Annotated in this window: 51 protein-coding genes and 2 pseudogenes (2 of these 53 cut by a window edge); 38 read left to right on the top strand and 15 right to left on the bottom strand. The window is 64.8% G+C overall.

Going from position 1 to position 57,211, the window contains the following annotated elements; all coding sequences use genetic code 11:
- On the bottom strand, window positions 1-149 hold the start of the coding sequence (gene pip / locus ACX36O_RS10695; protein WP_213361476.1) for a prolyl aminopeptidase. The gene continues 847 nt to the left of window position 1, outside the view; 149 of the gene's 996 nt are visible here — the first part of the coding sequence; its start codon is at window positions 147-149; its stop codon lies beyond the left edge, outside the window.
- 57 nt (window positions 150-206) lie between these two features.
- A complete protein-coding gene (priA, locus tag ACX36O_RS10690) occupies window positions 207-2,342 on the bottom strand; it encodes a replication restart helicase PriA (RefSeq protein ID WP_488359767.1) in 2,136 nt (711 codons plus the stop codon).
- 272 nt (window positions 2,343-2,614) lie between these two features.
- Between priA and ACX36O_RS10685 the strand changes: the two genes are divergently transcribed.
- Complete coding sequence (locus ACX36O_RS10685; RefSeq protein WP_371687116.1) at window positions 2,615-3,241, top strand: alpha-ketoglutarate-dependent dioxygenase AlkB family protein; 627 nt, start codon at window positions 2,615-2,617, stop codon at window positions 3,239-3,241.
- Window positions 3,242-4,365: 1,124 nt separating this feature from the next.
- On the opposite strand, the gene hemE is transcribed toward ACX36O_RS10685, so the two are convergent.
- The gene (gene hemE, locus ACX36O_RS10680; RefSeq protein WP_213361473.1) at window positions 4,366-5,484 is read right to left on the bottom strand and encodes a uroporphyrinogen decarboxylase; all 1,119 of its coding nucleotides are present in this window, start codon (window positions 5,482-5,484) and stop codon (window positions 4,366-4,368) included.
- A gap of 222 nt (window positions 5,485-5,706) precedes the next feature.
- Between hemE and ACX36O_RS10675 the strand changes: the two genes are divergently transcribed.
- The 8 genes from ACX36O_RS10675 to ACX36O_RS10640 all read left to right on the top strand — a co-directional run bounded on the left by ACX36O_RS10675 (window position 5,707) and on the right by ACX36O_RS10640 (window position 14,971).
- On the top strand, window positions 5,707-6,210 hold the full coding sequence (locus ACX36O_RS10675; protein WP_488359766.1) for a hypothetical protein: 504 nt from the start codon (window positions 5,707-5,709) through the stop codon (window positions 6,208-6,210).
- A gap of 481 nt (window positions 6,211-6,691) precedes the next feature.
- Complete coding sequence (locus ACX36O_RS10670; protein WP_488359765.1) at window positions 6,692-7,387, top strand: GNAT family N-acetyltransferase; 696 nt, start codon at window positions 6,692-6,694, stop codon at window positions 7,385-7,387.
- Window positions 7,388-7,541: 154 nt separating this feature from the next.
- Entirely contained in the window at window positions 7,542-8,420 is an 879-nt protein-coding gene (locus ACX36O_RS10665; RefSeq protein WP_213361467.1) for a CorC family transporter, read from the top strand.
- Window positions 8,410-10,143, top strand: coding sequence for an apolipoprotein N-acyltransferase (lnt, locus tag ACX36O_RS10660; RefSeq protein WP_488359764.1), 1,734 nt, complete (start codon window positions 8,410-8,412; stop codon window positions 10,141-10,143). The genes ACX36O_RS10665 and lnt overlap by 11 nt, the downstream gene beginning before the upstream one ends.
- Before the next feature lie 217 nt (window positions 10,144-10,360).
- Window positions 10,361-11,278, top strand: a complete 918-nt coding sequence (glyQ, locus tag ACX36O_RS10655; protein ID WP_488359763.1) for a glycine--tRNA ligase subunit alpha — start codon at window positions 10,361-10,363, stop codon at window positions 11,276-11,278.
- An 11-nt stretch (window positions 11,279-11,289) separates the two neighbouring features.
- Entirely contained in the window at window positions 11,290-13,467 is a 2,178-nt protein-coding gene (gene glyS / locus ACX36O_RS10650; protein WP_488359762.1) for a glycine--tRNA ligase subunit beta, read from the top strand.
- Between the two features lie 31 nt (window positions 13,468-13,498).
- Entirely contained in the window at window positions 13,499-14,128 is a 630-nt protein-coding gene (gene gmhB / locus ACX36O_RS10645; protein ID WP_488359761.1) for a D-glycero-beta-D-manno-heptose 1,7-bisphosphate 7-phosphatase, read from the top strand.
- Between the two features lie 30 nt (window positions 14,129-14,158).
- Complete coding sequence (locus ACX36O_RS10640; RefSeq protein WP_488359760.1) at window positions 14,159-14,971, top strand: M48 family metallopeptidase; 813 nt, start codon at window positions 14,159-14,161, stop codon at window positions 14,969-14,971.
- Between the two features lie 57 nt (window positions 14,972-15,028).
- On the opposite strand, the gene ACX36O_RS10635 is transcribed toward ACX36O_RS10640, so the two are convergent.
- A complete protein-coding gene (locus ACX36O_RS10635; RefSeq protein WP_488359759.1) occupies window positions 15,029-15,760 on the bottom strand; it encodes a septal ring lytic transglycosylase RlpA family protein in 732 nt (243 codons plus the stop codon).
- Between ACX36O_RS10635 and ACX36O_RS10630 the strand changes: the two genes are divergently transcribed.
- From ACX36O_RS10630 to dtd, 21 genes are all read left to right on the top strand, one after another.
- On the top strand, window positions 15,759-15,968 hold the full coding sequence (locus tag ACX36O_RS10630; protein WP_213361462.1) for a hypothetical protein: 210 nt from the start codon (window positions 15,759-15,761) through the stop codon (window positions 15,966-15,968). The genes ACX36O_RS10635 and ACX36O_RS10630 overlap by 2 nt on opposite strands.
- A gap of 48 nt (window positions 15,969-16,016) precedes the next feature.
- Window positions 16,017-16,439: a MerR family transcriptional regulator gene (locus ACX36O_RS10625; RefSeq protein WP_213361461.1), complete on the top strand. Its 423-nt coding sequence runs from the start codon at window positions 16,017-16,019 to the stop codon at window positions 16,437-16,439.
- A 120-nt stretch (window positions 16,440-16,559) separates the two neighbouring features.
- On the top strand, window positions 16,560-17,741 hold the full coding sequence (locus ACX36O_RS10620) for an isovaleryl-CoA dehydrogenase (protein WP_213361460.1): 1,182 nt from the start codon (window positions 16,560-16,562) through the stop codon (window positions 17,739-17,741).
- Between the two features lie 66 nt (window positions 17,742-17,807).
- Complete coding sequence (can, locus tag ACX36O_RS10615; protein WP_488359758.1) at window positions 17,808-18,491, top strand: carbonate dehydratase; 684 nt, start codon at window positions 17,808-17,810, stop codon at window positions 18,489-18,491.
- Window positions 18,492-18,531: 40 nt separating this feature from the next.
- Window positions 18,532-20,331: a bifunctional isocitrate dehydrogenase kinase/phosphatase gene (aceK, locus tag ACX36O_RS10610; protein WP_213361458.1), complete on the top strand. Its 1,800-nt coding sequence runs from the start codon at window positions 18,532-18,534 to the stop codon at window positions 20,329-20,331.
- A 22-nt stretch (window positions 20,332-20,353) separates the two neighbouring features.
- Window positions 20,354-21,535 (top strand): acetyl-CoA C-acyltransferase, encoded by a 1,182-nt coding sequence (locus tag ACX36O_RS10605; RefSeq protein ID WP_213361457.1) that lies wholly within the window; start codon window positions 20,354-20,356, stop codon window positions 21,533-21,535.
- A 62-nt stretch (window positions 21,536-21,597) separates the two neighbouring features.
- Window positions 21,598-22,281 carry an SDR family oxidoreductase gene (locus tag ACX36O_RS10600; RefSeq protein WP_213361456.1) on the top strand — a complete coding sequence of 228 codons (684 nt, stop codon included), beginning with the start codon at window positions 21,598-21,600 and terminating at the stop codon, window positions 22,279-22,281.
- Window positions 22,282-22,339: 58 nt separating this feature from the next.
- Window positions 22,340-23,467, top strand: a complete 1,128-nt coding sequence (locus ACX36O_RS10595) for an acyl-CoA dehydrogenase family protein (RefSeq protein ID WP_091813238.1) — start codon at window positions 22,340-22,342, stop codon at window positions 23,465-23,467.
- A 137-nt stretch (window positions 23,468-23,604) separates the two neighbouring features.
- Window positions 23,605-24,003, top strand: a complete 399-nt coding sequence (locus ACX36O_RS10590) for a DUF3427 domain-containing protein (RefSeq protein ID WP_213361455.1) — start codon at window positions 23,605-23,607, stop codon at window positions 24,001-24,003.
- Entirely contained in the window at window positions 24,000-24,458 is a 459-nt protein-coding gene (locus ACX36O_RS10585) for a YchJ family protein (protein ID WP_488359757.1), read from the top strand. The genes ACX36O_RS10590 and ACX36O_RS10585 overlap by 4 nt, the downstream gene beginning before the upstream one ends.
- Window positions 24,455-25,132 carry an HAD family hydrolase gene (locus ACX36O_RS10580; protein WP_488359756.1) on the top strand — a complete coding sequence of 226 codons (678 nt, stop codon included), beginning with the start codon at window positions 24,455-24,457 and terminating at the stop codon, window positions 25,130-25,132. Before ACX36O_RS10585 ends, ACX36O_RS10580 begins: the two co-directional genes overlap by 4 nt.
- A 240-nt stretch (window positions 25,133-25,372) precedes the next feature.
- Window positions 25,373-27,124 carry an AMP-binding protein gene (locus ACX36O_RS10575; protein ID WP_213361452.1) on the top strand — a complete coding sequence of 584 codons (1,752 nt, stop codon included), beginning with the start codon at window positions 25,373-25,375 and terminating at the stop codon, window positions 27,122-27,124.
- A 91-nt stretch (window positions 27,125-27,215) separates the two neighbouring features.
- A complete protein-coding gene (locus ACX36O_RS10570; RefSeq protein WP_213361450.1) occupies window positions 27,216-28,838 on the top strand; it encodes a carboxyl transferase domain-containing protein in 1,623 nt (540 codons plus the stop codon).
- Between the two features lie 13 nt (window positions 28,839-28,851).
- Window positions 28,852-29,739 (top strand): alpha/beta hydrolase family protein, encoded by an 888-nt coding sequence (locus tag ACX36O_RS10565; RefSeq protein WP_488359755.1) that lies wholly within the window; start codon window positions 28,852-28,854, stop codon window positions 29,737-29,739.
- 21 nt (window positions 29,740-29,760) lie between these two features.
- Window positions 29,761-30,549, top strand: a complete 789-nt coding sequence (locus tag ACX36O_RS10560; RefSeq protein ID WP_371698816.1) for an enoyl-CoA hydratase/isomerase family protein — start codon at window positions 29,761-29,763, stop codon at window positions 30,547-30,549.
- Between the two features lie 122 nt (window positions 30,550-30,671).
- The gene (locus tag ACX36O_RS10555; protein WP_488359754.1) at window positions 30,672-31,403 is read left to right on the top strand and encodes a DUF4126 domain-containing protein; all 732 of its coding nucleotides are present in this window, start codon (window positions 30,672-30,674) and stop codon (window positions 31,401-31,403) included.
- Window positions 31,404-31,443: 40 nt separating this feature from the next.
- Window positions 31,444-33,486 (top strand): acetyl/propionyl/methylcrotonyl-CoA carboxylase subunit alpha, encoded by a 2,043-nt coding sequence (locus tag ACX36O_RS10550; protein WP_488359753.1) that lies wholly within the window; start codon window positions 31,444-31,446, stop codon window positions 33,484-33,486.
- An 18-nt stretch (window positions 33,487-33,504) separates the two neighbouring features.
- The gene (locus ACX36O_RS10545) at window positions 33,505-34,425 is read left to right on the top strand and encodes a hydroxymethylglutaryl-CoA lyase (protein ID WP_213362722.1); all 921 of its coding nucleotides are present in this window, start codon (window positions 33,505-33,507) and stop codon (window positions 34,423-34,425) included.
- A 63-nt stretch (window positions 34,426-34,488) separates the two neighbouring features.
- On the top strand, window positions 34,489-34,743 hold the full coding sequence (locus ACX36O_RS10540) for a DUF1289 domain-containing protein (RefSeq protein ID WP_213361446.1): 255 nt from the start codon (window positions 34,489-34,491) through the stop codon (window positions 34,741-34,743).
- Window positions 34,744-34,757: 14 nt separating this feature from the next.
- Window positions 34,758-35,393, top strand: a complete 636-nt coding sequence (locus ACX36O_RS10535; RefSeq protein WP_371686973.1) for a DsbA family protein — start codon at window positions 34,758-34,760, stop codon at window positions 35,391-35,393.
- Window positions 35,390-35,845, top strand: coding sequence for a D-aminoacyl-tRNA deacylase (dtd, locus tag ACX36O_RS10530; RefSeq protein WP_488359752.1), 456 nt, complete (start codon window positions 35,390-35,392; stop codon window positions 35,843-35,845). Before ACX36O_RS10535 ends, dtd begins: the two co-directional genes overlap by 4 nt.
- A 22-nt stretch (window positions 35,846-35,867) precedes the next feature.
- On the opposite strand, the gene ACX36O_RS10525 is transcribed toward dtd, so the two are convergent.
- Entirely contained in the window at window positions 35,868-37,067 is a 1,200-nt protein-coding gene (locus tag ACX36O_RS10525) for an alpha/beta hydrolase family protein (RefSeq protein WP_488359751.1), read from the bottom strand.
- A gap of 235 nt (window positions 37,068-37,302) precedes the next feature.
- Between ACX36O_RS10525 and ACX36O_RS10520 the strand changes: the two genes are divergently transcribed.
- A complete protein-coding gene (locus ACX36O_RS10520; protein ID WP_488359750.1) occupies window positions 37,303-38,730 on the top strand; it encodes a solute carrier family 23 protein in 1,428 nt (475 codons plus the stop codon).
- 91 nt (window positions 38,731-38,821) lie between these two features.
- Here the strand turns inward: ACX36O_RS10520 and ACX36O_RS10515 are convergent, their stop codons facing one another.
- Window positions 38,822-39,721, bottom strand: a complete 900-nt coding sequence (locus ACX36O_RS10515; protein ID WP_488359749.1) for a DMT family transporter — start codon at window positions 39,719-39,721, stop codon at window positions 38,822-38,824.
- A 67-nt stretch (window positions 39,722-39,788) separates the two neighbouring features.
- Complete coding sequence (ilvD, locus tag ACX36O_RS10510; RefSeq protein ID WP_213361436.1) at window positions 39,789-41,654, bottom strand: dihydroxy-acid dehydratase; 1,866 nt, start codon at window positions 41,652-41,654, stop codon at window positions 39,789-39,791.
- A gap of 214 nt (window positions 41,655-41,868) precedes the next feature.
- On the opposite strand from ilvD, the gene ACX36O_RS10505 reads away from it, so the two are divergent.
- Together ACX36O_RS10505 and ACX36O_RS10500 are read left to right on the top strand one after the other, a co-directional pair.
- Window positions 41,869-43,209, top strand: a complete 1,341-nt coding sequence (locus tag ACX36O_RS10505) for an acetyl-CoA hydrolase/transferase family protein (protein ID WP_371686977.1) — start codon at window positions 41,869-41,871, stop codon at window positions 43,207-43,209.
- A 172-nt stretch (window positions 43,210-43,381) separates the two neighbouring features.
- The gene (locus tag ACX36O_RS10500; RefSeq protein WP_213361432.1) at window positions 43,382-44,677 is read left to right on the top strand and encodes an acetyl-CoA hydrolase/transferase family protein; all 1,296 of its coding nucleotides are present in this window, start codon (window positions 43,382-43,384) and stop codon (window positions 44,675-44,677) included.
- A 114-nt stretch (window positions 44,678-44,791) separates the two neighbouring features.
- Here ACX36O_RS10500 and ACX36O_RS10495 read toward each other — a convergent pair whose 3' ends face one another.
- A complete protein-coding gene (locus ACX36O_RS10495; RefSeq protein WP_213362831.1) occupies window positions 44,792-45,067 on the bottom strand; it encodes a hypothetical protein in 276 nt (91 codons plus the stop codon).
- Between ACX36O_RS10495 and ACX36O_RS10490 the strand changes: the two genes are divergently transcribed.
- Complete coding sequence (locus ACX36O_RS10490; protein WP_213362721.1) at window positions 44,955-45,809, top strand: EamA family transporter; 855 nt, start codon at window positions 44,955-44,957, stop codon at window positions 45,807-45,809. The genes ACX36O_RS10495 and ACX36O_RS10490 overlap by 113 nt on opposite strands.
- Window positions 45,810-45,830: 21 nt before the next feature.
- On the opposite strand, the pseudogene ACX36O_RS10485 reads toward ACX36O_RS10490, so the two are convergent.
- Together ACX36O_RS10485 and ACX36O_RS10480 are read right to left on the bottom strand one after the other, a co-directional pair.
- Window positions 45,831-46,937 (bottom strand): annotated as a pseudogene (locus tag ACX36O_RS10485) (enoyl-CoA hydratase-related protein); the annotation flags it as partial.
- A gap of 84 nt (window positions 46,938-47,021) precedes the next feature.
- Window positions 47,022-49,058 (bottom strand): annotated as a pseudogene (locus ACX36O_RS10480) (oxidoreductase); the annotation flags it as partial.
- Between the two features lie 105 nt (window positions 49,059-49,163).
- Between ACX36O_RS10480 and ACX36O_RS10475 the strand changes: the two are divergent.
- Entirely contained in the window at window positions 49,164-49,715 is a 552-nt protein-coding gene (locus tag ACX36O_RS10475; protein WP_488359748.1) for a PadR family transcriptional regulator, read from the top strand.
- A gap of 111 nt (window positions 49,716-49,826) precedes the next feature.
- Here ACX36O_RS10475 and groL read toward each other — a convergent pair whose 3' ends face one another.
- The 3 genes from groL to ACX36O_RS10460 form a co-directional block, all read right to left on the bottom strand.
- Complete coding sequence (gene groL, locus ACX36O_RS10470) at window positions 49,827-51,464, bottom strand: chaperonin GroEL (RefSeq protein WP_213361428.1); 1,638 nt, start codon at window positions 51,462-51,464, stop codon at window positions 49,827-49,829.
- Window positions 51,465-51,513: 49 nt separating this feature from the next.
- On the bottom strand, window positions 51,514-51,804 hold the full coding sequence (gene groES, locus ACX36O_RS10465; protein WP_213361427.1) for a co-chaperone GroES: 291 nt from the start codon (window positions 51,802-51,804) through the stop codon (window positions 51,514-51,516).
- A gap of 182 nt (window positions 51,805-51,986) precedes the next feature.
- Entirely contained in the window at window positions 51,987-52,604 is a 618-nt protein-coding gene (locus ACX36O_RS10460; RefSeq protein WP_488359747.1) for a C40 family peptidase, read from the bottom strand.
- 149 nt (window positions 52,605-52,753) lie between these two features.
- On the opposite strand from ACX36O_RS10460, the gene ACX36O_RS10455 reads away from it, so the two are divergent.
- Both ACX36O_RS10455 and ACX36O_RS10450 read left to right on the top strand, forming a co-directional pair.
- Window positions 52,754-54,109 carry a ferredoxin reductase family protein gene (locus tag ACX36O_RS10455; RefSeq protein WP_213361425.1) on the top strand — a complete coding sequence of 452 codons (1,356 nt, stop codon included), beginning with the start codon at window positions 52,754-52,756 and terminating at the stop codon, window positions 54,107-54,109.
- A gap of 92 nt (window positions 54,110-54,201) precedes the next feature.
- On the top strand, window positions 54,202-55,119 hold the full coding sequence (locus tag ACX36O_RS10450) for a 1,4-dihydroxy-2-naphthoate polyprenyltransferase (RefSeq protein ID WP_488359746.1): 918 nt from the start codon (window positions 54,202-54,204) through the stop codon (window positions 55,117-55,119).
- A gap of 60 nt (window positions 55,120-55,179) precedes the next feature.
- On the opposite strand, the gene ACX36O_RS10445 is transcribed toward ACX36O_RS10450, so the two are convergent.
- Together ACX36O_RS10445 and tsaE are read right to left on the bottom strand one after the other, a co-directional pair.
- Entirely contained in the window at window positions 55,180-56,574 is a 1,395-nt protein-coding gene (locus ACX36O_RS10445) for an N-acetylmuramoyl-L-alanine amidase (protein WP_213361421.1), read from the bottom strand.
- Window positions 56,571-57,047 (bottom strand): tRNA (adenosine(37)-N6)-threonylcarbamoyltransferase complex ATPase subunit type 1 TsaE, encoded by a 477-nt coding sequence (gene tsaE / locus ACX36O_RS10440; RefSeq protein WP_213361419.1) that lies wholly within the window; start codon window positions 57,045-57,047, stop codon window positions 56,571-56,573. The genes ACX36O_RS10445 and tsaE overlap by 4 nt, the downstream gene beginning before the upstream one ends.
- Window positions 57,048-57,121: 74 nt before the next feature.
- On the opposite strand from tsaE, the gene queG reads away from it, so the two are divergent.
- Window positions 57,122-57,211 carry the 5' end (the start) of a tRNA epoxyqueuosine(34) reductase QueG gene (queG, locus tag ACX36O_RS10435; RefSeq protein WP_213361418.1) on the top strand. 984 nt of this gene lie beyond the right edge of the window, so 90 of the gene's 1,074 nt are visible here — the first part of the coding sequence; its start codon is at window positions 57,122-57,124; the stop codon falls past the right edge of the window.

The raw sequence follows: 57,211 nt of genomic DNA, 5'->3' as shown, positions 1-57,211 counted from the left end.
CCGGCAGGATTGCCCACCAGTTCCCAGTACACTTGGTGCCCGTCGCCGGTATCCAGCATGCCGGTCCGGAAGGGCTCGATCGGCGGGTAAAGCTCGCGCTTGGGGGACCGGATGTCTTGCAGGGTGGTGTGGTGCTGGTGGATCGTCATGGTCGGCAGAAAGGCATGCGGAGGGGCAACAATGTGGCAGTCATGTTACAGCACCGGTCATATGCCCAGCGGATCCACGTCAATCGCCCAGCGCAGGATGGCGCGCGTACGCCCGGCATGCAGTTGGTGTGCCAGCTGCGGCAGGAAGTGCTGCAGGGCCGTGCGATTGCCGCTTTCCAGCAGCATCTGCGCACGCTCCCGGTTGGCCACGCGCTGGGGCGTCATCGGGATGGCGGGGTAGCAGAACACTTCGGCCGCTTCGGGCAGCTCCGCCGCGGCGGCACCGGCCGCATTGAGAAAGTCCTGCGCCGCCTGCTGTTCGCGGCTTTCGGCGCGTACCAGCGCCTGGTAGCTGAAGGGCGGCATGCCGGCGGCAGCGCGCTCTTCCAGCTGCTGTGCGGCAAAGGCCGGGTAGTCGTGCCGTTGCAGCGCGCCAAACAGTGCATGGGCGGGAAAGCGCGTCTGCACCCACAGCTCGCTGGTGCTGCCGATGGCGGCATCGCGCCCGGCGCGCCCCCCGGCCTGCAGCAGCAGGCTGAACAGCCGCTCCGGCGCCCGGAAGTCGCTGCTGAACAGGGCGGTGTCCGGGTTGAGTGCCGCCACCAGCGTGATGCGGCGGAAATCATGCCCCTTGGCAATCATCTGCGTGCCCACCAGCACGTCCACATCGCCGCTGTGCACGCGCGCCAGCTGCTGCTCCAGGCTGCCCGCATGGCGCGTGGTGTCGGCGTCGATGCGCGCGATCACGAGCGGGCTGCCATCCGGCCGGGCCAGGGAACGGAGCTCGGCCGCCAGGGCTTCCTCCAGCTGTTCCGTGCCCTGGCCCAGCGTCTGCACATCCAGATTGCCGCAGGAAGGGCAGGCGCGCGGCACGCGCTCGGTAAAACCGCAGTGGTGGCAGCGCAGCGTGCGGTCGATCTTGTGGAACACGCGGTAGGCGCTGCAGTGCGGGCACTCGCTCTTCCAGCCGCAATCGGCGCAGTGCAGCACCGGGGCGTAGCCGCGGCGGTTCAGCAGCACCATGCTTTGCTCGCCGCGGGCGGCGCGCCCGGCCATGGCCTCCAGCAATTGCGGGCTGAACACACAGCGGCGCGGCTGGTGGTTCATGTCGATCAGGCGCACGCGCGGCAGCGGCGCAGCACCGATGCGCGCCGGCATGGCCAGGCGCAGGTAGCGCCCCCCGGCATCGCCATCGCCGGGCGGGCGGCTCTGGTGCCAGCTCTCCAGCGAGGGCGTGGCCGATCCCAGCAGGATGCGCGCCTGCGCATGGTGGGCGCGGTAGATCGCCAGATCCCGCGCCGAATAGCGCGCGCCTTCCTGCTGCTTGTAGCTGGGATCGTGTTCCTCGTCCACCACGATCAGGCGCAGGCCCGGCAGCGAGGCCAGTACCGCCATGCGTGTGCCCAGCACGATGCGCGCCTGACCGGTATGCGCCGCCAGCCAGCCCTGCAGGCGTTGCGCCGGCGTCAGGCCGCTGTGCATGGCAGCGATGCGCTCGGCCGGAAAGCGGTCGGCAAAGCGCTGCTCGAGTTGCGGCGTGAGATTGATCTCGGGCACCATCACCAGCACCTGGGCGGCAGGATCCTGCTCCAGTGTGCGGGCAACGGCCTGCAAGTAGACCTCCGTCTTGCCGCTGCCGGTGCTGCCGAACAGCAGGCAGGGGCGGGGGGCCTTGCCGGATGGGAAAGGCTTGAGCAGGGTTTCCAGGGCGGCGTGTTGCTGTTCCGTCAGCGGCAGCGCGCTGCTTGCCGCGCCGGCTTCTGCGGCCTTGCCGGCAGCCAGCTTCCGGAGCCGGCGCGCCAGTTGCGTGCCATCGAGATCGCGCAGTTGCGGCGGCAGCGCCGACAGGGCCACTTCGCCCATGCTGCGCTGGTAATAGTGCGCCGTGAAGCCGACCAGCCGGCGCCAGCCGGTATCCAGCGGGGGCAGGGCGGCGAACGCCTCCAGCAGCGGCCGCAGTTGCAGCCCTTCCTGCTGCGGCAGCGGCACATCGTCCCACACCACGCCCAGCACGGCGCGCGCGCCCAGCGGCACCCGCACCAGCGTTCCCGCAGGCAGCGGCTCGCTATGCGTGTAATGCAGGGGAGTGGCCGACAGCGGGCTGTGCGCGGGCAAGGCGACGAGTACCCGAAGCACATGCAGGCTGCCGCCTGGCAGGGCAGGCGCTGTCTCGGCAGGGTGGGCAGAATCCATAGCCAGCACTGTAACCGTTCGGCGCCGCCGCTCCGCAGCGGCCAATGTGTCGAACTACCCACACATCCTGTGGACAAGTATGTGGGCCTGCGCAGGGACAACTGTCGAAAGCCGCGCCAGCCGTGGCCTTCAAGACGCTGCGTGAAAAAGGGGCAGCTTGCCGTGGCAGGGGATTGCGGAGCATCGGGAACGGAAATATACTGTATGTAAATACAGTATTTAAGGCCTTTGCCAGCTGTCTCCAAAAGCCCGGGCCGTTGACAGGTAGTCCCATGCAGCGCTTCTCCCTTGTTTCCTCGCCATCCTCCTCGTGCGGGCTTGTCCAGGGCAGCCTGTTCGCTGCCGAGCCGCTGACGCTGATTCCCGGTGCGGAAGAGGGCGTGCGCTACTGGCCGCCGCGCCTTTCGGCGGAGCAGCAGCAGGCCTGGTTCCGGCAATTGCTCGAAGCGGTGCCCTGGCAGCAAGAACGGCGCCAGATGTACGAGCGCATGCTGGACGTGCCTCGCCTGCACGCCAGCCTGCCTGTGGCCGAAGCCTATGTCATTCCCGCCGTACTGGGCGCGCTGCAACTGGCGCAGGAGCTGGTTCCGGCGCCATTTACCCACGTCGGTTTCAACCTCTACCGCAATGGACAGGATAGCGTGGCCATGCACAACGATCGCCTGCACAACCTGGCCCCCGGCCAGCCTATCGTGCTGGTCTCGCTCGGGCACGCGCGCGACATGCTGCTGCGTGCCAAGGACGGCAGCCACCGTCCGCTCCGGGTCTGCCTCGAGCCGGGCAGCGTGCTGGCCATGAGCCACGCGTCGCAGATCACGCACGAGCACGGCATTCCCAAGACGCGCGACAGCGTGGGTCCCCGCATCAGCTGCGCCTTCCGCGTGCGCCGGCAAGGCTAGCGGGGATTTCCACATTCCCACAGCGTCTGTGGACAACTTTGTGGGCGACTTTGGGACGGGTGCGCTAAACCCGCGTGGGGCAAGGCTTTGTACAGGCTGCCGGAAAAACGGGCATTTCCGATGTTCTTTTAAAAATCAAGTACTTACGGAATGCGCCAGGCAACCCGTGCGCTTGCGCCCGCCTGCCTGGTTTGCAGTTGCCTGACTGGGGACAACTGCATGTCTGTTGCGTGACATTTGCGGTTTTGGCCGCAAAAAACCCTGTCTTTCCATCCAGTCATCCGCTGCAAGCCTTGTCAGACAAGGCCTACAGCCCGGTCCGCGCTGCAAGCCAGCGTGCATGCGGGTTCCAGCGGGGGCCCTGTTGGAAACCGCATGAAACAAGGCTTTTGGCGGGGATGATCTCCTGCCCACACGAACTGTGGATAACTTTGTGGATGGCTTTGGGACGGATGCGCCAAAGCCTTGATGGGCAAGGCTTCCAACAGCTTGCCCATAAATAAGGCATTTTCGTGAATTCAAACAAAATCAACGGTTTAGCGAAAGATTTCCGCACTCTGCAGGGCGGCCTGAAAATTGCCGATGGAACATGGGCACTGCCACGCAAGGTGTGTACAAGTAAACAGTGAGGGGCCCGAACAGCCCCAGATTTCAGGGGTTTCCGGACCTTCCAATTCCCGGTCTGTCAAGGGCAAGATCCGGGCGATTGCTGAAGCTTCCCACCATCATCCGGCGCTAAGCACTTGTCACCACAGGGAATATCGGGGTTGTGCAGCAATCTGTGGATAACTTTGTGCATAGTCCGTGCGCAACCCGGCTTATCCTTGATAAATCAAGCGCTTGCAGCTTGTTTGGAAAAATCGCCGGGTTATGAATTCATGAATAAAATCAAGGGGATGGAGTGCGCTTGCATAACCCGGACATACAGTCGGGTAGGGAGTGCCGGGGCTGCCTCCCGCCCGCAAAAAAATGTGTACAAGTCCGCGTGGAACGGCCCGAAAACCCGGTATAAGGGAGGCCGCCAAGCCGTAGCGCGGAACACGGGCCGTACATGCACACCAAAGCAGACAGCCCCTGCCGGCAGGAACCGGAAGGGGCTGTAGCGGGTGTGGCAGGTAGCCGGATCAGATAGCGGTCTGCCGCATGGCACGGGAGTGGCCGTGCACCGTCTCTACCAGCGCGGCAACATGCTCCGGCGGCGTGAACTGGCTGATGCCATGGCCCAGGTTGAAGATGTGCGTCGGTCCGCGGCCTTCGCCCTGGTGGGGCTTGCCGAAGCTGTCCAGCACCTTGCGTGCCTCGGCCTGCACCGCTTCGGGCGGCGCAAACAGCACATTGGGATCCAGGTTGCCCTGCAGGCCCTTGCCCTTGCCATCCTTCCAGAGCAGTTCGCGCGCGGCGCCCAGGTTCACGGTCCAGTCCACGCCCAGCACGTCGCAATCCAGCGATTGCATTTGCGACAGCCACAGGCCGCCACCCTTGGTGAACACGATGCGCGGCACGTCCTGCCCGTCCGGGCCGGTGCGCTTGAGCTGACCCAGCACGCGCTGCGTATAGGCCAGGCTGAAGGCCTGGAAGGCGCCATCGGCCAGCACGCCGCCCCAGCTGTCGAACACCATCACGGCCTGCGCCCCGGCGTCGATCTGGGCATTCAGGTAGGCAGCCACGCTGTCGGCGTTCACCGAGAGGATGCGGTGCATCAGATCGGGGCGGCTGTACATCAGCGTCTTCACGGCGCGGTAGTCATCGCTGCCGCCGCCTTCCACCATATAGCAGGCCAGCGTCCAGGGGCTGCCGCTGAAGCCGATCAGCGGCACGCGGCCATTCAGCGCCTTGCGGATGCTGGTCACCGCATCAAAGACATAGCGCAGCTTGTCCATGTCCGGCACAGACAGCGCATTCACGGCAGCCTCGTCGCGCACATTGCGCTCGAACTTCGGGCCTTCGCCCAGCTGGAAGCTCAGGCCCAGGCCCATGGCGTCGGGCACCGTCAGGATGTCGCTGAACAGGATGGCGGCGTCGAGCGGAAAGCGCTCCAGCGGCTGCAGCGTCACTTCCGTGGCGTAATCCACATTGGTAGCCAGGCCCATGAAACTGCCTGCCTTGGCGCGTGTTTCGCGGTATTCGGGCAGATACCGTCCGGCCTGGCGCATCAGCCACAGCGGGGTGTAATCGGTTGCAAGGCCGCGGCAGGCGCGCAGGAAGGTGTCGTTGGACAGCGGTGCAAAGGCGGAAGTAGTCATGGCCGCTATTGTCGCAGGGAAAGGCGGCAAGACCCTTCACCATCCCCGATGGCCTTGCCCGGGGTTGCGCGCCGTCAATCCGCCAGCCCCGCGCGCAGTTGTAACCATTGATAAGCAAGCGGGCGGACTGCCTTGTAATTGCCACGAAACGGCGCAAATAATGCAACAGCACGGGCCGCTTCCGGTCCGCAGGCATCCCCAACAGTCAACAAGGAGCACTCCATGGGCCTTCTCGATACCCTCACCCAGATTGTCAATGCCGCCAGCCAGAACAGCCAGCCGCAGCCCCAGCATGTGGACGAACTGCAGCAGGCCCCGGCCGACGTGCTGTCGCAAGGCCTGCGCGAGGCGTTCGACTCCAAGGACACCCCCTCCATCGGCAACCTGGTCGGCCAGATGTTCGGCCAGTCCAGCAACCAGCAGCAGGCCGGCCTGATCAACCAGATCATCCAGGCCCTGGGCCCGGCTGCCGCCACGGCGCTGGCCGGCGGCGTGCTGCAGAAGGTGCTCAAGCCCGGCTCCAGCCAGGTCGATGCCGCCGATGTGGCCCAGCTGTCTGCCGACGATGTCACATCGGTGGTGAACGAGGCCCAGGCCCGGCGTCCGGAAATCAGCCAGCAGCTGAGCGAGTTCTATTCCCAGCACTCCGGCCTGATCAAGGCCCTGGGTGGCGTGGCCCTGCTTGCCGCCGCCATCAAGATGAAGCAGTACGCCGAGCGCAACTGATGCTGTTTGCGCGGGGGCGCCATCGGCACCCCCGCCCTGCGTGATTCCATGCCCGGATGGCCTTATGGCTTCCAGGCATTGTTGTTGGTGCGTTCTGATCGGGGCGGATGGTCATGCGGGCCGGTTGCAGGGGGAGTCTGCGGCCATTGCCGCGCGGAAATCGAGGGTTTTCCCGAGCATGGGTAGGGGCATGCAAAACACGTCTTTCGCAACTGTCATCTTGTTGTTATAAATGTAAGTTAGCCGTAATCAAGAGGCTGCCTTGTGGTCTGGAAAGCAAGCGCCAAAAGCCGCCAAGTGCTTGACAGATCACGTTTTTTACATCCGTCCCGGCAAATTTGCTGCGGTGCAACAAAGTGCTGGATCGCATCAGGGAAAACCCGTATACTGCGCCCGAAGTTTCATGCTGCACCCATCAGTGCAGGCAATTGTTGGCAGAACCCACATGCCAGCGCAGCCACCATGAAGAAAGGCATAGACCATGCTGATGACCGAAGAATTGACCGCCACCGAGAACTCCGGCGACAAGCCGGCGCACAAGGCGCTGCTGCGCGTCGATGCCCCCATCCGCGAAGTACCCGAGCGCCATCGCGAGCGCATCCTGCGCCATCTGCTGGCGCTGGACGAGCGCGACCGCTACCTGCGCTTCGGCTACATGGCCAACGATGCGCAGATCACGCGCTACGTGAACAGCCTGGATTTCTCGCGCGATGAACTGTACGGCGTCTACGAGAACAACCTGGAACTGGTGGCGCTGGCGCACCTGGCCTATTCCGAAGATCCGCAGCATCGCGAGTGCGCGGAATTCGGCGGTTCGGTGAACAAGACCGAACGCGGCCGCGGCTTGGGCCAGCAGCTGTTCGACCGTGCCATCCTGCACTGCCGCAACCGTGGCGCCCACCTGCTGTTCATCCATGCCCTGTCCGAGAACAAGGCAATGCTCAAGATCGCCCGCAACGCCGGCGCCATCGTCGAACGCAGCGGCTCCGAAGCCGAGGCGCACCTGGTGCTGCCCGAAGCCACCGTGGCCACCCGCATCGAGGAACTGCTCGACGACAGCGTCGCCCGTACCGACTACCGCATCAAGCAGCAGGTGCGCCAGTTCTGGGCCTTCCTGGATTTCCTGCACGATCTGCGCACCGGCGCCAACGCCAGCCGTCCCCAGGACGGGCGCTGATCCGCAGGGCGCAGCACGTTTGCGCCGCGCCTGCACAGCCGTGGCAGACAGTCTGCTGCCCGCTTGCGACAAGGGCCATCCCGACATCAGGGATGGCCTTTTTTTGTGTATGCTTGAATGTATTGCAACTTTCGCACCATAGGTGCACAGCTCAGTGAGTGAATCATCGCCTGCGCCCGGCATAGGGCACGAAGACAAACGCGGCCTGCTGCAAAAAATTGCCGAATTCCTGCACCCGGGTCCCGATTCGCACGAGGAGCTGTACAACACGCTGTCCCAGGCCGAGCACAACCAGGTCATCAGTGCCGAAAGCCGCATCATGCTTGAAGGCGTGATCCGCATCGCCAACCTCACCGCGGGCGACGTGATGGTGCCGGCCAAGCGCATGGACCTGCTCGACATCAACTGGAGCTACCAGGAGCTGCTGCGCACCGTCATCACCACCGCCCATTCGCGCTTCCCGGTGTACGAGGGCGAGCGCGACAACATCATCGGCGTGCTGATGGCCAAGGACCTGCTCAAGCTGCAGCGTGCCCCCGAACTGAACCTGCGCGTGCTGCTGCGCACGCCGCTCTTCATCCCCGAAAGCAAGGGCCTGAACGACCTGCTGCGCGAGTTTCGCGCCAAGCGCAGCCACCTGGCCATGGTGATCGACGAATTCGGCCGTCTGGCCGGCCTGCTCACCATCGAGGACATCCTGGAAGAAATCGTCGGCGAGATCGACGACGAGTTCGACGAGCCGGAGGAAGAGGGCAGCATCTTCAAGCTGGCCGATGGCAGTTACCGCGTCAGCGGCGACACGCCGATCGAGCGCATCAACGAGCACTTCGAGGTCGAGGTGCAGACCAGCGATCCGGAAGATGCCGACAACTTCGACACCATTGGCGGCGTGATCGCGCACGAAATGGGCCATGTGCCCAAGCGCGGCGAATACATCACGCTGGCCGGCCTGAACTTCATCGTGATGCACACCCAGCACGGGGCAGTGCGCTGGTTCAAGGTCACACCGGCCGTGGCAACCGATGCAGCCTGAACACCAGGCAGGCGCCGTGCGCGCTGCCACTGCATCGCCGGCAGCGCCTGCAGAACCTTCAACATCGGCTGCAGCCGGCCTGTGGGCCTGGCTGCTGGCGCCTGCGCTGATGCTGGCCGGTGTGCTGCATGCCGGCAGCGTCGCCTGGCCCTGGAGCGGGCAGGCACAGTGGTGGCTGCAGTTGCTGGCGCTGGCGGGCGCTGTCTGGCTGATCGGCCAGCCCGTGCCGGGCGGTGCTTCGCGCCGGCGCGCCTTCCGTGCGGGCTTTCTGCGTGGCTGGCTGTTTGCCCTGGCCTGGCTGTGCGCCACCTTCTGGTGGCTGTACGTGTCCATGCACACCTATGGCGGCATGCCGCCCTGGCTGGCCGGAGGCGCCGTGCTACTGCTGGCAGCCGGGCTCTCGCTGTATTACGCGCTGGCAGCCGGCCTCTGGCTCGCCTGGCGCAGCGCGCATCCCTTCCGTCCCTGGGGCGGCCTGCTGTTCGCGGCGCTCTGGCTGCTGGCAGAGCTGTGCCGCGGCGTGCTGTTTACCGGATTTCCGTGGGGCGCTGCGGGCTATGCGCACGTCGACGGCCCGCTGGCGGGTTTTGCTCCCTGGCTGGGGGTGTACGGCATCGGCTTCGTCGCGGCCTGGTTCGCTGCCGGGCTGGGGCAGATGCTGTGGAAGCTGCGCACCGGCCGCATGCCGCGTCGCGCCACCCCGGCCACGCCGCGCGGCACGCTGGTGCTGGCCCTCGGCACCGTCGGCCTCGGACTGGTGCTGCAGCAGATGGTCAATCCCGGCCTGACGCGTACCGCCGGCGAACGCCCGCTGCGCGTGGAACTGCTGCAGGGCAACATCCCCCAGAACGAGAAGTTCCAGCCCAACGGCGGCGTACTGGTGGCGCTGCAGTGGTATGGCGAACAGCTGGGTGCTTCACGCTCCGATCTGGTGGTGATCCCCGAAACCGCACTGCCCATGCTGCCCCAGCAACTGCCGCCCGACTACTGGCAGGCGCTGCAGCAGCGCTTCGGCCAGGGCGGGCAGGCTGCGCTGCTGGGCATGCCGGCCGGCAATGCCGACACCGGCTACGCCAACGCCGTGGTCGGCATGGCGCCGGGTGGCGTGCGCACCATCGGCGGCACCCGGCAGGCCGAACTGGCGCTGCCCCCCGCGGCGCTGCCCGAATACAGCTACGCCAAGCACCATCTGGTGCCCTTCGGCGAATTCATTCCCTTCGGCTTCCAGTGGTTCGTCGACCTGATGCAGATGCCGCTGGGCAATTTCCAGCGCGGCGCTCTCAGCCAGCCACGCCTGCTCTGGCAGGAGCAGCGCATCCAGCCCAACATCTGCTACGAAGACCTGTTCGGCGAGGAACTGGCCGCCAGCTTCGGTGAGGCCGGGGTGGCGCCCACCGTGCTGGTCAACGTCAGCAACATCGCCTGGTTCGGCGACACGGTTGCGATCGACCAGCACCGCCACATCAGCCGCATGCGCGCCATCGAACTGGGCCGGCCCATGCTGCGTGCCACCAATACCGGCGCCACCGCCATCATCGACCATGCGGGCCATGTGCAGCAGGAACTGCCGCGCCTGCAGCGTGCCGTGCTGGCCGGCGAGGTACAGGGGCGCGAAGGCGTCACGCCGTTTGCCTGGTGGGCGGCGCGCCTGGGGCTGGCGCCGCTGTGGCTGCTGGGCCTGCTGGCGGCCGGTGTGCTGCTGCTGGGAACGCGCAGGCGCTGACCAGTGAGCCGCGGAGGAGGGCGCCACCCGCATGCGCTCTCCGGCAGCATTCGCCATGCGCGGGGGCTGGCTGCCGGGAATCCCCCTTAAAATCCCTAGAGTCCCGCAGAAGAAATGCCCCTGGTTGGGCAAATGCGCGAAGTTCCTGTCCCGGGAAAAACGCCCCTCGTTGGGCAGAATGGAGAAAGTGCCCCTGCTTGGGCACGTTTAGAACGCAATGCTGACCTTCCAACAAATCATCCTCAAGCTGCAACAATACTGGGACGCCCAGGGCTGCGCGCTGCTCCAACCCTATGACATGGAGGTCGGCGCCGGCACCAGCCACACCGCCACCTTCCTGCGCGCTATCGGCCCCGAACCCTGGAAGGCCGCCTATGTGCAGCCCAGCCGCCGCCCCAAGGACGGCCGCTACGGCAACAACCCCAACCGCCTGCAGCACTACTACCAGTACCAGGTCGTGCTCAAGCCGGCGCCGTCCAATATCCTCGAGCTCTACCTGGGCAGCCTGGAAGCGCTCGGCTTCGACCTGAAGAAGAACGACATTCGCTTCGTCGAGGACGACTGGGAGAACCCCACGCTGGGCGCATGGGGCCTGGGCTGGGAAGTCTGGCTCAACGGCATGGAGGTGACGCAGTTCACCTATTTCCAGCAGGTGGGCGGCATCGACTGCAAGCCCGCCACCGGCGAGATCACCTACGGCCTGGAGCGCCTGGCCATGTACCTGCAGGGCGTGGACAACGTCTACAACCTCAAGTGGACCGACACGCTTAGCTACGGCGACGTCTACCACCAGAACGAGGTGGAGCAGTCCACCTACAACTTCGAGCACAGCGATGCGGATTTCCTGTTCACCGCCTTTGCCGCGCACGAGAAGCAGGCCCAGTACCTGATGGAGCAGCAACTCGCACTGCCGGCCTACGAGCAGGTGCTCAAGGCCGCGCACACCTTCAACCTGCTGGATGCCCGTGGTGCCATCAGCGTCACCGAGCGTGCCGCCTACATCGGCCGCATCCGCAACCTGGCGCGCGCCGTGGCGCAGGCCTACTACGAAAGCCGCGAACGCCTCGGTTTCCCGATGGCGCCGCGCGAATGGGTCGCGCAAATCGACAAGACCCTGGACAAGAAGGCCGCCTGAGAAAGAACCCCATGACTACCCCCAACCTTCTCGTCGAACTGTTTGTTGAAGAACTGCCGCCCAAGGCCCTGAAAAAGCTGGGCGAATCCTTCGCCGATTCCCTGCTGGCCTCGCTGCGCGCGCAGGGTCTGGCCAATGGCGACAGCGTCGTCACCCCCTTTGCCAGCCCGCGCCGCCTGGCGGCCCACATCACGCGCGTCGCCGCCAAGGCGGCCGACAAGCCGGTGCAGCTCAAGCTGATGCCGGTCAGCGTCGGCCTGGATGCGGAAGGCAAGCCCACGCCGGCCCTGCTCAAGAAGCTGCAGGCCATCGGTGCCGACGCCAGCGTGGTGCCGCAGCTCAAGCGCCAGCAGGACGGCAAGACCGAAGCCCTGTTCTACGACAGCATCGTCGACGGCGCCGTCCTCGACACCGGCCTGCAGAAGGCGCTGGAAGAGGCCATCGCCAAACTGCCGATCCCCAAGGTGATGACGTATCAGCTCGAGACCGACTGCGAATTGCCCGGCTGGAGCAGCGTGCAGTTCGTGCGCCCGGCGCACGGTCTGGTGGCCTTGCACGGCAGCACCGTGGTGCCGGTCAAGGCGCTGGGCCTGCGTGCCGGCAACAGCACGCGCGGTCACCGTTTCGAGGCGCAGGTCGATCCGGTTGTGATCCCCGATGCCGACAGCTACGCCGCCACGCTGCGCGAGCAGGGCGCCGTCATCGCCAGCTTCGATGAGCGCAAGGCCGAGATCGCCAGCCAGCTCGGTGCAGCGGCCGCCAGGATTGGCGGCGGCTGCGCCCCCATCAGCGACGAAGCCCTGCTCGACGAAGTCACCGCCCTGGTCGAACGCCCGCACGTGCTCACCTGCGCATTCGAAAAGGAATTCCTCGACGTGCCGCAGGAATGCCTGATCCTGACCATGAAGGCCAACCAGAAATACTTCCCGCTGCTGGATGCCGAAGGCAAGCTGACCAACCAGTTCCTGGTCGTCAGCAACATCCGTCCGGACGATGCCAGCGCCGTCATTGGCGGCAACGAGCGCGTGGTGCGCCCGCGCCTGGCCGATGCCAAGTTCTTCTTCGATCAGGATCGCAAGAAGAAGCTGGAAGACCGCATCCCCGGCCTGGCCAAGGTCGTGTACCACAACAAGCTGGGCACGCAGGGCGAGCGCAGCGAGCGCGTGCGCGGCATCGCCCACGCCATCGTCAACCAGCTTCGTCTGGCCACGCACCCCTATACGGTCGAGGCGAAGGACGAATACGACGTGCTCGACAGCAAGGTACAGCAAGCCGCGCAACTGGCCAAGACCGACCTGCTGACCGACATGGTGGGCGAGTTCCCCGAGCTGCAGGGCACCATGGGCAACTACTACGCCCGCCACGAAGGCCTGCGCGACGGCGTCGCCATCGCCATCGAGGACCACTACAAGCCGCGTTTCGCCGGCGATGCGCTGCCGCGCAACCACACCGGCACCGTGCTGGCGCTGGCCGACAAGCTCGAAACCCTGGTCGGCATGTTCGGCATCGGCAATCTGCCCACCGGCGACAAGGATCCCTTCGCGCTGCGTCGCCACGCCCTGGGCGTGATCCGCATCCTGATCGAGAAGCAGTTGCCGCTCAAGCTGGACGACCTGCTGGCCGCCGCCGCCGGCACTTTCGGCACCCTGCTGCCCGAGGCCGAAACCAGCAACCAGCAACTGCAGGCCTTTATCTACGAGCGCATCAGCGGCTACCTGCGCGATCTGGGCTTTACGGCCCAGGAAGCCGATGCCGTGGTTGCCGTGCGTCCGCCCTGGGGCGAAATCCCGCGTCGCCTCGAGGCCGTGCGTGTCTTCGCCGCGCTGCCCGAGGCGCAGGCGCTGGCCGCTGCCAACAAGCGCATCGGCAACATCCTGAAAAAAGCCGGCGATGCCGGCCAGGTGGTCGATGCCCACGTCAGCGAGATGCTGCTGCAGGAGCAGGCCGAGAAGGACCTGTTCGCCGCCGTCAACCGCATCGTGCCCGAGGCTGATGCCCACTTCGACGCCGGCCGCTACACCGATTCCCTGCAGACGCTGGCGGCGCTGCGCGCTCCGGTGGATGCCTTCTTCGACGACGTGATGGTCAACGCCGAAGATGCGGCGTTGCGCATGAACCGTCAGGGCCTGCTCAAGCTGCTGCACAATGCCATGAACCGCGTCGCGGATCTGGCCCGCCTGGCCGTCTGAGGCCGGTAGCCGCACCAGCAGGAGAAACGCCATGGTCCGTCGCAACAAGAACAACCTCAAGCTTGTCATCATCGACCGTGACGGCACGCTGAATGTCTTCCGCGAGGGCTACATCAAGGAACCGGAGGAGTGGGAGCCCGTGCCAGGCGCGCTGGAGGCGATTGCGCTGCTCAACCGCAGCGGCTGGCATGTGGTGGTGGCCAGCAACCAGCCGGCCGTGGGCCGCGGCGTGATGGACGCAGCCACGCTGCATGCCATCCACGCCGTCATGCACAAGCAGCTGGCGGCCGTGGGCGCGCGCATCGATGCCGTGTTCTTCTGCCCGCACAGCCCGGAAGAAGCCTGCAACTGCCGCAAGCCCGCGCCCGGCCTGTTCCAGGAAATCGGCGAGCGCTACGGGGTGGAGCTGTCCGAAGTGCACGGCGTGGGTGACGCCCTGCGCGATGTGCAGGCGGCCGCTGCCGCCGGCTGCATCCCGCATCTGGTGTGTACCGGCGAGGGCGAGCAATGGCTGGACCGTCCGCTGGACGAGGCCTTCCCGCAGCACACCATCAAGCATCCCGACCTGCTGGCCTTTGCCCATTACCTGATCGGGCAGGAGCCGCAGCCCGAGGATCCCGGGGTCCAGGTGCCTCCGGGGCAGGGCACCCTGGCGGCCTGAGCGCCGTCATTGCCAGTCGTGCGGCACGCCGTGTTGTCCTCGCTCCTGCTGCATGCGTCGCCCGACGCACAGACGCCTCCGCTGCTGCAGCATCCCGCGCCCAGCGGCCAGTTGTTGCTGCAGGGCGAGATGGTGCACTATCTGTTGCAACGCGCACGCCGGCGCAGCGTGGGCATGCGCATCACCGACCAGGGGCTGGTCGTCACCGCACCGGGCGGCCTGCCGCTGGCCCAGGTGGAGCTGATCCTGCAGCGCAAGGCCGCCTGGATCGTGCGCAAGCTGCGCGAACACCATCCCTCGCACCCGGCACGCCAGCAGAACGTGCTGCACTGGCAGCATGGCATGCTGTTGCCCTATCTGGGCGGCGCTCTGCCCCTGGTCCTGACCGAGCCTGCCGGCGCGCGTCCGCGCCGGAGCCCGGCGGCGCACCTGGCCCTCGGTACCGATCTGGTACTTGCGGTGCCGCTGCCGCCGGGCACCGAGCCCCGGCAAATCAGCCACAGCGTGCAGCGCTGGTTCCGCGAGCAGGCGCTGGAGCATTTCGCGCAGCGCATCGACCATTTCTCGTCCCTGCTGGGCGTGCGCTGCCAGTCGCTGCATCTCAGCAGTGCCCGCACGCGCTGGGGCAGTGCCACGGCACGCGGCGTCATCCGCCTGCACTGGGGCCTGCTGCACTTCACCCCGGAGCTGATCGATTACGTGGTGGTGCACGAGCTGTGCCACCTGCGAGAAATGAACCACAGTGCGCGCTTCTGGCAACTGGTCGAATCCATCCTGCCCGACTATCGCCTGCTGCGCCAGCAGCTCAAGGCGTGTCGCCTGCCGGTGTGGCTGGCGGCGTAAGGCCCACGAAAAAGCCCTGCATCGGCAGGGCTTGATCGGGGAGGGCGGCGGGAAGGCTCAGCTTTCCGTGCCTTGCGCAATGCGCTGCAGCTTGCCGTCCTTGCGTGCCTTGTACAGCATCACGCGGTACACGCCGTGGTTCTTCACGCCCAGCTTGGTGGCTGCGGCGCGGCTCAGGTCGATGATGCGGCCATGCACGTAGGGACCACGGTCGTTGATGCGCACCATCACCGACTTGCCGGTATCCGGGCTTTTCACCAGCACCATGGTGCCGAAAGGCAGCGTCTTGTGCGCCGCCGTCATGGCATTCATGTTGTAGCGCTCGCCATTGGCCGTCAGGCGGTTGTGGAACTGATCGCCATACCAGGAAGCCTTGCCCTGCTGGAACGAGGCGCCCTCGGCGTCAGCCAGCAGTTCGGTCGGCTTGCCGATGCCTGGGCCGATGTCGGCCACTTCAGGCGCGGCATAGGCGGGGCGCTGGCTGTTGCGACGGCTCTTGCGCTTGCCTTCCTGGGCCACGCGGGCATCCCGGGAGAAGCTGGGTGCGGCGGGCATGGCCACTGCCGGCTGGGCTGTTTCCGAAAACACCTCCGGCTCGGCCTGCGGGGTGGAGGAGAAGGGCTCGCCGGCGGGAGCGGCCGGCTGGGCGGAAATCCGGGGAGTGGAGAGGGCTTCGGCGGGCTGTGCCCAGGCCGTTCCCAGCAGCATGCTGCTCATGCCGAGACCGGCGGCCAGGCACAAGGTACGCAGCACATCACTCCTGTTCTTGATAAGGAATGTGTTTTTCATGACGGCCGAGAATAACTGCATCTGGACACCATGGCAACAATTTTGTGGTGGATTTGCCGAATGCCCGCATGATAAGCTGATGAATTCATTGAATAATTCAGTTAAATGCAAGCCTTTCATGCAGACCGGTAGCAGAGCGCAGGCGCCTGTTTTCTCCCCTGCGGGCAGCGGCGGCCCTACAATATCCGATGCAAAAACAACATCGTGAGCATGCCTTTTTGTATGGCATCCCACCCACATCTTCGGGAGACAGTTCGTGGCTACAGGGGTAACCTATTCCATCAGTGATCTGGCCAAGGAGTTCGACCTGACCACGCGTGCCATCCGCTTCTATGAGGACATGGGGCTGCTGCAGCCGCAGCGCACCGGCGAAGGGCGCCGTGTGCGGGTCTATACCCCGCGCGACCGGACCCGACTCAAGCTCACGCTGCGTGCCAAGCGCCTGGGCTTCAGCCTGAGCGAGGCCAAGCAGATCATCGACCTGTACGACAGCCCGCGCGACACGCTGCCGCAGATGCGTCTGTATCTCGACACCCTGGCCACGCACCGCCGCCAGCTCGAAATCCAGTTGGGAGAAATCCAGGCCAACCTCGAGGAGGTCAAGGCCCACGAGAAGGAAGCCCGCACGCTGCTCAATCGCATGATGAATGCCGGCAACGAACGTGCCATCAAAAAGTGATATACCGTAGCTGCAGGGCAGTGTGCGGCTGTCAGCAAGTTGTCATTGACGTTTACGTCAACGTCATATAATCTGCCGGATCATTCCTACCAACCATAGAGAACCCACAGGAGACATTTCATGAGCAACATGCCCGGACTCAACTTCCAGCTTGGCGAAGACATCGACGCACTGCGCGACGCCGTCTACACCTTTGCCCAGGCTGAAATCGCCCCGCGCGCGGCCGAAGCCGACCGTACCGACCAGTTCCCGATGGACCTGTGGCAGAAGTTCGGCGAGCTGGGCGTGCTGGGCATGACCGTTCCCGAAGAGTACGGTGGCACCAACATGGGCTACCTGGCGCACATGATTGCGCTGGAAGAAATCAGCCGCGCCAGCGCCTCCATCGGCCTGTCCTACGGCGCGCACTCCAACCTGTGCGTGAACCAGATCAAGCGCAACGGCAACGAGGCACAGAAGCAGAAATACCTGCCCAAGCTGTGCAGCGGCGAGCACATCGGTGCGCTGGCCATGTCCGAGCCGGGTGCCGGCTCCGACGTGGTGAGCATGAAGCTCAAGGCGGAGGACAAGGGCGGCTACTACCTGCTCAACGGCAGCAAGATGTGGATCACCAACGGCCCCGACGCCGACACCATGGTGGTCTATGCCAAGACCGAGCCCGAGCTGGGCGCGCGCGGCATCACCGCCTTCGTGGTCGAGAAGGGCATGAAGGGCTTCTCCACCGCCCAGAAGCTGGACAAGCTGGGCATGCGCGGCAGCCACACCGGCGAGATGGTGTTCCAGGACGTGGAAGTCCCGGCCGAGAACATCCTGGGCGAACTCAACGGTGGCGTGAAGGTGCTGATGAGCGGTCTGGACTACGAGCGTGCCGTGCTGGCTGCCGGCCCGGTCGGCATCATGCAGGCCGTGATGGACAACGTGGTGCCCTACATCCACGACCGCAAGCAGTTCGGCCAGTCCATCGGCGAATTCCAGCTGATCCAGGGCAAGGTGGCAGACATGTACACCGTGCTGCAGGCCGGCCGCTCCTTCCTGTACACCATCGGCAAGAACCTGGATTCCCTAGGTGGCGGCCACGCCCGCCAGGTGCGCAAGGACTGCGCCTCCGTCATCCTGTGGACGGCCGAGATGGCTACCAAGATGGCCGGCGACGGCATCCAGATCTTCGGTGGCAACGGCTACATCAACGAATACCCGCTGGGCCGCCTCTGGCGCGATGCCAAGCTGTACGAAATCGGTGCCGGCACCAGCGAAATCCGCCGCATGCTGATCGGCCGCGAGCTGTTCGCCGAAACCATGTAATTTTTCCCCCTTCATGGCGCAGCTGCTGCAAGGCACTGCGGCCATTTTTCTCTGAACCGGACTGCGATGAACGATACCCCCACCTTACCCGCACGCGACAAGCTGGAAAACCTGTTCGAGGCCAACCGTCAGTGGGCAGCCGAAATGGAAAAGAAGCGTCCCGGCTTCTTCACCGGCCTGATGGAACAGCAGAATCCCGAATACATGTGGATCGGCTGTTCCGACAGTCGCGTGCCGGCCAACCAGATCACCGGTCTGGCTCCGGGCGAGGTGTTCGTGCATCGCAACGTGGCCAACGTGGTGGTTCCGACCGATCTGAACTGCCTGTCCACCATCCAGTACGCGGTGGACCAGCTCAAGGTCAAGCACCTGATGGTGGTGGGCCATTATGGCTGCGGCGGCGTCAAGGCGGCGCTGTTCGACCTGCGCGTGGGCCTGGCCGACAACTGGCTGCGCCATGTGCGCGACGTGGCCGACCGCCACTTCAAGCGCATGCAGCGCGTACCCGAGGCGCGCAAGCTCGATGCGCTGTGCGAACTCAATGCCATCGAGCAGGTGGTCAACGTGGCGCAGACCACCGTCATGAAGGATGCCTGGAACCGTGGCCAGGACGTGACCCTGCACGGCTGGGTCTACGGCATCAGCGACGGCCTGGTGAACGACATGCGCATGACCTGTGGCGGCAATGATGAATTGCTGCCCGTCTACAAGCAGGCACTGGAGAGCTGGGACAGCCGATACTGCGCATAATGGAAGGTTAATACAACCACCATAAATGCACGGAGACACGATGTTCCCCCAACGACTGGACGCACCTGAGGCGTATGAAATTGCCAGGGCGATGCTGGACGGTTTCGACCGTCACTATCGCCTGTTCCGTTCCGAATCGGGGCGTGCCAAGCACCGCTTCGAGACGCAGGACTGGCACGCGCAACAGCGCGCCCAGCGGGACCGCATCGAGTTCTACGACCTGCGGGTGGACGAATGCATCATGCGGCTCGAGCGCGAATTCCGTGCCCACGAGCTGCCCATGAATGTGTGGCAGCAGGTCAAGCTGTTCTACATCGGCTTGCTGGTGAACCATCACCAGCCCGAGCTGGCCGAAACCTTCTTCAACTCGGTCACCACCACCATCCTGCACCACAGCCACTTCAGGAACGACTTCCTGTTCATCCTGCCGGCCATCAGCACCGAGTACATCGAGTGTCAGGAAGACGTGCTGCACCCGTCGTTCCGTGCCTACTATCCCAAGTTCGAGCAGCTGCACGACGCGATCCGCACCATCCTCACCGACTACAACCTGCACGTTCCCTACGAAGACCTGGAGCGTGACATCACCCGCGTGGTCGAGGTGCTCAAGCACCAGATCGGCGACGTCAAGCTGCGTGCCAATTTCCAGATCCAGGTGCTCAGCAGCCTGTTCTACCGCAACAAGGGTGCCTACGTGGTGGGCAAGATCGTCAACAGCTACCGCGAGGTGGCGTTCTCGCTGCCCATCCTGTTCAACCACGAGGGCAAGCTCTACATCGATGCCGTGCTGCACGGCGAGAACGACATGCGCGCGCTGTTCAGCTTTTCGCGCGCCTACTTCATGGTCGACATGGAGGTGCCGAGCGCCTACGTGCAGTTCCTGCGCAGCCTCATGCCCGGCATGCCGCGCGCCGAAATCTACAACGCACTGGGGCTGGCCAAGCAGGGCAAGACGCTGTTCTACCGCGACTTCCTGTTCCACCTGCTGCACAGCACCGACAACTTCCGCATTGCCCCCGGCATCAAGGGCATGGTGATGCTGGTGTTCGACCTGCCGTCCTTCCCCTACGTGTTCAAGATCATCAAGGACTACTATCCGCCGCAGAAGGAAACCACGCGCGAGCTGATCGAGTCCAAGTACCGTCTGGTGAAGCACCACGACCGTGTCGGCCGCATGGCCGACACGCTCGAATTCCGCAACATCGCCTTCCCGCGTGACCGCTTCGACGAGGACCTGATCGAGGAGATCCGCAAGTTCGCCCCGAGCCAGATGGAAATCGCCGATCTCGACGACGATGGCGAGGAAGAGGTGATTTTCAGGCACATCTACATCGAGCGCCGCATGATCCCGCTCAACATGTACCTGCAGGAAGCCTTCGACGCCGGCATGGAAACCAGTCGCTCGCGTCACCAGATGGAGCATGCGGTGGTCGAATACGGCAATGCGATCAAGGATCTGGTGGCTGCGAACATCTTCCCTGGCGACATGCTCTGGAAGAACTTCGGCGTCACCCGTCATGGCAAGGTCGTTTTCTACGACTACGATGAGATTGAGTACATCACTGACTGCAACTTCCGCAAGGTGCCGGCACCGCGCAACGAGGAAGATGAAATGTCCGGAGAAATCTGGTACAGCGTCGGCCCCAAGGACGTGTTTCCGGAAACCTTCGGTCCCTTCCTGCTCGGCAATGATGCCGTGCGCGAGGTTTTCATGAAACACCATGCCGACCTGCTGGATTCGCAGTTCTGGCAGGCGCACAAGGAGCGCATCCAGCGCGGCGAAGTGCTGGACGTGTTCCCGTATGAACAAGACAAGCGCTTCGAGCGCAAGACCCGTTAACCTAACCTCAGGAGAACTTGAAATGGCTGAATCCATTGTCATCGTTGGCGCCAAGCGCACCCCCATGGGCTCGTTCCAGAGCGATTTCGCCAATCTGGCGGCGAGCGATCTGGGCGCCGTGGCCATCAAGGCCGCTGTCGAGCAGGCCGGCATCAAGCCCGAGCAGGTCGACGAAGTGTATTTCGGCAACGTGCTGATGGCTGGCCAGGGCCAGGCTCCCGCACGCCAGGCCGTGATCAAGGCCGGCCTGCCCAAGTCCACCGGCGCTGTCACCGTGCACAAGGTGTGCGGCTCCGCCATGAAGACCGTCATGATGGCGGCCGACACCCTCGCTGCCGGCAACGCCGACATCATGGTGGCCGGCGGCATGGAAAGCATGACCAACGCCCCCTATCTGCTGAAGAAGGCCCGTGGCGGCTACCGCATCGGCCACGACAAGGTGTATGACCACATGATGCTGGACGGCCTGGAAGACGCCTACGAAGCCGGCCGCAGCATGGGGACCTTCGGCGAAGAGTGCGCCGAGAAGTACAACTTCACCCGTGAAGACCAGGACAAGTTCGCCATGGCCAGCGTGCAGCGCGCACAGGACGCCATCGCCGCCGGCGCCTTCAAGGACGAGATCGCTGCCGTGACCGTGGCCGACCGCAAGGGCGAGCGCGTGGTCGACACCGACGAAGGTCCGGGCAAGATCAAGATCGACAAAATCCCCACGCTCAAGCCCGCCTTCAAGAAGGATGGCACCATCACCGCCGCCGCCAGCTCCAGCATCAACGACGGCGCTGCCGCCATCGTGCTGATGACCGAGAGCAAGGCCAAGGAACTGGGCTGCAAGCCGCTGGCCCGCATCGTCAGCTCGGCCACCTTTGCGCAGGAACCGAACTGGTTCACCACCGCTCCCGTGTACTCCAGCCAGAAGGCCCTGGAAAAAGCCGGCTGGAAAGTCGAGGATGTGGACCTGTGGGAAGTGAACGAAGCCTTCGCCGTGGTGCCCATGGCCCTGATGAAGGAACTGAACGTGCCGCACGACAAGGTCAACGTTAACGGCGGCGCCTGCGCCCTGGGTCACCCCATCGGTGCTTCCGGTGCCCGCATCATGGTCACGCTGATCCACGCCCTGAAGGCGCGCGGCCTGAAGAAGGGCCTGGCCACGCTGTGCATCGGCGGCGGCGAAGGCACTTCCGTCTGTCTGGAACTGGTGTAATTCCGGTCAGAACCAGAACGGGCGGGCATGCTGCGGCATGCCCGCCTTGCGTGAGCCCTCCCATGTCCACCATCGTCATCATCGGCGCCTCGCGCGGCATCGGCCTGGAACTGGCGCGCCAGTATGCGGCGGCCGGCGACCGTGTCATTGCCACGGCACGCAGCGATGCCGGCGCCGAACACCTGCACCAGGCGGGTGTGCAGCAGATCCTGCGCGTGGACGTGGCCAAGCCGGCCAGCGTCAGCGGCCTGGCCTGGCAGCTCGATGGCGAGTCGGTGGATGTGGCCATCTACGTGGCTGGCGTCGGCCACCGCGCCGATGCCACCAGCCCGCCCACGCAAAACGATTTCGACCGTGTGATGCACACCAATGTGCTGGGTGCCATGCAGGTGATCCCGCAGGTGGCGCCCCTGGTCGAGGCGGGGCGCAACGGACAGGGCGGCGTGTTCGGGTTCATTTCCAGCGGGCTCGGCAACATCACGCAGGCCGCCGATAGCGATTGGTGGCTGTATCGCGTGAGCAAGGCAGCGCTGAACATGGCGGTGGCTTCGGCGCGCCACAGCTATCCGCGCGCGGCCATGGTCTGCCTGGATCCGGGCTGGGTCCGCACCGACATGGGCGGCCCCTCGGCCCCGTTGTCGGCAGAGGACAGTGCTGCCGCACTGCGGCGGAACTTGACGCAAATCACATTGTCATCATCGGGACATTTTGTCCATCGCGATGGCGTCGCTTACGATACATGGTGATGCAGGCTGCCCTCGGCATCACGACCGTTTGTTTTCAAAAAATCAATAAGGAATCCCCATGCTACTGACACAAGACCAGGAGATGATCCGCGAAGCGGTACGCGCCTTTGCCCAGGAACAGCTGTGGCCGAACGCCGCCAAGTGGGACAAGGAGCACAGCTTCCCCAAGGAAGCGCACAAGGGCCTGGCCGAGCTGGGTGCCTATGGCATTTGCGTGCCGGAAGAATACGGCGGCGCCGGTCTGGACTATGTCACGCTGGCCCTGGTGCTGGAAGAAATCGCGGCCGGTGACGGCGGCACCAGCACGGCCATCTCCGTGACCAACTGCCCCTACAACGCCATCCTGATGAAGTACGGCAACGAGGCGCAGAAGCAGCAATGGCTGGTGCCCGCTGCCCGCGGCGACATCCTCGGCGCCTTCTGCCTGACCGAGCCGCACGTGGGCTCCGATGCTTCCGCCATCCGCACCACCGCGGTGAAGGAAGGCGACGAATACGTCATCAACGGCACCAAGCAGTTCATCACCAGCGGCAAGAACGGTCAGGCGGCCGTGGTGATTGCCGTCACCGACAAGAACGCCGGCAAGAAGGGCCTGAGCGCCTTCATGGTGAGCACCGACAACCCCGGCTGGAAAGTGGCCAGCCTGGAGAACAAGCTGGGCCAGCACAGCAGCGACACGGCGCAGATTCTGTTCGACAACTGCCGCATTCCCGCCGAGAACCTGATCGGCCAGGAAGGCGAGGGCTACAAGATTGCCCTGTCCGCGCTGGAAGGCGGCCGCATCGGCATCGCCTCGCAGAGCGTAGGCATGGCCCGCAGCGCGCTGGACTTTGCCGTGCAGTACGCCAAGGAGCGTGAAGCCTTCGGCGTGCCGATCATCGAGCACCAGGCCGTGGCTTTCCGTCTGGCCGACTGCGCCACGCAGCTCGAGGCCGCACGCCAGCTGATCTGGCACGCAGCCAGCCTGCGCGACGCCGGCAAGCCCTGCCTGCGCGAAGCGGCCATGGCCAAGCTGTTCGCTAGCGAAACCGCCGAGAAGGTGTGTTCCGTGGCGATCCAGACCCTGGGCGGCTACGGCGTGACGGCCGACTTCCCGGTCGAGCGCATCTACCGCGATGTGCGTGTGTGCCAGATCTATGAAGGCACCAGCGACGTGCAGAAGATCATCATTACGCGTTCGCTGTAAGCATTCTGCGTCGTGAGGGATAGCCCTTTCACGTTGTACGTGGAAGGGTTTTTTTGTGCGTGTAGTTTCGCTGTGCCCTCTTTGCTTCGGGTGGCTTTGCGTGGTGACCGATAGAATGCCTGCAAGGGGGAAAGCTAATGGTGTCGTTTGCCAGAATCGTTCCGAATCAGCATTACTCGCGTAAAGAGTTAGCGAGCCTTTGGGGCTATCGAAGCTATCAGGCCATTGCGCGTGGCGTTGTGACTCCTAAGGGCGATAACAAGATCATTCTGTTTGTCACGCAAGATAAGCAGAGCTCGTCTGAGCAGTACCGCGATTATTTGGTAGGAGCGGTGCTGCATTGGGAGGGGCCAAACGATCACTTCGCTGAAGAGCGTATGCAGTGTGCTCAACGGCAGGGTGATGAGATTCATCTCTTCTATCGTGAAAAGCACCATTCCGATTTTGTTTATATGGGACAGGTTGATGTGGTGGGGTGTACGCTGCTCACAGGTCGTCCGAGCCGATTTGAACTGCAGCTACGTGCTGCTGAATGACCAGGGTCATGATCGATAGGAATTCAGTGAGCACAGATCAAGGAAAGCGACTCCTATGTCCATGTGGGCGTCATGCTGGAAAACTAACTGCGTTGGTAGTCGGCGACTGTTGCCAGCGCTATTTGGCTGACTGGAACACTCCGGCCCCCGATGCCGAATCCCTCATGCGCTCGCGCTACACCGCCTTCGTGCAGCAGCGTGCCGATTACCTGCTGGCCACCTGGCATTTCTCCACCCGTCCCGCCGAACTGGATTTCGAGCCCGGCCTAAAATGGCTGGGCCTGGAAGTGCGGCAGCATCGCATCATCGATGCCACCCATGCCGAGGTCGAGTTCGTCGCACGTTCGCGCCTGCAGGGCCGCGCCATCCGCCTGCATGAACGCAGCCGTTTTGTGCGCGAGGCAGACGATCAGGGCGTGCTACGCTGGTATTACGTCGATGGAGACATGCTGTGAATCCCCCGCGCATCCGTTTCGCTGCCGTCCTGTTCGACTGCGACGGCGTGCTGGTCGACAGCGAGCCGCTCACCATGGGTGTGCTGCGCGACATGCTGGACGAGCGCGGCTGGCGCATGACACTGCAGGAGTGCATGCAGATCTTCGTCGGCAAGGCCACGAAGGACGAGGCGGCCCGCATCGAGTGCGAAACCGGCCAGCCTTTCACCACCGAGTGGCTGCACAGTTTCTGGGCGCGGCGCGACGTGGCCCTGCGCGCGCATCTGCAGGCCATTCCCGGCGCCGCCGAACTGGTGCGGCAGGCCCATGCGCTCACGGGTGGCCAGATCGCCTGCGTTTCGGGCGCCGATCGCGACAAGATCGGCCTGCAGCTCTCCCACACCGGCCTGCTGCCCTGGTTTGATGGGCGGATCTTCAGCGGCCACGACATGCCGCGCAGCAAGCCCCATCCCGATGTCTATCTGGCAGCCATGGACCGGCTGCAGGTCGCGCCGGACCAATGCCTGGTGATCGAGGACACCGTCACCGGCGTGCGTGCCGGCGTGGCCGCCGGTGCCACGGTGTGCGGACTGTGCCTTCCGGGTAATCCCGTTGTGTCACCGGAACAACTGCTGTCTGCCGGCGCACAGCAGGTCGTTGCAAAACTCGATGACGTTGCGCTGCACTGGCGCTGATTTGCTGGCACAATCGCGGTATTGACGTTTACGTCAACGTAATTTAACCGTCAAGAAGACAGGGTATGTTCAACCTGCAGACGGGCCGCCGGGCGAAGCCATGCCCGGCGCCGGCAAGTACCGCACACAAGACGGTGCCCCCGGAGCTCGACAAGTTTCATAGGAGTGCAGCGTGCAGGATGGGGCACGAGCGTCATCGGCGCTGCACTGAACAACTGGTCAAAACCTCAGGAGACAACGATGGACGCCAAAGATATTCCGCAACACCACGTGGTGCAATCCCCCAACGCGCCGCTGCCCAACAGCTATGACAAGGGTGACACCGACAAGCCCCTGCTCGAAGTCACCATCGGCGATCACTTTGATGGCGTGGTTGCCAAATATCCCGATCACGAAGTGCTGGTGAGCCGTCACCAGGGTATCCGCTACACCTACCACCAGCTCCAGCTCAAGGCCACGCAACTGGCCAGCGCCATGCTCAAGAGCGGCCTGCAGAAGGGCGACCGCGTCGGCATCTGGTCGCACAACAACGCCGAATGGTTGCTGGTGCAGGTGGCTACCGCCAAGATCGGCGTGGTGCTGGTCAACATCAACCCGGCCTACCGTGTGGCCGAGGTGGAGTATGCGGTGAACAAGGTGGGCTGCAAGGCCATCATCGTCATGCCCAGCTTCAAGACCAGCAACTATGTCGGCATGCTGCAGGAACTGGCGCCCGAACTGCCCAAGTGCCACCCTGGCATGCTGGCCATTTCCCGCATGCCCTCGCTGCGCCGCATCGTCTGGATCGACGTGGCCGGCCAGGGCGATGAGATCCCCGGCATGCAGCGCTTCTCAGAGTGGATTGCCACCGGCGACCAGCTCGATCCGCAGGTCGCGGCCGTGCAGAAGACGCTGAAGAACACCGACCCGATCAACATCCAGTTCACCAGCGGCACCACCGGCTTCCCCAAGGGCGCCACGCTCACGCACCGCAACATCCTGAACAACGGCTGGTTCGTCGGCGAGTGCATCGAGCTGACCGACAAGGACCGCCTGTGCTGCCCGGTGCCGCTGTACCACTGCTTCGGCATGGTGATGAGCAACCTGGCCTGCATGACGCACGGCGCCTGCGTGGTCTACCCCAACGATGCGTTCGACCCGCTGCTGGTGCTGCAGACCGTGCAGGACGAGAAATGCACGGCGCTGCATGGCGTACCCACCATGTTCATTGCCGAACTGGACCACCCGCAATTCAAGGATTTCGACCTGTCCACGCTGCGCACCGGCATCATGGCCGGCTCTCCCTGCCCGATCGAGGTGATGAAGCGCGTCGTGAGCGAAATGCACATGAGTCAGGTCACCATCGCCTACGGCATGACCGAAACCAGCCCGGTGAGCTGCCAGTCCAGCGTCGACACGCCGCTGGACCGCCGCGTCTCCACCGTCGGTCTAGTGCAGCCCAACCTGGAAGTGAAGATCGTCGATCCCGAGAGCGGCGAGACCGTGGCCTGCGGCACCTCCGGCGAATTGTGCACGCGCGGCTACTCCGTCATGCACGGCTACTGGGGCGATGAAGCCAAGACCAAGGAAGCCGTGGACGAAGAAGGCTGGATGCACACCGGCGACCTGGCCACCATGGACGAGCAGGGCTACGTCAACATCGTCGGCCGCATCAAGGACATGGTGATCCGCGGCGGCGAGAACGTCTACCCGCGCGAGATCGAGGAATTCCTGTACCGCCATCCCAAGGTGCAGGACGTGCAGGTGGTCGGCGTGCCCGACGAGCGCTATGGCGAGGAGCTGTGCGCGTGGATCATCGCCAAGCCCGGCCAGAAGCTGGACGAAGAGCAGATCCGCGAATTCTGCAAGGGCCAGATCGCCCACTACAAGGTGCCCAAGTACCTGCGCTTCGTCGAGGAATTCCCGATGACGGTCACCGGCAAGATCCAGAAGTTCAAGATTCGCGACGCGATGAAGGAAGAGCTGGGCCTGCACGAAGCCAAGACGGCCTGATCGGCCAGGCCGGCGCTGTGTTGCCGGCCGCACAGAATACGAGAAGTCAGCGGGGCGCCAGCGCGCGCCCTGCGCACAAGGAGATTGCACCATGCCCGTTATCCAATCCAAACTCAATGCGCGCTCGGCCGAATTCCAGGCCAACGCTGCAGCCATGCAGGCCGTTGTGGACGACCTGCGCCAGCACGTCGAGCGCGTGGCGCTGGGCGGCCCCGAGGCCGCCCGTGACAAGCACGTGGCCCGCGGCAAGCTGCTGCCGCGCCAGCGCGTCGAGATGCTGCTCGACCCCGGCACGCCCTTCCTGGAACTGTCGCCGCTGGCCGCCATGAACATGTACCCCGACCGTGACGGCAGCGATTCCGCTCCCGGCGCGGGCGTGATCACCGGCATCGGCCGCGTTTCCGGCGTGGACTGCCTGATCGTCTGCAACGACGCTACCGTGAAGGGCGGCACCTACTACCCGATGACGGTGAAGAAGCACCTGCGTGCGCAGGAAATCGCCCAGCAGAACCACCTGCCGTGTATCTATCTGGTGGACAGTGGCGGTGCCAACCTGCCCAACCAGGACGATGTGTTCCCGGACCGCGACCACTTCGGCCGCATCTTCTACAACCAGGCCAACCTGAGCGCCCAGGGCATCGCCCAGATCGCCGTGGTGATGGGGTCATGCACCGCCGGTGGCGCCTACGTGCCGGCCATGAGCGACGAGACCATCATCGTCAAGAACCAGGGCACGATTTTCCTGGGCGGCCCGCCGCTGGTGAAGGCGGCCACCGGTGAGGTGGTGACGGCCGAAGACCTGGGCGGTGGCGATGTGCACACCCGCCTGTCCGGCGTGGCCGACCACCTGGCGCAGAACGACATGCACGCGCTGTCGCTGGCGCGCAGCATCGTCGACAACCTGAACCACCAGAAAGCCGACCTGCCGCAGTACGCCGAGCCCAAGCCGCCGCGCTACGACGCCAAGGAACTCTACGGCATCATCCCGACCGACACGCGCAAACCGTTTGACGTGCGCGAAGTGATTGCCCGTATCGTGGATGACTCCGAACTGGACGAATTCAAGGCCCGCTTCGGCACCACGCTGGTGTGCGGCTTTGCCCGCATCGAGGGCATGAAGGTCGGCATCATTGCCAACAACGGCATTCTGTTCGGCGAGAGCGCACAGAAGGGCGCCCATTTCATCGAGCTGTGCTGCCACCGCAAGATCCCGCTGGTGTTCCTGCAGAACATTACCGGCTTCATGGTCGGCCGCAAGTACGAGAACGAGGGCATTGCCCGCCACGGCGCCAAGATGGTGACGGCGGTGGCCACTGCCAACGTGCCCAAGTTCACCGTGGTGATCGGCGGCTCCTTCGGCGCCGGCAACTACGGCATGTGCGGTCGCGCCTACAGCCCGCGCTTCCTGTGGATGTGGCCGAATGCCCGCATCTCCGTGATGGGCGGCGAGCAGGCGGCTGGTGTGCTGGCTACCGTGCGCCGTGATGGCATCGAGGCCAAGGGCGGCACCTGGTCTGCCGAGGAAGAGGAGGCCTTCAAGGCCCCGATCCGCCAGCAGTACGAAGAGCAGGGCCACCCCTACTACGCTACCGCTCGCCTGTGGGACGACGGCATCATCGATCCGGCCGACACGCGCCGCATGCTGGCCCTGGGCCTGAGCGCAGCGTACAACGCCCCGATCGAAGAGCCGAAGTTCGGTATCTTCCGCATGTAACGCAGGACGGGCCGTGCTGCGCAAGCTGTTCCTTCTTGCAACGCTGGCCGCCGTGGCGGCCAGTGCGCAGGCGCGCCTGCAGGAGGAGCGGCTGGAGGTGCCGGTCACCGTTCAGGACCGTTACGGCCAGAGCGAAACGCGGCTGGTCCGTACTTCGCTGTTCCGCGACGATGCGCGCAAGGGCGTGGCACCGGTCGCCGTCATCCTGCACGGCCGTCCGGCCGACAGCGCGGCCAAGGCCGACATGGGCCGGGCCCGTTTTTCGGCAGCGGTGGACTTCTTCGTCAAGCGCGGTTACGTGGTGGCGGTGCCTACGCGCATCGGCTACGGCGTGACCGGCGGGCGCGATGTGGAGGCCTCGGGCAATTGCGAGCGGCGCGAGTTCGGTCCGGGCTTCCAGGCTGCGGCCGACCAGACTCTGGCCGTGCTCGAGGCGGTGCGCAAGCGCCCCGTGATAGCGCAGGACCGCACCGTGCTGGTGGGCCACTCCTATGGCGGCATCGTGGCGCTGGCCGTTGCGGCGCGCAAGCCGGCTGGCCTGCAGGCGGTGGTGAATGTGTCTGGCGGAGCCGGAGGTGATCCCAGGCTGCGTCCTGGCCAACCCTGTTCCACCTTTCCGCTGGCGCAGCAGTTGCGCAGCTTTGGCACCGCCGTGCGCGTGCCGACGCTCTGGCTCTATGCCAGCAACGACCGCTATTTCGGTGCCACCGTACCGAAGCAGTGGTTCGACGCCTACAGCCGCATCGGCGGCACGGGCGAGTTTGTGGACGTGGGGCGCGTGGGCGCCGACGGCCATGCCCTGTTTACCCATTTTCCGGGAATCTGGCAGCCCCGCGTGGCCAGCTTCCTGGATCGCTACGGCCTGCGTGCAGCGCGCACCGGCCGCGGCAGCCAGTCATAACGACAAGACGGAGTTTGATTCATGACCGCACTCGTGACCACCATCGAAGGCCATGTGGCCACCCTCACGCTGAGCCGTCCGGACGTGCGCAATGCCTTCAACGATGAAGTCATCGCCGAGCTGACCCAGGCCTTTACCGATATCGGCAACAACGCCGACGTGCGCTGCGTGGTGCTGGCCGCCGAAGGTCCGGCCTTCTGCGCCGGTGCCGACCTGAACTGGATGCGCCGCATGGCCGACTACACGCGTGACGAGAACCTCGCTGACGCCGGCAAGCTGGCCGAAATGCTGCGCGTGATCTATACCTGCCCCAAGCCGACCATCGCCCGCGTGCAGGGCGACGTCTATGCCGGTGGCATGGGCCTGGTGGCTGCCTGCGACATGGTGGTCAGCGTGGACACCGCCAACTACTGCCTGAGCGAAGTCAAGCTGGGCCTGATCCCAGCCACCATCAGCCCCTACGTGATCCGTGCCATGGGCCCGCGCGCCTCGCACCGCTACTTCCTCACGGCCGAACGCTTTGATGCCAAGGAAGCCCACCGCATCGGCTTCGTGCACGAACTGGTCACGGCCGAGCAACTCGACGCCAAGGTGGCAGAAATCGCCAAGGCCCTGTGCATGGCCAGCCCCGCAGCCGTCAAGGCTTGCAAGCTGCTGGTGCAGGACGTGGCCGAACAGGAAATCACCCCCGAACTGATCGCAGACACGGTGGCCGGCATTGCCGACATCCGTGCCAGCGAAGAGGGCCGCGAGGGCGTGCAGAGCTTCCTGCAGAAGCGCAAGCCGTCCTGGCTCGAGAAAAAGGACTGAGCGTCCTGCCGCGCTGCTATGCCTGAGATCCTCATGAACCTCATCCGCATTTCCACGGCTGTGTCCCTGCTCCCCAAGGAGCGGGCGCAGGGCCGTGCTGCGGAGTCCGGGAGGAGGAAGCCATGACGGAAACCCTCATGCAATGGTGGCAGCAGTTGCTGCCCTACCTGCAGCAGGCTGGCGTTGCCATGAGCGGCACGGGGCATGCAGCGGGGGATGTCGCGGGTCAGGCCCTGGGCCGCATGGACATGGCAGGCATGCTGGCGCTGGCCGGCGCGCTTGGCTGGGCCAGCGGCTTCCGCTTGTACGCGGTGGTGTTCATCACCGGCCTGATCGGCCTGTTGGGCTGGGTGCCGCTGCCCGAGAGCATGCACATGCTGCAAAGCCCGGTCGTGCTCGCCGCCAGCGGCTTCATGCTGTTCATGGAGTTCTTTGCCGACAAGATCCCGGGGCTGGACAGTGTCTGGGATCTGGCCAACAGCGTGATCCGTATTCCCGCCGGCGCCGCGCTGGCCGGCAGCGTGTTCGGAGCCGATGGCGGCACCATGACGCTGGTGGCCACGATTCTGGGCGGTACGCTGGCTGCCACCAGCCAGGCCGCCAAGACCACCACGCGCGCTGCCATCAACACCTCGCCCGAGCCTTTCAGCAACGTGGCGGCCAGCCTGTTCGAGGACGGGCTGGTGGTCGGCATCGTCTGGCTTGCGGTCAACCAGCCCGTCATCTTTGGCGTGGTGCTGCTGGTGGCCGTGGTGCTGATGGTGCTCGTAACGATTCTTCTGGTGCGCTTCCTGCGCGCCGCCATTCGCCGTTTGAAAACATGGTTCGGGGCGGAGCCGGCGCCGTCACCCTGACGGCCGCTTGATCCCGACAATAGATACCAAGGAGACTGTGATGTTCAAGAAAATCCTGATTGCCAACCGCGGCGAAATTGCCTGCCGCGTGGCTTCCACGGCGCGTCGCATGGGCGTGCAGACGGTGGCGGTGTATTCCGATGCCGATGCGCGTTCCAAGCACGTGCAGCTGTGCAACGAGGCGGTGCATGTGGGCGGCAGCGCGCCCAAGGACAGCTACCTGCAGTGGCAGCGCATCATCGATGCTGCCAAGGCCAAGGGCGCCCAGGCGATCCACCCGGGCTACGGCTTCCTGAGCGAGAACGAGGAATTTGCCCAGGCCTGTGCCGACGCCGGTCTGGTGTTCATCGGCCCGCCCGCCTCCGCCATTCTGGCCATGGGCTTGAAGGCCGAATCCAAGCGCCTGATGGAGCAGGCCGGCGTGCCGCTGGTGCCGGGCTACCACGGTGCCGATCAGGATCCCGAACTGCTGAAGAAGGAAGCCGACCGCATCGGCTACCCCGTGCTGATCAAGGCCAGCGCCGGTGGCGGTGGCAAGGGCATGCGTCTGGTCGAGAAGGCCGAGGACTTCGCCGCTGCGCTCGAATCCTGCAAGCGCGAAGCCATCAACAGCTTCGGTGATGACGCCGTGCTGGTCGAGAAATACGTGCTGCGTCCGCGCCACATCGAGATCCAGGTATTTGGCGATACGCATGGCAACTACGTGTACCTGTTCGAGCGTGACTGTTCCGTGCAGCGCCGCCACCAGAAGGTGCTGGAAGAAGCGCCCGCTCCCGGCATGACGCCCGAGCTGCGCAAGCAGATGGGCGAGGCCGCCGTGGCCGCCGCCCGCGCGGTGAACTACGTGGGCGCCGGCACGGTGGAATTCATCGTCGAGCAGCCGGGTGGCTACGACAAGCCGGAAGAAATGAAGTTCTACTTCATGGAAATGAACACCCGCCTGCAGGTGGAGCACCCGGTGACCGAAGCCATCACCGGCACCGATCTGGTCGAGTGGCAGCTGCGCGTGGCCGCTGGCGAGCCCTTGCCGAAGAAGCAGGAAGAGCTGCAGATCAAGGGCCACGCCATCGAGGCACGTATCAACGCCGAGAATCCCGAGAACAACTTCCTGCCGGTGACCGGCACGCTGAAGGTCTACCGCACGCCCGAATGGAGCGTGACCTTCGAACGTGCCGACGCGCGCGTGGACTCCGGCGTGCGTGAAGGCGATGCCATCAGCCCGTTCTACGACTCCATGATCGCCAAGCTGATCGTCTGGGGTGCCGACCGCGAGCAGGCGCTGGCCCGCCTGGACGGCGCGCTGGCGCATATGCGTATCGTCGGTCTGACCACCAACGTGCAGTTCCTGCGCCAGATCCTGGCCACCGAGTCCTTCAGCCAGGCCAGGCTCGATACCGCGCTGATTCCGCGCGAAGCCGACGTGCTTTTCGGCCAGGACAGCCTGGGCATGCCCATGAGCGTGGCAGCCGCCATCGGCCACCGCATCTTCAACGAGAACAAGCAGCTGCAGGGCAAGGATCCGTTCAGCCGCCGCGACGGCTGGCGCGCCTATGGCGGTTTCAGCCGCCAGTTCCAGCTGATGTACCGCGACCAGCCGCTGCAGGCAGACCTGCGCTACGAGCACGACGGCAGCTACTACATCGTGATCAGCAAGCCGGACGGCACGCTGCGCCCCGAAATCCTGACCGAAGGCCCGCTGATCGTGGAAGAGCGCGATGACGGCCGCATGGACGTGCGCTACGGCGAAGACCGCCAGGTGCTGCAGGCCTGGCTGGATGGCGAGGAACTGAACGTGTTCAGCCAGCGTGGCTCCAGTCAAATTACCGTGGTCGACTCCCTGTTCCACTCCGGCGAGGGTGGCGAGGGTGGCCGCCTGACGGCGCCGATGCCGGGCAAGGTGGTGTCCTTCGCCGTCAAGGCCGGCGACAAGGTCACCAAGGGCCAGCCGCTGGCGGTGATGGAGGCCATGAAAATGGAGCATACCATCTCCGCACCGGCCGATGGCGAAGTGGTCGAACTGCTGTTTGCCCCGGGCGACCAGGTGCAGGACGGCGACGAACTGCTGACCCTGAAGTCGGCGTAAAGGAGCAGCACGATGAGCATGTCCCTGCCGACCAAGGCCCAGATCATCGAACTCGGTCCGCGCGACGGCCTGCAGAACGAAAAGCAGACCGTGCCGACCGACATCAAGGTGGACCTGATCCATCGCCTGGTGGATGCCGGCGTGACCAAGCTGGAAACCACCAGCTTCGTCAGCCCCAAGTGGGTACCGCAGATGGGCGACAACACCGAGGTGATGAACGCGATCCAGCGCAAGCCGGGCGTGGTCTACTCGGTGCTGGTGCCGAACATGAAGGGCTATGAGGCAGCCGTGCTGACCCGGCCGGATGAAGTGACCGTGTTCGGTGCGGCCAGCGAGGCCTTCAGCCAGAAGAACATCAACTGCTCCATCGCCGAGAGCATCGAGCGTTTCGCTCCGGTGGTCGAGGCCGCGCTGGCGGCGGGCATGAAAGTGCGTGCCGCCATGAGCTGCACCGTGGGCTGCCCCTACGAGGGCGAGATTGCGCCCGAGCGCGTGGAATACCTGGCCGGCCTGCTGAAGAACATCGGCGTGCAGCAGGTGGCCGTGGCCGACACGATCGGCGTCGGCACCCCGCTCAAGGTGCAGCGTGCCATCGAGGCTACGCTCAAGCACTTCAGCGTGGACCAGATCAGCGGCCACTTCCACGACACCTACGGCCAGGCACTGGCCAATACGCTGGCTGCGGTGCAGATGGGCGTGTGGCAGCATGAAACATCTGTGGCCGGCCTGGGCGGCTGCCCCTACGCCAAGGGCGCCACGGGCAACGTGGCGACCGAGGACGTGGTCTACATGCTGCACGGCATGGGTATCGATACCGGCATCGACCTGGACAAGCTGATTGACGCCGGCCAGATGATCAGCGACTTCCTGGGCCGTCCGTCCGGCTCGCGCGTGGCGCGCGCGCTGCTGACCAAGCGCGCGTCGGCCGCTTGCGCCTGAGCGGGTACGGGAGCTTTCCGGGGGCCACGGGGTGGCCCTTTCTTTTGCCTGGATAATGCGTCCATGCCCAGTTCCTCCGTATCCAACCGGGCGGCAGAAAGCCGCAAGCTCGCGGAGCGCATCGCCTGTGCGCTCGCCATGCCGCAAGTCCCGTCCCCCTGCATCAACGTCTGCCAGATCGATCCGGCCAGCGGCCAGTGCCGCGGGTGCTGGCGCACGCTGGATGAAATCGCCCACTGGTCGGTGCTGGACGAGGACGAGAAGAAAGCGATCTGGCAGGCGCTGATGGCGCGCAGCCAGGCCGCCGTGCCACGCTGAGGAGTTCTGCCGCCATGCCTGTCATCCACTTTTATTTCGATTTCGTCTCGCCCTACGCCTATGTGGCCTTCCATGCCTTGCCGCGCACGCTGTTTGGTCTGCCCTACCAGATGGTGTATCGGCCGCTGGTGCTGGGAGCGCTGCTGAAAGCGCATGGCACGCCCGTTCCGGTGAGCCTGCCGCCCAAGCGCGAATGGCTGTTTCGCCATGCCGGCTGGCTGGCGCGCGAACAGGGACTGGAGTTTGCCCCGCCGGCGAGCCATCCGTTTTCGTCCATCCCCTGGTTGCGCATGGCGCTGGCCGCCAGCCCGCAGGGGCAGCCCGGTCGCCATGTGTGCGAAACGCTGTTCGATGCGATCTGGCAGGGCGGCCGTGATGCCGATGATCCGGCCCTGCGCGATCAGGTGTGGCAGGAGTTGGTGCGAGACCTGCCGGCCGTGCGGGATCCGGCTGACTCGGAAGTGAAGCAGGAATTGTTCGCCCTTGGCGAGGCGGCCATTGCGCACGGCGTTTTCGGCGTGCCCACCTGCGTGCTGCTGCCGGAAGAGGAGGGCGGCACTCCGGAGGTGTTCTGGGGCGTGGAGGGCCTGCCCATGCTGCGCGAGGCCGTGCTGGCGCGTGCCACGACCGCGGAAGGCACCGACGCATGAAAGCCTTGCTGCAACGGGTGCGTGAAGCCAGCGTCACGGTCGATGGCGCCATGACGGGGCAGATCGGCCCCGGCTTGCTGGTGCTGCTGTGCGCCGAACCGCAGGATACCGAGGCCGTTGCCGACCGGCTGCTGGCCAAGATCCTCAAACTGCGGATTTTCAGCGATGCTGCGGGAAAGATGAACCGCAGCGTGCAGGATCTGGATGGCGCTGGCACGGCGGGCGGACTGCTGCTGGTCAGCCAGTTCACGCTGGCTGCGGATTGCAGCGGGGGAAACCGGCCCAGTTTTACCGGCGCAGCGCCTGCGGCGCTGGGGCAGGCGCTGTATGACTACACCGTGGCGCAGGCCCGAAAGCTCCATCCCGAGGTCGCCACCGGGATTTTCGCGGCCGACATGCAGGTGGCCCTGGTCAATGACGGGCCGGTCACGATCTGGCTGGAGATGGCCTGAGGCATCCCCTGCCCGACTGTGCTTAAAGGTTCTGCGCCAGCGCGCCCATCCTGTCCAGGGCAAAGCGCAGGTATTCCGGCACGCAAGGGAGGTGGTCCGCAGGGCTGGCCGTGCAATCGGTGAGTGACACGGCCGTCGCCCCTTGCTGCCGCAGTGCCTGCAGTGCGGAGGTGGAGGCTGCATAGGGCACGGTCTTGTCATCCTTGCCGTGGAACAGGTAGACCGGCGCGGTCGGCGCCCAGCCCAGGTGCACGCTGTTGTATCTGGCCAGGCCGTCCAGGTCCCCCGCCAGATAGCGGTCGATGCCATCGACACGGAACACCACATCCCCCTGATTGTTGTGCAGCAGCACCAGCACCATCAGCTGGCGCAGGCGCTTGCGTGTGGTGTCGCCGAGCTGGCTCAGGTTTTCAGGGGTGACAATCCCTTGCAGCTCCGGGTACTTTGCCACGGTCTGCTCCAGCAGGCCGTCCAGTGCGGCCTTGACATCATACGGCCCAGCGCCCGGAACCGCCGCCTTCAGGCAGCCCAGCATGGACCCGCCGGTCTGCTGGATCAGACGGTGGGCGGCCATGGTGGCGTAGCCGCCCTCGGAATAGCCCATCATGAACAGCTGCCCGTTGTCCCGGACCTGGTTCTGCGATTGCCATGCGCGGCTGGCTTGCAGCATGTCGACCACCGCGCGGGCCGTCGGAGTGGCTTCCATGTAGGGATGCTGTGTGCCGTAGGAAGCGCCAAAGCCGATGTAATCTGCCGCGACCACGATATAGCCCTGTGCGGCCAGTTGCGCTGGCGGTTCGGACGCTACCACGTTCTGCGACGGCGCCTCGGCGTTGCGGAAGATGGTGGCATGCTGATAACTGAGGACGGGGCTGGATGCGCCGTCTGGTTTGACCGGTACGCTCAGCAGCCCCGAGGCAAGCAGCTTGCGTCCCGCAGCATCCGAGGTAATGTAATTCAGGCGATAGGTCTTGACATCGTAGCGTGCCGCAAGGCCTTTGAACCAGCTATCCGGCTGTGCTGCAGCCTGCGAAATGCTGGCTGCTGTCAACGTGTTGATGGCTTGTGCGTCACGCAGGTCTCCCAGGTTGCCAGGGGGCTCGCTGCTACCGCTGCCGCCACCTCCGCCGCCGCAGGCAGCCAACATCACGGACAGGCAGGCGGCTGCCAGAAAATGCCTGCGAGGCGCAGCGGAGAGGGGCTGGGGGGCAGCGATCAGCATGGGAACAATTCCTTGGGGATGGTGGTCTTTCGCAGTATGCCGGCAGAAAGAAGAGGGCGCTGTCAGACTAGTCCGATTGTGTCGCATCCGGTAAGAATGGTGTAAGCAATGGTATCTTGCGACAGATCGATGACAAATCCATGGCAATACCGCACTAGGGTAAACCCTATAAGTGTTTTTGCTGAGTCATTGGTATAAACCCTGTGTTTGTCACTCTGTTAACAATTAGATACCCATGGCCATTCAACGAGAATACGGCACCGAACACCCGTTCTGGAAAGCCGGCCCCTTCAAGATCCGATTGCCCTTCATCCACTACCGCTGGGAATTCCCCGAAATGGTGCAGGGCCTGTTCATGTTTGTCGTCAGTCTCGGCATGATTCCGCTGCTGATGAAGTACCTGGCCATGCCGTACGAGGCGGCATTGGCCTTCTGTGTGGTGGCCGGTGTCGGCTACCTGCTGCCGGCCCTGATGGGCGTGCCGCTGGTGCCGGGCTGGATCACGCCGGCAATTCCGGTCGTGCTGCTCTACCTGCAGAACTTCGAGCCCGGCCCGGAGGCCGTGCGCGCCATGTTCGCACTGCAGCTCGAAGTGTTCATCATCTTCCTGGTGCTGGGCCTGACCGGCCTGGGCAACAAGCTGGTGACGCTGATTCCGAACTCGCTCAAGTCCGGCATCATCATCGGTGCCGGTATCGCCGCCATGATGGGTGAGCTGAAGACCGGCGGCCGCATCGACGCCACCCCGATCTCCCTGTTGATCGGCTCCATCGTGTCGGCCTATATCCTGTTCTCGCTGTCGTTCAAGCACATCGTCGAAACCAACCGTTTCGCCAAGATGATCTCGAACTTCGGCATGATCCCGGGCATGCTGATCGCCATGGGCATCGGCTGGGCGGTGAGCGAGTACCCGCTGCCCGACATCGAGTGGGGCATCACCGAGCCGAACTTCGCGCTGATGATGAACTACCTCGTCTACAACACCGGCATGCCCAGCGCCGACATGTTCCTGCTGGCCATTCCCACCGCCATCATCGCCTACGTGATCGCCTTCGGTGACATCCTGGTCGGCTTTGCCCTGTGCAAGCGCGTGGACCACCTTCGCCAGGACGAGAAGATCGAACTGGACGTGACCCGCGTGCACATCGTGACCGCGCTGCGCAACGGCCTGCATGCCCTGCTGGCTCCGTGGCCGGGTCTGGCCGGCCCGCTGTGGACGGCGGCACACGCCACCGTGGCCGAGCGCTACGCCCTGGGCCGCAAGGCGATGGACTCCATCTATTCCGGTGGCGGTACCTTCTGGATCACCGGCCTGCTGGCCATCTTCGTGCTGCCGCTGGTGTCGGTGTTCAAGCCCGTGCTGCCGATTGCCCTGTCGCTGACGCTGGTGCTGACGGCCTACATCTGCATCATGGTGGGCATGGAAGAACTGAAGAACTCCGCCGAGCGCGGCGTGGCCGGTATCGTGGCCGTGACGCTGGCCATGCCCGATGCCAAGGCCACCGTGTACGCCGTGGTGATCGGCCTGACGCTGTACTGGCTGATCGAGCGCCCGAACGCGGCGCAGCGCAGCAAGCGCGACCTGAGCATCATTGCCGACGACACTGCTTCCATCGAGGCCGGTGACGAGCACGGTCAGGCATTGAAGAAGCCCAACAGCTGATACTGACTGACTGCCTCCGGCATTCCTGCAAGGCCCACTTCGGTGGGCCTTGTCTTTTCTGCAATCGCCCTGGAAGGTCGCAGCCAGCTTGTCAGGGGCGTGCCGCTTTCTGCCCCGGATGCGACACCACCAGCCACAGGGCCAGGCCGATCATGCCGCCTCCCGCCAGATGCGCCCAGGACACCTGCTCGCCCAGGAAGAGGACGCCCCAGAGGACGCCGAAAGCGGGTACCAGAAAGGTGACAGTGAGGGAGCGTACCGGGCCGATATTCTCCATCAGGCGGAAGAAGAGGATGTAGGCCCAGGCGGTGCAGAGCAGGCCCAGCGCGGCCAGTGCCAGCCAGAGTGACGGGTTGCCCCAGCTCGGCGGTGGCGCGAGCGTGGCGGAAGCCGCAAAGAACGGCAGCAACAGCAGGGTGGCCCCGAACTGGCTGCCCGTGGCTACCAGTTTTGGGTTGAGGCCACCGCGCTCGTGAATCCAGCGCTGGGTGAGAAAGCCCGAAATCCCGTAGCAGCTGGTTGCGACCAGGCAGGCCAGTGCCCCCAGCAGTTCCGGCCAGCCCATGGCAACCGGCCCCACCGCAGTCAGCAGGATGACGCCGGCCAGGCCCACGGTCACCCCGATCAGCTTGCGCGCCGTGGCAGCTTCATGGAAGAACAGGGCGCCGATGAGCACGCCCATGAGCGGTGCGGTGGCATTGAAGATGGCCGAATACCCGGCCGGCAGCAGGCGTGCCGCCAGGGTGTACATCAGGAAGGGAACGCCCGAGTTGATGGCGCCCAGCAGCAGCGTCTGGCGCAGCTTGCCCTGGAAGTCCCAGCGCGTGCGCAAGGCCAGCAGGATCACGATGAGTCCGAGCGAGGCAAACAGCACCCGGAAGAACGCGGTAGGGATGGCGCCGATGACCGGCGCCACCATGCGCATGAACAGGAAGCTGAATCCCCAGATGGCGCCCAGCAGGAGCAGCCGCGCGTAGTCGGATGGGCGCATCGTCAGGTTTTGAAGGGAGCTGCAGGCGGCACTCCGCCGCCTGCAGGTTCATGGGTTTGAGCGTTGCTCAGCGCTCCACTTGCGACACGTCACGCACCGCACCGGTATCGGCGCTGGTCGTCATCGCGGCGTATGCACGCAGCGCGGCGGACACCGTGCGGTCGCGGTTGACCGGCTTCCAGGCCTGCTTGCCGCGGGCTTCCATGGCGGCGCGGCGCTGGGCCAGCACCTCGTCGCTCACGGCCAGGTGGATGCGGCGGTTCGGGATGTCGATCTCGATGGTGTCGCCTTCTTCCACCAGGCCGATGGTGCCGCCCTCGGCCGCTTCGGGCGAGGCGTGGCCGATGGACAGGCCCGAGGTGCCGCCGGAGAAGCGGCCGTCGGTGAGCAGCGCGCAGGCCTTGCCCAGGTGCTTGGACTTGAGGTAGCTGGTGGGGTAGAGCATTTCCTGCATGCCCGGGCCGCCCTTGGGGCCTTCGTAGCGGATCACCACCACGTCGCCGGCCACCACCTGGTCGCCCAGGATGGCTTCGACCGCAGCGTCCTGGCTCTCGAACACGCGGGCGCGGCCGTTGAATTTCCAGATGCTTTCATCGACACCGGCAGTCTTGACCACGCAGCCACGCTCGGCCAGGTTGCCGAACAGTACGGCCAGGCCGCCTTCCAGCGAGTAGGCGTGTTCCTTGTCGCGGATGCAGCCTTCGGCGCGGTCCACATCCAGTTTGGGATAGACGCGGCTCTGGCTGAAGGCCTGCGTGGTGCGGATGCCGCCCGGCGCCGCCACAAAGCGCTGGTGCGCCGCGCTGCCTTCGGCGGTCTGCATCACGTCCCACTGCTGCAGGGCATCCTTCAGTGTGGGCGCGTGCACCGTGCTGACACCGGTCTGCATCAAGCCGGCGCGGTCCAGTTCGCCCAGGATGGCCATCACGCCACCCGCGCGGTGCACATCTTCCATATGGTACTTCTGCGTGGCCGGTGCCACCTTGCACAGGCATGGCACGACGCGGCTCAGGCGGTCGACATCGGCCATCTTGAAGTCCACGCCGGCTTCGCTGGCGGCGGCCAGCAGGTGCAGGATGGTGTTGGTGGAGCCGCCCATGGCGATGTCCAGGCTCATGGCGTTTTCGAATGCGGCCTTGGTGGCGATGCTGCGCGGCAGCACGCTGGCGTCATCCTGCTCGTAATAGCGGCGCGCCAGTTCCACGGCAACGCGGCCGGCTTCGAGGAACAACTCTTTGCGCTGCGCATGGGTGGCCACCAGCGAGCCGTTGCCGGGCAGCGACAGGCCCAGCGCCTCGGTCAGGCAGTTCATGGAGTTGGCGGTGAACATGCCGGAGCAGGAGCCGCAGGTGGGACAGGCGCTGCGCTCGACCTGGGCCACGGTCTCGTCGGAGACGCTGCTGTCGCCGGCCTCGATCATGGCGTCGATCAGATCCAGCTTGCGTTCGACCTTGTTGCCGTCGGCAATGGCGATAACCTTGCCGGCTTCCATGGGGCCGCCGGAGACGAAGATGGTCGGGATGTTCAGGCGCATGGCGGCCATCAGCATGCCGGGGGTGATCTTGTCGCAGTTGCTGATGCAGACCAGCGCGTCGGCGCAATGTGCGTTGACCATGTATTCCACGCTGTCGGCGATCAGGTCGCGGCTGGGCAGGCTGTACAGCATGCCGCTGTGGCCCATGGCAATGCCGTCGTCGATGGCGATGGTGTTGAATTCCTTGGCGATGCCGCCGGCCGCCTCGATTTCGCGTGCCACCAACTGGCCCAGGTCGTGCAGGTGCACGTGGCCGGGAACGAACTGGGTGAAGGAGTTGGCGATGGCGATGATCGGCTTGCCGAAGTCGGCGTCGGTCATGCCGGTGGCGCGCCACAGGGCGCGGGCGCCGGCCATGTTGCGGCCATGCGTGGAAGTCTTGGAACGGTAGGCGGGCACGGGGAATTCCTTGTGAGGTGATGCCGGACATGCAGTGTCCACGGCATCTTGCGATTATGCCAAATCGACCGGGGGAGCCAGTGTGTGGGGGCGTCCCGTGCCCGGGGCATGACCACCCCGGGATTCATGGTGTGCCGGTGCGGCTTTGCTGGCGAATTCCCCTATTGACAATGGTAAAATCCTACTAGTTGTAATGGAGGGGTTGACCATGGGAATGAACGAGCAAAATCTGTATCAACAAAAGCATGTCTCCGCCGAAGTGGCGGCCGCCGTGGTGAAGTCGGGCGACACGGTATTTGTCGGCGAGTTCGCGCAGAACGTCGAGGCATTCGACGCGGCGCTGGCCGCACGCTGCAGCGAACTGCAGGATGTGAACCTGATCACCACCACGCGCCTGAAGCCGCTGGCCTGCGTCGAGGCTGATCCGGCCCGCGAATCCTTCATCTGGAACGACTGGCACTTCTCCGGTCTGGGCCGCAAGTACGCCGAGCGCGGCCTGGCAAGCTACATTCCCTTCTCCTACCACCAGGGCCCGAAGGCAGTGCGCCTGTACGAGAGCCCGGACGTGGCGGTGGCCCAGGTCACTCCCATGGATGCCAACGGTTTCTTCAACTTCTCGACCAGCTGCTCGATGACGCCGGATTATCTGCGCAAGGCGAAGAAGGCGATTCTGGAAGTCAACACCACGGTGCCGCGCTGCCTGGGTGGCCGTGACGAGGGCATCCACATTTCCGAAATCGACATGGTGATCGAGGGCCCCAACACGCCGCTGGTGCAGCTGCCCGAAACCCAGGCCAGCGAGGCCGACATGGGCATCGCCAAGCACGTGATGCAGCTGCTCGAGGACGGTGCCACCATCCAGTTGGGCATTGGCGCGCTGCCCAATATCGTGGGCTCCATGATCGCGCACAGCGACCTGAAGGACCTGGGCGTGCACACCGAGATGCTGGCCGACTCCTATGTCGACATGTACGAGGCCGGCCGCATCACCGGCAAGAACAAGGGTATTGACCAGGGCAAGATGGTGTACACCTTTGCCATGGGTTCGCAGAAGCTGTACGACTTCCTCGACAACAACCCGGCAGCCGCCATCTACCCGGTGGACTACACCAACGATCCCTGCGTGATCGGCCGCAACCCGAAGGTGTTCGCGATCAACAATGCCATCGAGGTGGACCTGTTCACGCAGGTGTCGAGCGAGTCTTCCGGTACGCGCCAGATTTCCGGCACCGGTGGCCAGCTCGACTTCATTCTGGGCGCCTTCAACTCGGAAGGTGGCAAGGGCCTGATCTGCATCGGCTCCACCTACAAGCAGAAGGACGGCACCATGGCTTCGCGCATCGTGCCCACACTGTCGCCCGGCTCCATCGTGACCTGCCCGCGTTCGCTGGTGCACTACGTGGTGACCGAGTTCGGCTACGCCCAGATGAAGGGCAAGTCGACCTGGCAGCGTGCCGAAGCGCTGATCAACATCGCGCATCCGGACTTCCGTGACCAGCTGATCAAGGATGCTGCGGCCATGGGCATCTGGCGCCGTTCCAACAAGCTCGCCTGACGCGGCTTTTTCCCCCGGACAGCCACGCGCGTACGCCTTGTGTACGCGCGTGGTTTTTTGTATGAGCGTTACCCTTTCAGGGCTACTGAATTCGCCCGTCACCAGGATTGCATAGTAGGATAGCAGGCTAGGATAATCCCTGATCTAGCACGTACGAAACACAGGAGCAAGAATGTCTTTCCAGACTCAATACCAAGAAAAACGCATGTCTGCCGCCGATGCCGTGGGCTTGGTGCACAACGGAAACACGGTGGTGGTGCCTACTGGCGTGGGCGAGCCTCCGGCCCTGATGACGGCCCTTTCCGAGCAGCGCCGCAACTTCCGCGACGTGAAGGTGTCGCAGATCCTGCCGGTGCGCAAGTTCGACTATTTCGATCCGGAAACCGCCGAGAACGTGCGTCCCGTGGCCTACTTCCTGAGCGGCCACACGCGCAACGCGGTGGACGGCGGCTGGGGGGACTACATCCCCAACTATTTCTCCGAAATGCCCATGCTGTACGAGAACAACCAGATGCCCGCCGACGTGGTGTTTGCGCTGGTCTCTCCCATGGACAACCACGGCTACTTCTCCGTCAGCCTGGGCACCGACTACACCATGGCTGCCATCAGGAAGGCGCGTGCGGTGGTGTTTGAAGTGAACCCCAACGTGCCGTTCTCCTATGGCAACTGCCATGTGCACATTTCCGACGTGACCGCCATCGTCGAGGACGAGACTCCGGTCAGCACCGTAGGCCTGCCCACCATCGGCCCGGTGCAGGAAGCCATCGGCAAGTACGTGGCCGACATGATTCCGGACGGTGCCACGCTGCAGATCGGCTACGGTGCCATTCCCGATGCCGTGGTGATGCAGCTCACGCACAAGAAGGATCTGGGCGTGCACACCGAGATGATCGGTGACGGCATCATGACGCTGGTGGAAGCTGGCGTGGTAACCAACCGCAAAAAGAACTACCTGCCGGGCAAGATGCTGGCCACCTTCGCGCTGGGTTCGGACAAGCTGTACAAGTTCATGGATCGCAACCCGATGATGGAAATGCATCCGGTGGACTTCACCAACGATCCGTATCTGGCCGGCCAGAACGACGACCTGATCTCCATCAACGCCACCATGGCGATCGACTTTGCCGGCCAGTGCGGCTCCGAATCCCAGGGCTGGCGCGCCTACTCCGGCACGGGCGGCCAGGCCGACTTCGTGCGTGCGGCCAACCGTTCCAGGGGCGGCAAGTCCTTCATCGTGACGCCGTCTACTGCCAAGAACGACACCATTTCCCGCATCACTCCCACGCTGGCGAACGGTACCTTCGTGACCACCAGCAAGAACGATGTGAACTACGTGGTGACCGAGTATGGCGTGGCCCAGCTGCGCGGCAAGACCGCACGCGAGCGCGTGAAGGCGCTGATCGCCATCGCGCATCCCAAGTTCCGCGACGAACTACTGGAAGAAGCGAAGAAGATGAAGCTGGCCTGATCGGGGCCCGCAGGACACCGCCTGCTTGATTCCGGTCACCTGGCGGCGCAGCAAAGATGCAGGCAGATGCGGCACGTTGTGCGCATCTGCCTTTATTTTTGGCTCAACAGCTGCTCAACACGCGGCATTTACCGGCAACGCGCAAATGGCGCTGAAAAACGATTTTTTCGTCAGAAAGGCGGTTTCGGGGCAGGTTGTTTTGATAATGCCGGGCAGGCGTCGCGCATCCGGAATGCCCCGGATGCGCGGCAGATGATTTCGGGGGATTTCCATGTCACTGGCAACTGGATTGATGTTTCTGGGCACGAGCGTGGTGTGCAGCGTGTCCGTGGGGGTCTTGCTGAAGGCCGGGCGCAGCAGGGGGCTGGATGCACGCCAGGCCATCTTCATGAACTATGTGGTGGCGTCCACGCTCTGCGTCGTGCTGCTCAGGCCGGATCTGGGCAAGCTGATGAGTCCGGGCCAGCCGGTGGGGATCTTTCTGGCGCTCGGTGTGCTGCTGCCGACGATTTTCCTGGCGCTGGCCAGGTCGGTGCATGCCGCGGGCATCGTGCGGACCGATGCGGCGCAGCGCCTGTCGCTCATCATTCCGCTGCTGTCGGCCTTTCTCATCTTTGGCGAGCAGCTCACCGAACAGAAAATGCTGGGCGTGGGGCTGGCGTTTGCGGCGCTCCTGTGTCTGCTGTGGAAGCCCTCCAAAGGCGGGGCGGGCAAGGGCGGCACCTGGTTGTGGCCGTTGGTGGTGCTGTTCGGCTATGGCGTGATCGACGTGCTGTTCAAGCAGATGGCCAAGGCGGGCGCGGCCTTCTCGGGTGGACTGCTGGCGGCCTTTGTACTGGCCGGCGTGCTGATGCTGCTGTACCTGGCAGCGAACAAGACGCGCTGGGGCCTGGGGCACCTGCTGACCGGCATTCTGCTGGGCGCACTCAATTTCGCCAACATCTACACCTACATCCGCGCGCACCAGAGCCTGCCGGGCAATCCGGCGCTGGTGTTCTCGGCGATGAACATGGGCGTGATCGTGCTGGGCACGCTGGTGGGGGCCATGGCCTTTCGCGAGCCGCTCAGCAAGCTGAACCTGCTGGGCGTACTGCTGGCGCTGGGCGCCATCGTCGTGATGATGCCGCGCTGAAGCGCCCCGCCAGCGTCAGGCTCAGCCCAGCGCCTTGAGCGCCGTGTCGACCTGGGCCAGCAGTTCCTCGGTGATCAGGCCCCCTGAAAACTTGGCCACGGTCACCAGCGGCATGCCCTTGGCCATAGCCAGTTGCGGGTGCTGGGCAAAGCCGGGCAGGTGTTGCTCGAGCACGGCCTGGGCCTGGGCATTGGCCAGCAGTTCCTTGACGAGCGACTGGACCGAAAGGCCGGGGCCAGTCTGAGCGGCCGGGGCAGCCGCCTTGGCGGTTGCTGCGGGTTGGGCCGTGGCACTTGCGCCGGCTTGCGCCTGTGTTGCCGCGGCCGGCGCAGCGTTCTGCAGCGGGACGATGCTCTTCAGCGGCGCGAATTCCCCGTCCCGCTTGCCTTGCCAGGCGGTAATTGCCTCGGCCATTTCGGCGGGATCGAAGCAGGCGCTCTGCAGCACCGCCATGTGGTGCAGCGCTTCTGCCGTGCCGTGATCGCGGGCGTAGGTGATGGCGGCCTTGCTGCCGGCCACGGCCATGGGGGACTTGGCGGCGATGTTCTGTGCCAGCGTCAGCGCGTGGTGGATCAGTTCGGCGGTGTCGGGCAGCACGGCGTTGACCAGGCCGGCGCTCAGGGCGCGTCCGGCGGGCAGGCGCTCGCTGGTGTAGGCCATCTGGCGCACCACGCCTTCGGGAATGATCTTGGGCAGGCGTTGCAGCACGCCCAGGTCGGCCACCATGCCGATCTGCGTTTCCTGCAGGGCGAAGAAGGCATCCGCGGTACAGACGCGGATGTCGCAGGCGGCGACCAGATCCAGACCGGCGCCGATGCAGCCGCCCTGCACGGCCGCGATGACCGGAAAGCGCACCTGTTCGAGCGCAGTGAAGCAGTCCATGAGCTGCTCCAGCATGTGCTGGAAGCGCTGCCGCTCGCGAGGCGTGTTGACTGCAAAGGCGTGCCCCTCACTGCTGGCAAAGGTCTCCAGTGACATGCCGGCGCAGAAGTGCTTGCCAGTGGAACTGATCACCATCGCGCGCACCTGGCCTTCGGCGTCCAGCGCACGCACCGCATCGCGCAGCGCCGGATAGAACGGCAGGCTCATGGCGTTGAGGCGGTCCGGGCGGTTGAATTGCAGGTGTGCCACCGCGTTCTGGACGCTCAGGGTAAAGAAGTCGTTGGTCTGGGTCGTGGGCATGGTCGGATCGGTAAACGGGGTTGCGGTTTCGAGGGAGGCAGCCAGTTCGGTGCCTTGCTTGATGGCGCGCTTGGCGTCGAGTTCGGCGGCCACGTCGGCGCCGCCGATCAGGTGCACGCGCTGGCCGACGGCGAGGCAGGCTGCCAGCAGTTCGCGCTGCGGTTCCTGGCCGGCGCAGATCACCACGTTGTCTACCTCCAGCAGCTGCGGCTGGCCGTCGACCGTGATGTGCAGGCCGGCATCGTCGATGCGCTCGTAGCTGGCACCGGCCACCATCTTCACGTGGCGGCTCTTGAGCGAGGCGCGGTGGATCCAGCCGGTGGTCTTGCCGAGGCCGTCGCCGACCTTGCTGGTCTTGCGCTGCAGCAGCCAGATCTGGCGGGGAGAGGCGGGGGGATGCGGCTCGGCGATTCCGCCGGCCCGGGCGTAGCTGGTATCCACCCCCCATTCGGCATAGAAGGGCGCGGCGGGTACGCTGGCCGCGTCTGCGGCGTGTGCGCCGCCATGGGCCAGGTATTCGCTCACATCAAAGCCGATGCCACCCGCGCCGATCACCGCCACCCGCTGTCCGACGGGCTTGCCATCGCGCAGCACGTCCAGATAGCTCAGTACCTTGGGATGATCGATGCCGGGAATGTCCGGCTTGCGCGGATGAATGCCGGTGGCCAGTACCACGTCGTCGAAGCCATGCAGCTCGGCGGCGCTCACGCGGGTGTTCAGACGCAGATGCACGCCGGTCTGGGCCACGCGGCGGCCGAAGTAGCGCAGGGTTTCGTGGAACTCCTCCTTGCCCGGCACCTTCTTGGCGATGTTGAACTGGCCGCCGATTTCGGCAGCCGCATCGAACAGGGTGACCTGGTGGCCGCGCTCGGCCGCGGTGGTGGCAAAGGCCAGCCCGGCCGGGCCGGCGCCGACCACGGCAACGCGCCGGAGGGAGGCAGCCGGCTCGACCTTGAGCAGCGTCTCGTGGCAGGCACGCGGGTTGACGAGGCAGGAGGTGACCTTACCGGCGAAGGTGTGATCCAGGCAGGCCTGGTTGCAGCCGATGCAGGTGTTGATGTCGGCGGCGCGGCTGGCACGCGCCTTCTGCACGAATTGCGCATCGGCCAGGAAGGGGCGCGCCATCGACACCATGTTGCACACCCCGTCGGCCAGCAACTGTTCGGCCAGTTCCGGCGTGTTGATGCGGTTGGTGGCCACCAGCGGCACCTTGACATGGCCCATGAGCTTCTGCGTCACCCAGGCAAAGGCCCCGCGCGGCACGCTGGTGGCGATGGTGGGGATGCGGGCCTCGTGCCAGCCAATGCCGGTGTTGATGATGGTGGCGCCCGCGGCCTCGACGGCCTGCGCCAGCTGGATCACTTCTTCCAGCGTGGAGCCGCCTTCCACCAGATCCAGCATGGACAGGCGGTAGATGATGATGAAATTGGGGCCCACGCGCTCGCGCACGCGGCGCACGATCTCCACCGGGAAGCGGATGCGGTTGGCGTAGCTGCCGCCCCATTCGTCGGTGCGCTGGTTGGTGCGCAGGGCGATGAATTCGTTGATGAGGTAGCCCTCGCTGCCCATGATCTCCACGCCGTCGTAACCGGCGTGCTGCGCCAGTGCGGCGCAGCGGACGAAGTCGGCGATGGTCTGCTCCACCTCGTCGCCGGTGAGCGCGTGCGGCGTGAAAGGCGTGATCGGGCTCTTGAGCGCGCTGGGCGCGACCATGTCCGGATGGTAGGCATAGCGGCCGAAATGCAGGATCTGCATGGCAATCTTGCCGCCTTCGGCATGCACGGCCCGGGTGACGATGCGGTGCTGCTCCGCCTCTTCCTCGGTGGTGAGCATGGCGCCGCCCGGCATGGGGCGGGCGCGCTCGTTGGGGGCGATGCCACCGGTGACGATCAGGCCTGCCTCGCCGCGCGCGCGTTCGGCGTAGAACGCGGCCATGCGCTCGAAACCGTTGTCGACTTCTTCCAGCCCGACGTGCATGGAGCCCATCAGCACGCGGTTGCGCAGGGTGGTAAAGCCCAGGTCGAGCGGGGCGAGCAGGTGGGGATAGTGCGGGGCAGGGCTTTGCATGAGGTCTCGGTCCAGTGTCAGATGCGGATGGGTCGATTATGCAACTGGTTGCATAAAGAATGCATCGGGTTATCCCGAGGAGGGCGCGGCGGTACACTGGGCCCCATGTCGCTTCCACACGCATTGCTCACGGCCTTGCTGGAACGGCCCGCATCGGGGTCGGATCTGGCTTCGCGTTTCGACCGTTCCATCGGTCATTTCTGGCACGCATCCCATCAGCAGATCTACCGGGAACTGGCGCGGCTGGAAGAGGCCGGCTGGATCGAATCCCTGCCCGAGGAGCCGACGCGCGGGCGCAAGCGCGCCTACCGCATCCTGCCGGCCGGCCGCGAGGCCCTGCGGGACTGGCTGAGGCTGCCCGAGGAGCCCACGGTGCTGCGCGATGCCCTGCTGGTGCGCCTGCGTGCCGAAGCCATCGTGGGCCCGACCGGGCTGGAAGACGAAATCCGCCGGCATCTGGCCCTGCATCAGGACAAGCTGGCGCAGTACCGGGAGATCGAAGCGCGGGACTTTCCGGGTGGGGCGCCGGCAGAGCGTGGCGCCGCGCTGCAGCATGTGGTACTGCGGGGGGGAATCCGCTACGAGAACCAGTGGGTGGAACTGCTCACGGATGCGCTGGAGGTGCTGGCCCGCCCTGTGCCGGAAAGCGCCGGGTAGCAGCCACACGCCGTGAAACGGCCAACAAAAAACCCGCAGGGCTTGCGCTCTGCGGGTTTCGTTTGACAGGGAAGGCAAGGCCCAGGACCTTGCCGGAGCCTGTGCGGCTGATTACATCATGCCGCCCATGCCACCCATGCCGCCCATGTCAGGCATGGCCGGTGCATCTTCCTTCGGCATTTCTGCAACCATGCACTCGGTGGTCAGCATAAGGCTGGCCACGGATGCAGCGTTCTGCAGGGCGGTACGGGTCACCTTGGTGGGATCCAGGATACCCATCTCGATCATGTCGCCGTAGGTGTGGTTGGCAGCGTTGAAGCCGAAATTGCCTTCGCCTTCCAGCACCTTGTTCACCACCACGCTCGGCTCGTCGCCGGCGTTGGCCACGATTTCGCGCAGCGGAGCCTCGATGGCCTTGAACACCAGCTTGACGCCGGAATCCTGGTCGTGGTTGTCAGTCTGGACGGTACCCACGGCAGCGCGGGCGCGCAGCAGAGCCACGCCACCACCGGCCACGATGCCTTCTTCCACGGCAGCGCGGGTAGCGTGCAGGGCGTCTTCCACGCGGGCCTTCTTCTCCTTCATCTCGACTTCGGTGGCAGCGCCAACCTTGATCACGGCCACGCCGCCAGCCAGCTTGGCCACGCGTTCCTGCAGCTTCTCGCGGTCGTAGTCGGAGGTAGCTTCCTCGATCTGGATGCGGATCTGCTTGACGCGTGCCTCAATGTCGGCAGCAGCGCCGGCGCCGTCGATGATGGTGGTGTTTTCCTTGCCCACTTCGATCGTCTTGGCCTGGCCCAGGTCGGCCAGCGTGACTTTCTCCAGAGACAGGCCCACTTCCTCGGCGATCACCTTGCCGCCGGTCAGGATGGCGATGTCTTCCAGCATGGCCTTGCGACGGTCGCCGAAGCCCGGAGCCTTGACGGCCACGACCTTCAGGATGCCGCGGATGGTGTTGACCACCAGGGTCGCCAGTGCTTCGCCATCGACATCTTCAGCGATGATCAGCAGCGGACGGCCGGCCTTGGCCACGGCTTCCAGCACGGGCAGCAGGTCGCGGATGTTGCTGATCTTCTTGTCGAACAGCAGCACGAAGGGGTTCTCGAGGTTGGCAACCTGCTTCTCGGGGTTGTTGATGAAGTAGGGAGACAGGTAGCCGCGGTCGAACTGCATGCCCTCGACGACGTCCAGCTCGTTCTGCAGGGACTTGCCGTCTTCCACGGTGATCACGCCTTCCTTGCCGACCTTGTCCATGGCGTCAGCGATGATCTGGCCGATGGATTCGTCGGAGTTGGCGGAGATGGAACCGACCTGGGCGATTTCCTTGGAGGTGGTGGTGGGCTTGGAAGCGGCCTTGAGCTGCTCGACCAGAGCGGCGACAGCCTTGTCGATGCCGCGCTTGAGGTCCATCGGGTTCATGCCGGCGGCCACGTACTTCATGCCTTCGCGCACGATGGCCTGGGCCAGCACGGTAGCGGTGGTGGTGCCGTCACCGGCGTTGTCAGAGGTCTTGGAAGCGACTTCCTTGACCATCTGGGCGCCCATGTTCATCAGCTTGTCCTTCAGCTCGATTTCCTTGGCCACGGACACGCCGTCCTTGGTCACGGTGGGAGCGCCGAAGGAACGCTCGAGCACCACGTTGCGGCCTTTCGGGCCCAGGGTGGTCTTGACTGCGTTGGCCAGGATGTTCACGCCTTCGACCATGCGGGCGCGGGCGTCAGAGCCGAAAACTACGTCTTTAGCTGCCATTTTTCAAAATCTCCAGATATTCAGTGTTGCGTTGTGCGGGGGAAGGGGATTACTGCTCGACCACGGCGAACAGGTCGTCTTCCTTCATCACCAGCAGTTCTTCGCCGTTGACCTTGACGGACTGGCCGCTGTACTTGCCGAACAGCACGCGGTCGCCCACTTTCACGTTCAGGGCCATTTGCTCGCCCTTGTCGTTGCGTTTGCCGGGACCGACAGCCAGCACTTCGCCCTGGTCGGGCTTCTCGGTGGCTGCATCGGGAATCACGATGCCGGAGGCAGTCTTGGTTTCGTTTTCCAGACGCTTGACGATCACGCGATCGTGCAGGGGACGCAGGTTCATGGAATCTCCTTGGAAGATAAAATGGATAAGCGCAAAAAAATCGGAGGTGCCAGGCAAGAGCGCTGGCGCCCGTGCGCGTCGGGCTGTTAGCACTCGACCGCGACGAGTGCTAATGATAAGGGTGTTGGCGCGGGTTTCAAGGGGGGCTGTTACAAATTCGTGTTTGCCAGCCCCTGCCGGCCCTACAGGAAAACGGTACGCCCGCCATCGAAGCGCGGGGCAAAGTAGCTGCTGTCGATGCGGTCGGTGCGCACCACGCCGCCGCTGGAGGGGGCATGGATGAACTGGCGGTTGCCGATGTAGATGCCCATGTGCGAGAACGAGGCTCCCGACGTATTGAAGAACACCAGGTCGCCGCGCTGCAGCTGGCCGACGTCGCGCGGCAGGCTGGCGCGTGCCCATTGGGCCGTGCTGCGCGGCAGGGCGCGGCCGGCAAAGCCGCTGAAGACGTATTGCACCAGGCCGCTGCAGTCAAAGCCACCTTCGAGCGTGTTGCCTCCATAGCTGTAGGGCACGTTCACGGCCAGCATGGCGCGGGCCACGGCCTCTTCGCGCAGGGTGGCGTCGATCTGCACGGGATTGACCACGGCCAGTTCCGGCGTGCTGGTGCGCAGAGCGCCCGTGCCGCCAGTTCCGGTTCGGCGGCGCTGGCTGGTACGGGTGCTGCTTGGCGCCGAACCGCAGCCGGCCAGCAGACTGGCGCCCGCAAGCAGCGCCAGGCTGCAACTCAGCATGGCGCGTCGCGGGATGGCGCTGGCCGCAGTGGACGGAAAAGGTGAAGCAGGTTTGCAGCTAGTCATTGCAACTCCTGATTTTATATACGGTTCGTGTTTTAGCACGAGAGCCGCATTTTGCCAATCCATGGGCCCGCGATCAGGCTTTTCAGCAACTCTTCATGCTGCTTGGCTAAACTGGAAGAGTCAAGAACATAGACAAAAGGATGCATGCAATGAAACGGATAAGCATGGCGTTGTGGGGCAGCCTGGTGCTGCTGACCGGCTTGTGGCTGATGGCAGACACGCTGTTTCCCGAACCGTGGGGGTACTTTCCTTTCCGTACCGTGTTCATGCAGTACAGCGGCGTGATCGCCTTTGGCGCCATGAGCCTGTCCATGGTGCTGGCGATCCGCCCCCGTTGGCTGGAGCGTCCGCTGGACGGGCTCGACAAGATGTACCGCTTGCACAAGTGGCTGGGTATCACGGCGCTGGTGACCAGCGTGCTGCACTGGTGGTGGGCGCAGGGCACCAAGTGGATGGTGGGCTGGGGCTGGCTGGAGCGGCCGGTGCGCAGCGGCGGCGGGCAGCAGTACCGTGGCGGCCCGGATCAGATCCTGACGCTGGAGCAATGGCTGCGCTCGCAACGCGGGCTGGCCGAGTCGCTGGGCGAGTGGGCCTTTTATGCCGCGCTGGTGCTGATGGTGCTGGCCCTGGTGAAGCGCTTTCCGTATCACTGGTTTGTACGCACGCACAAGTGGCTGGCCGTTGCGTATCTGGTGCTGGCATGGCATACGTTCGTGCTGCTCAAGTACGACTACTGGTCGCAGCCGGTCGGCTGGGCCATGGCGGTACTGCTGGTGGCTGGCGTGGTCTCTGCGGTGCTGGTGCTGCTGGGCCGCGTGGGTGCGGGGCGCAAGGTGCATGGCACCATCGAATCCCTGCGCTATTTCGAGCCGCTGCGTGTGCTGCGCACCCATGTTCGCCTGCAGCCGGGCTGGAAAGGGCATGCAGCCGGCCAGTTTGCCTTCGTGCAGGGAGCGCATGACGCGGCCCATCCCTATACCATCGCTTCTTCCTGGGATCCGGCGCAGCAGACCATCGTGTTCGTGACCAAGGCACTGGGCGATCACACGGCGCAGCTGCATCAGGTGCTGCACGAGGGGGATGCCGTGACGGTGGAGGGGCCGTATGGCTGCTTCACTTTTGATGACGACAAGCCGCGCCAGATATGGATTGGTGCAGGCATCGGCATCACGCCATTCATTGCCCGCATGCAACAGCTGGCGCGTGACCGCGGGGAGCGGCCGGTGACGATCGACCTGTTCCATACCACGGCGGATTACGATGAGGACGCGATTGCCCTGCTTCAGGCCGATGCGCAGGCTGCCGGCGTGAAACTGCATGTGCTGGTGGATGCGCGCGATGGCTGGCTCAACGCCGAGCGCATCTGTGCCGCCGTGCCGCAATGGCAGCAGGCCAGCTTCTGGTTTTGCGGGCCGGCGGGCTTTGGTCAGGCCCTGCGGGCCGATCTGGGCGCCAGAGGGCTGCAGGATGCCAATTTCCATCAGGAGCTGTTTGCCATGCGCTGAGCCGGGTTGAACGAAGGCGGAGCAAGCTTCCCTACAATGGGCCTATGGCTCCTCCTTCTGGAACTCCTTCTCCTTCGCCCGGTTCCCCTTCCATGCCGCTGACACCGGCATCGGCACAGGCATTGCCCGGTGCCCGGCCGCCGGCATGGCGCGCCTGGATACTGGCTGCCCGCCCGCATACCCTGGGAGTGACGGTGGCCCCGGTGCTGGCAGCCTGTGCGCTGGCCTGGAGCGAGCGGGGGCGCTGGATGGCCGGCGTGGCGCTGCTTACCCTGCTGGCCGCCATGCTGATCCAGATCGGGACCAATCTGCTCAACGACGTGGGAGATTTCGAACGTGGGGCCGATGGCGCGGACCGGCTCGGGCCGCAGCGCGCCACGGCCATGGGCTGGCTGCGTGCGGAGCAGGTACGGCGCGCCGGTTTCGGTGCGCTGGGGGTGGCGTTTCTGTTCGGGGTGCTGCTGGCCACGGTGGGGGGCTGGCCCATCGTCTGGCTCGGGCTGGTGGCGTTGCTGTGCGGCTGGGCGTATACCGCCGGGCCCTGGCCGATCGCCTACAGTGCCTTTGGCGAAGTGTTCGTGTGGGTGTTCTTCGGGCTGGCCGCCGTGCTGGGCACGTATTTCCTCCAGACCGGGACGCTCAGCGGTGCTGCCTGGATGCTGGGCCACATGATGGGGGCGTTTGCCTCGGCCGTGATGCTGGTGAACAACACGCGCGATGCCGCCAGCGACGCGCGCGCCGGCAAGCGCACGCTGGCGGTGCGCCTGGGCTTGCAGGGCAGTCGCCGGCTGTATGTGGGCATGCTGGTGCTGCCTTTTCTGCTGTTGCCGCTGGTGGATGTGCAGGGAGCCTGGCTGGCCTTGCTGGCATTGCCGCTGGCTGCGCTGCTGATGTGGCGTTTCGTCCGGCAGGCGCCGGCACGCGGGCACAATCAGTTGCTGGCGCGCACCGCTCATCTGCAACTGGTGTTTGCCTTGCTGTGGAGTGCCGGGCTGTGGTGGGCGCCATGAAGGGATGGTTGCGGCGCTCGCATCCGGTAACGCCAACGCCGGGTTGCAGGCGCCTCGATCTCACACCGCGCGGCTGCGGGCCAGCGGCGGATTGCGGGCGAAGTAGCCCTGGATGCCGCGCATCAGCGAATCGGCCATGGAGCGCTGGTAGGCAGGGCTGCGCAGCTTGGCTTCCTCGCCGGGGTTGCTGACAAAGGCGGTTTCGACCAGCACGCTCGGAATGTCCGGCGCCTTGAGCACCGCAAAGCCGGCCTGTTCCACGCGTGGCTTGTGCAGGCGGTTGATCTTGCCGATCTCGCCCAGCATGGCGCTGCCCAGCGTCAGGCTGTCGCGGATCTGGGCGGTGGTGCTCATGTCGAGCAGCGCATGCTGCACCAGGGTGTCGCGGCTGCGCACGTTCAGGCCGCCGACCAGGTCGGCCTCGTTTTCCTTGTTGGCCAGCCAGCGTGCGGCGCTGCTGCTGGCACCGCGGCTGCTCAGGGCAAACACGCTGGAGCCATTGGCCTGCGGCGTGATGAAGGCATCGGCATGGATGCTGATGAACAGGTCGGCCTGCACGCGGCGCGCCTTCTGTACGCGCACATGCAGCGGCACGAAATAGTCGCCATCGCGCGTGAGGAAGGCGCGCATCGGATTGCCGTTGACGCTGCTGCCGTTGATGCGGTCGCGCAGCAACTGGGCGATGCGCAGCACCACATCCTTTTCGCGTGTACCGTTCGGGCCGATGGCACCGGGGTCTTCGCCACCATGGCCGGGATCGAGCGCGACGATGATCAGGCGGTCGGTCTTTCGCCCGGTGCGCAGGGCGGGGGGCTGTGCCGGCGCCGGGCGTTCGGCAGGGCGCGGACGCGGCGGGGTGGCCTGGGCCACGCGCGGCGGTTCCTGACGGTGGCCGCGGCCGGCGAGGAAATCGGCAATCACGTCGCGCCCCGACGAAGGCGGGGGGGGGACAGCGGGTGTCGGCGGCGCAGGGGGGGCGGCCTGCGCGACCCTCTCCTCGCGGCTGCGCTCGGTGATCAGCTGTTCCAGCGTGTCGACCGGCTTGCGGTTGGGGTAGAGATCGAATACCAGCCGGTTCTTGTAGGCGGCCACCGGCGCCAGGCTGAACACCTGCGGCGAAATCGGCTGCTTCAGGTCGATCACGATGCGCACGATCTCGGGCGTGTACTGGCCGACGCGGATGCGTGCCACGTTGGGATCGTCGGCAGGCACCTTGCTGACCAGATCGCGCAAGGTCTGGTTCAGTGTCAGGCCGGTGATGTCCACTGCCAGGCGGGGCGGATCCTGGACCGGGTTCTGCGTGTACTTGAGCGGCTGGTCGGATTCGAGCGTGATGCGCGTGTATTCGGGCGCGGGCCAGATGCGCACGGCCACCAGGTTGGCGGCCTGGGCCAGGCGCGACACGCCTGCGAGCACCAGGCCGGTAATCTGGACGAGCTGCCTGCGTTGGATCATGAAACTTCCTGCAAGAGAGCGGCGCCAGCGGCGGTTGGCGCCTCGATGACAACTTCGCGCACATCGTCGCCCAGCGTCTGCAGGCGCAGAACCCAGTCGGCCTGCGGCAGCATGCCGGCGGCCTTGTCGGGCCATTCGACCAGTTTCAACCCGGGCGTGGCAAAGATGTCGCGCAACCCCGCATCTTCCCATTCCCGCGGGTCGCTGAAGCGGTAAAAATCAAAATGCCACACTTGCACACAGGGCGTTACATAGGGTTCGACCACCGCATAGGTCGGGCTCTTGATGCGGCCGGTGACGCCCAGGCCGCGCAGCAGGTGGCGCACCAGCGTGGTCTTGCCGGCGCCGAGGTCGCCGTGCAGCAGGATCACCAGATCGGCGCTGGCCGGGTGCTGCAGCCAATGCTGCGCCAGTCGCGTGGCGAAGGCGGAAGTGGCGGCCTCGTCGGCCCAGCGCAAGGTTTTTACAATCATCCTGTTGGTATGCGAGTGTGCGCGAAAGCCCTTGTGCGCGCAGCTTGCCGCATTTTGCACGACACTGCCACGCCATGAGTCCCGAAGCCCTATTGTCCACCATCCGCAGCCAGGCCGAGGCACTGGGTTTTGCCCGCATCGGGGTGGCCGATGTGGATCTGGCC

It is taken from the genome of Brachymonas sp. KE5 (assembly GCF_057773645.1).
Note: the sequence above shows the minus strand (reverse complement) of the source record. Positions and strands in the feature narration are given on the sequence as shown.

Coding starts and splice junctions, on each gene's coding strand:
- glyQ (WP_488359763.1), top strand. CDS start 10,361: ATGCTGACCTTCCAACAAATCATCCTCAAGCTGCAACAATACTGGGAC.
- ACX36O_RS10600 (WP_213361456.1), top strand. CDS start 21,598: ATGTCCACCATCGTCATCATCGGCGCCTCGCGCGGCATCGGCCTGGAA.
- priA (WP_488359767.1), bottom strand. CDS start 2,342: ATGGATTCTGCCCACCCTGCCGAGACAGCGCCTGCCCTGCCAGGCGGC.
- ACX36O_RS10515 (WP_488359749.1), bottom strand. CDS start 39,721: ATGCGCCCATCCGACTACGCGCGGCTGCTCCTGCTGGGCGCCATCTGG.
- ACX36O_RS10445 (WP_213361421.1), bottom strand. CDS start 56,574: ATGATCCAACGCAGGCAGCTCGTCCAGATTACCGGCCTGGTGCTCGCA.
- ACX36O_RS10500 (WP_213361432.1), top strand. CDS start 43,382: ATGTCTTTCCAGACTCAATACCAAGAAAAACGCATGTCTGCCGCCGAT.
- can (WP_488359758.1), top strand. CDS start 17,808: ATGAACGATACCCCCACCTTACCCGCACGCGACAAGCTGGAAAACCTG.
- ACX36O_RS10495 (WP_213362831.1), bottom strand. CDS start 45,067: ATGAAGATGGCCTGGCGTGCATCCAGCCCCCTGCTGCGCCCGGCCTTC.
- ACX36O_RS10575 (WP_213361452.1), top strand. CDS start 25,373: ATGGACGCCAAAGATATTCCGCAACACCACGTGGTGCAATCCCCCAAC.
- ACX36O_RS10555 (WP_488359754.1), top strand. CDS start 30,672: ATGACGGAAACCCTCATGCAATGGTGGCAGCAGTTGCTGCCCTACCTG.
- ACX36O_RS10630 (WP_213361462.1), top strand. CDS start 15,759: ATGACGGCCGAGAATAACTGCATCTGGACACCATGGCAACAATTTTGT.
- ACX36O_RS10635 (WP_488359759.1), bottom strand. CDS start 15,760: ATGAAAAACACATTCCTTATCAAGAACAGGAGTGATGTGCTGCGTACC.
- gmhB (WP_488359761.1), top strand. CDS start 13,499: ATGGTCCGTCGCAACAAGAACAACCTCAAGCTTGTCATCATCGACCGT.
- ACX36O_RS10595 (WP_091813238.1), top strand. CDS start 22,340: ATGCTACTGACACAAGACCAGGAGATGATCCGCGAAGCGGTACGCGCC.
- ACX36O_RS10620 (WP_213361460.1), top strand. CDS start 16,560: ATGAGCAACATGCCCGGACTCAACTTCCAGCTTGGCGAAGACATCGAC.
- ACX36O_RS10585 (WP_488359757.1), top strand. CDS start 24,000: ATGACCAGGGTCATGATCGATAGGAATTCAGTGAGCACAGATCAAGGA.
- ACX36O_RS10560 (WP_371698816.1), top strand. CDS start 29,761: ATGACCGCACTCGTGACCACCATCGAAGGCCATGTGGCCACCCTCACG.
- dtd (WP_488359752.1), top strand. CDS start 35,390: ATGAAAGCCTTGCTGCAACGGGTGCGTGAAGCCAGCGTCACGGTCGAT.
- hemE (WP_213361473.1), bottom strand. CDS start 5,484: ATGACTACTTCCGCCTTTGCACCGCTGTCCAACGACACCTTCCTGCGC.
- ACX36O_RS10525 (WP_488359751.1), bottom strand. CDS start 37,067: ATGCTGATCGCTGCCCCCCAGCCCCTCTCCGCTGCGCCTCGCAGGCAT.
- ACX36O_RS10570 (WP_213361450.1), top strand. CDS start 27,216: ATGCCCGTTATCCAATCCAAACTCAATGCGCGCTCGGCCGAATTCCAG.
- lnt (WP_488359764.1), top strand. CDS start 8,410: ATGCAGCCTGAACACCAGGCAGGCGCCGTGCGCGCTGCCACTGCATCG.
- ACX36O_RS10670 (WP_488359765.1), top strand. CDS start 6,692: ATGCTGATGACCGAAGAATTGACCGCCACCGAGAACTCCGGCGACAAG.
- ACX36O_RS10675 (WP_488359766.1), top strand. CDS start 5,707: ATGGGCCTTCTCGATACCCTCACCCAGATTGTCAATGCCGCCAGCCAG.
- ACX36O_RS10540 (WP_213361446.1), top strand. CDS start 34,489: ATGCCCAGTTCCTCCGTATCCAACCGGGCGGCAGAAAGCCGCAAGCTC.
- ACX36O_RS10460 (WP_488359747.1), bottom strand. CDS start 52,604: ATGACTAGCTGCAAACCTGCTTCACCTTTTCCGTCCACTGCGGCCAGC.
- ACX36O_RS10590 (WP_213361455.1), top strand. CDS start 23,605: ATGGTGTCGTTTGCCAGAATCGTTCCGAATCAGCATTACTCGCGTAAA.
- groL (WP_213361428.1), bottom strand. CDS start 51,464: ATGGCAGCTAAAGACGTAGTTTTCGGCTCTGACGCCCGCGCCCGCATG.
- ACX36O_RS10550 (WP_488359753.1), top strand. CDS start 31,444: ATGTTCAAGAAAATCCTGATTGCCAACCGCGGCGAAATTGCCTGCCGC.
- groES (WP_213361427.1), bottom strand. CDS start 51,804: ATGAACCTGCGTCCCCTGCACGATCGCGTGATCGTCAAGCGTCTGGAA.
- ACX36O_RS10535 (WP_371686973.1), top strand. CDS start 34,758: ATGCCTGTCATCCACTTTTATTTCGATTTCGTCTCGCCCTACGCCTAT.
- ACX36O_RS10475 (WP_488359748.1), top strand. CDS start 49,164: ATGTCGCTTCCACACGCATTGCTCACGGCCTTGCTGGAACGGCCCGCA.
- tsaE (WP_213361419.1), bottom strand. CDS start 57,047: ATGATTGTAAAAACCTTGCGCTGGGCCGACGAGGCCGCCACTTCCGCC.
- ACX36O_RS10450 (WP_488359746.1), top strand. CDS start 54,202: ATGCCGCTGACACCGGCATCGGCACAGGCATTGCCCGGTGCCCGGCCG.
- ACX36O_RS10520 (WP_488359750.1), top strand. CDS start 37,303: ATGGCCATTCAACGAGAATACGGCACCGAACACCCGTTCTGGAAAGCC.
- ACX36O_RS10455 (WP_213361425.1), top strand. CDS start 52,754: ATGAAACGGATAAGCATGGCGTTGTGGGGCAGCCTGGTGCTGCTGACC.
- ACX36O_RS10685 (WP_371687116.1), top strand. CDS start 2,615: ATGCAGCGCTTCTCCCTTGTTTCCTCGCCATCCTCCTCGTGCGGGCTT.
- ACX36O_RS10545 (WP_213362722.1), top strand. CDS start 33,505: ATGTCCCTGCCGACCAAGGCCCAGATCATCGAACTCGGTCCGCGCGAC.
- ACX36O_RS10505 (WP_371686977.1), top strand. CDS start 41,869: ATGAACGAGCAAAATCTGTATCAACAAAAGCATGTCTCCGCCGAAGTG.
- ACX36O_RS10605 (WP_213361457.1), top strand. CDS start 20,354: ATGGCTGAATCCATTGTCATCGTTGGCGCCAAGCGCACCCCCATGGGC.
- aceK (WP_213361458.1), top strand. CDS start 18,532: ATGTTCCCCCAACGACTGGACGCACCTGAGGCGTATGAAATTGCCAGG.
- glyS (WP_488359762.1), top strand. CDS start 11,290: ATGACTACCCCCAACCTTCTCGTCGAACTGTTTGTTGAAGAACTGCCG.